Consider the following 54,047-nt stretch of genomic DNA (forward strand, 5'->3'; position numbering starts at 1 on the left):
CCGGGGACGCGCTGCGCGAGCGGGTCGTCGCGCTGCTCGACGGCGTCGGGCTGTCACCCGGGTCGCTGTACGTCGACAAGCTGCCGCACCAGCTCTCCGGCGGGCAGCGGCAGCGCGTCGTCATCGCCCGGGCCATGGCGCCGCGCCCGCGGCTGCTCATCGCGGACGAGCCGATCTCGATGCTCGACGTCTCGATCCGCGCGGAGATCCTCGAGCTGCTGGCGACGACCGTGCAGGAGCAGGACGTCGCCATGCTCTACATCACGCACGACCTGCTGAGCGCGCGACTCCTGGCCGACGACCTCATGGTGATGCGGGACGGCGCGGTGGTGGAGCAGGGCCCGACGGTGCGGGTCGTCCGGGAGCCGGAGCACGCGTACACCGAGACGCTGCTCGCGGCGGTGCCGCGGCCGCCGGGGGTCGTGGCACGGTGAGTCGCCCCGGGGCTCAGCCCTGCTGCACCAGCGCGCCGTACCAGCCGAGCCCGGCATACGTCTCGTACCCCGGGGTCGCCGCGAACCCCACCGCGCGGCCGTCCTCCTCGTAGGCGCCGGTCGCGCGGTCGCCGGTGCGCAGCGCGACCCGCTCGGCGAGCACCCCCGCCCGGTCGGACGCCGCGAGCACCAGCCCGTCCCGGTCGAGGATCAGCACGCGGGTGGCCTCGCGCTCGCCCGGTCCGAGCCGCACGCCGTCGACGATCGCCTGCGCCTGCCGCTCCCAGTCGAAGAACACGCCCAGCGCGCCCAGGAGCCGGCCGTCGGCGCGGCCGCCCTCGCGCACGGCGGTCGCGTACGTCGCGGTGAGCGCGCCGAGCGCGCGGTGCGGGGCGACGTCGAGGGCGGCGTAGTCGTCGCCGGACCGGGTGGCGAGCGCGGCGCGGAACCACGGCTCGTCGCGCACGTCCGAGCCGACCACGCCGGGGGCGCCGCCGGTGCCCGCCCGGGCGACGACCCGACCGAACGCGTCGGCCAGCCAGAGGTCGAGGTAGACGGTGTAGCTGCGCAGGATCGTCGCCAGCCGGTCACCTGCGTGCCGCGCCGCCGCCGGGTCGCCCGTCGCCAGCGCGTCGACCAGCGCCCCGTCGGTCGCCCACCACCGCACGTCGCAGGACCGCTCGTACAGGTTGCGGTCCATCAGCTCGATCACGTTCAGCGCCAGGTCCGCGAGCCGCTGCCCGCGCACCCGGCCGACGAGCTCGTGCCCGAGGACCGTCAGCTCGTCGATCCGCGGGCGCAGCTCCGACGACAGCTCCTCCGACAGCGCCCGCGCGCGATCGGCGACCTCGCCGACCTCCCGCGCGACGACCGCGAACCCCGCGCCCGCCTCCCCGACGCGCGCGGACTCGATGAGCGCGTTCAGCGCGAGCATCTTCGTGCTGCGGGCGACCTGCTCGATGCCCTGCAGCTTCTCACCCGTGACGCGACCGACCTCCTCGGCCAGCCGCACGACCCGTTCCGGCACGACGTCGTCCCTCCGACGAACCCCAGTCCCCCGACTCGTCCGCTCTATCGGCGGGCTGGGCCCCGCGCTGAGCGACCCGGCGGCGCGGGTTCGGCGGACGGGACCGCGCGGCGGCGTAGATTGCCCGCCGTGCCTCTGGATCTCGACGCCGCCGCGCTGGCCGCGCTCGTCGCCCGGCTGCGCGCCGCCGGGTGCGTGTTCGCCGAGGACGAGGCGGCGCTGCTCGTCGCCGAGGCCCGGGACGCGGCGGAGCTGGACGCGATGACCGCACGCCGGGTGGCCGGCGAGCCGCTGGAGCAGGTCGTCGGGTGGGCCGAGTTCCGGGGACTGCGGATCGGGGTGGAGCCTGGGGTGTTCGTGCCGCGGGCGCGCACCGGGCTGCTGGTGCGCGAGGCGGTGCGGGCGCTGCGGGGCGGCGCGGGCAGCGCGATCGGCGCGACCGGCGCCCGTCCCGTCGTGGTCGACCTGTGCTGCGGCACGGGCGCCGTGGGGCTCGCGGTCGCCGCGGAGCACCCCGGCGTCGCGCTGTGGGCCGTCGACCTCGACCCCACGGCCGTCGCGTGCGCGCGCCGGAACGTGGCGGCGCTCGGCCCGGCGGATGCGACCGTGCTGCTCGGCGACCTCGATGCCCCACTGCCCGCCGAGCTCGAGGGCCGGGTCGACGTCCTGGTGGCCAACGCGCCGTACGTCCCGACCGCCGAGATCGCCCACATGCCCACCGAGGCCCGGGACCACGAGCCGCGCGTCGCCCTCGACGGCGGCTCCGACGGCGTCGACCTGCACCGCCGGGTGGCGGCGTCCGCGCCGCGCTGGCTCGCGCCGGGTGGGCACCTGCTCATCGAGACCAGCGTCCGGCAGGCGGGCGACACCGCCGCGGCGTGCGAGGGCCAGGGCCTGACCGTGCGGGTCGTGCACGACGACGACCTGGACGGCACCGTCGTGATCGCGACCCGCCGCGGCGCGTAGCCCGGCCACGCCCCGCAGCGCGCCCCACGAGCCCGATCACCACCCGTTTCTCGCGCGGACCCCCGATCGATCGGGCGTCCGCGCGAGAAACGGGTGGGGAACGGCTCCGCCCCGCCCGCGCCTAGGGTGGGTGCGGGCGGGCGCACCCCGGCGCCCGGCGAGGAGGAGGTCCCGGTGGCTCGCGCGCTGATCGTGGTGGACGTGCAGAACGACTTCTGCGAGGGCGGCGCCCTGGCCGTCACCGGCGGCGCGGCCGTCGCCGAGCAGGTCACCGCCTTCCTGTCCCGCGCGGCGGACGCGTACGACGTCGTCGTCGCGACCGCCGACTGGCACGAGCCGCTCCCCCACGACAACGCGGGCCACTTCGCGGTGGGCGCCGAGCCGGACTACGTCGCCACCTGGCCCGAGCACTGCGTCCGCGACACCGCCGGCGCGGCGTACCACCCGGCGCTGCGGCTGCCCGCGGACGCCGTGCACGTGCGCAAGGGGCAGGGGCGGCAGGACTACTCGGGCTTCGAGGGCGTGCTGACGCCCGGCGCCGGCGGGACGGGTGCCGAGTCCGGCGGGACGGGTGCCGAGTCCGCCGCCGAGGCCGGGGCGCTCGCCGACGCCGCTCCCGCCGGGCTCGCCGACGCGCTCCGGGCGCGGGACGTCGACGGCGTGGACGTCGTCGGCCTCGCCACCGACCACTGCGTGACCGCCACGGCGCTCGACGCGCTGGCCGCCGGGTTCGACGTGCGGGTGCTCACCGACCTCACCGCGGGCGTCGGGGTGCGGACCACGATCGACGCGCTCACCCGGCTCGCCGCGCGCGGCGTCACGCTCACCACGTCCGACGCCCGCTGACCGCACGGGCGTCGGCGAGCACCGCGACCGTCCCGCCACGCGCCGACCGCCCCCGCGACCTGTGAGGTCGTCACGACCCGGCGAGGTCGTCACTCGTTCGTGACGACCTCGTCGCGATGTGACGACCTCACGAAGTAGCGACCTCGCTCCGACGTGACGACCTCGGCCCGCGCGGCCCGGTCAGGCCGGCTCGCCCGCCGCGACCGCCACGCCCGAACGCTCGCGCCGCCACGCACGCCCGCCGGCCACCGCCGCCACCCCGCCGACGACCGCCAGCACCGGCACCACCAGGAACGCCGTGTGCGACCCCACGGCGTCCGCGAGCGCCCCCAGCAGGAACGGCGCGAGCCCCACGGCCACCCCGCCGCCGACGGTCGCCCGCGCCTGCGCCGCGTCCGTCGCGCCGCCCGCGGCGCCGAGCAGCAGCGCGATCCCGAGCGGGTACTGCGCGCCGTACCCGAGCCCGGCCAGGAACAGCCCGGCGAGCGCGACCGAGGCGCTCGTCGCGGTCCACAGCACGGCCCAGCCGGCGACCGCCACGCCGAACGAGGCGGCGAGCAGCCGGGCCGGCGACACCCGCAGCGACAGCGGCCCGACGACGAACCGGATCAACGTCATCCCGGCGACCAGCCCCGCGGTCGTCGCGGTGGCGATCCCGGCGCCGGCACCGGTGCGGTCCCGGACCAGGCCGGTCGCCCAGTAGGTCGTGGCGTTCTCGAGCGCCAGCGCCGCGACGACCGCGACGAGGAACCACCGCGACGCCAGCACCGCGCGCCCGGCTGCGGCCGCGCCCGTCCGCGAGCCACGCTGATCCGCACGCGCCCGCACGCCGACCTCGGGCCGCCTCAACGCCCCTTCCTCGGGCAGCAGCCGCACCGCCACCGCGGTCGCCAGCGCGAGCGCCGCGGTCACCGCGACCGCCGGCCGCCAGCCCCAGCCCGCCGCCACGCACGCGCCGACCGCGAGCGGCCCAAGCAGCCCGATCCCCGACCCGACGCCGTTCGCCTCGGTGACCGCCGCCGACGCGGTGCGCCCGTGGTGCAGCACCAGCCCCGCCTGCGCCGCGCTCACCGCGACGTTGCCGCCGACCGACACCACGACCATCCCGGACAGCGTCGCCGGCAGCGTCCAGCCGCTGGTCAGCAGGCCGATGCCGACGGCGATCAGCACGCCCGCACCCGCCAGCGCGGCCCGGCGCCCGAGCCGGAGCACGGTCCAGGGCGTCAGCGCCGCGGCCACGACCGCGCCCACGGCCATCGCGGTGCCGTGCAGGCCGGCCTGGGCGTTCGACACCCCGAGCTCGGCGGCCAGCAGCGGCACGCTCGGGTTGAAGGAGTAGAGCAGCCAGCCCCACGTGACGAAGACGCCGTCGAGCGTGAGGGTGAACCGGTCCCGGTGGAGCCTCGGCGCCGGTGCCGGGGTCTGCGTCGTCACGCCGCCGACCCTAGTGGCGGCGGTGCACCGCGGGCCGGGACCCCGGATCGAGACCCCGGCCCGCGGCCGGACGAGCAGGTGGGCTGGGCGGTGTCGCCGCCCGCCCCGTCGCCGTCAGTCCTGCACGGCCACCGCCGCGGCGAACTGGCTCGCGTACAACCGGGCGTACGCACCCCCGGCGGCGAGCAGCTCGTCGTGCGACCCCTGCTCGACGATCGACCCGTGCTCCATGACGAGGATGACGTCCGCGTCCCGGATGGTCGACAGCCGGTGCGCGATGACGAACGACGTCCGCCCCGACCGCAGCGCGTTCATCGCCTGCTGCACGAGCACCTCGGTCCGGGTGTCGACGGAGGACGTCGCCTCGTCGAGCACCAGGATCGCCGGGTCGGCGAGGAACGCGCGGGCGATGGTCAGCAGCTGCTTCTCCCCCGCCGACAGGTTCGCCGCCTCGTCGTCGATCACGGTGTCGTAGCCGTCGGGCAGCGCGCGCACGAACTGGTCGACGTGCGTGGCGACCGCGGCCTCGACCAGGCGGTCCTCCGGCACGTCCTCGACGCCGTACGCGATGTTGTCCCGGATCGTGCCGCCGAACAGCCAGGTGTCCTGCAGCACCATGCCGACCCGCGAGCGCAGGTCGTCGCGCGTGAGCTCCCGGGTGTCGACGCCGTCGAGGGTGATCCGCCCGCCGTCGATCTCGTAGAACCGCATGAGCAGGTTGACCAGCGTGGTCTTGCCGGCACCGGTGGGCCCGACGATCGCGACGGTCTGCCCGGGCTCGGCGACCAGCGACAGGCCGTCGATGAGCGGGGTCTCCGGCACGTACCGGAAGGACACGTCCTCGAAGGCGACCCGGCCCTGCACCCGCGCCGGCAGCCGCGCCGGCCGCGCCGGGTCGGGCTCCTGCTCGTCGGAGTCGAGCAGCTCGAACACCCGCTCGGCGGAGGCGACGCCCGACTGCAGCAGGTTCATCATCGACGCGATCTGGGTGATCGGCTGCGTGAACTGGCGGGAGTACTGGATGAACGCCTGCACGTCGCCGAGGGTCAGGGTGCCGGACGCGACCCGCAGGCCGCCGACCACCGCGACGATCACGTAGTTGAGGTTCGCGATGAAGCCCATCGCCGGCTGGATGATCCCGGAGATGAACTGCGCCTTGAACGACGCGGTGTAGAGCTCGTCGTTCTGGTCGTGGAACTCCTGCACCGCCTGGCGCTGCCGGCCGAACACCTTGACCAGCGCGTGCCCGGTGTACATCTCCTCGATGTGGGCGTTGAGCTTGCCGGTCCAGGTCCACTGCCCGATGAACTGCGGCTGAGACCGCTTGGCGATCGCGGCCGTCACGGCCACGGACAGCGGGATGGTCACGAGCGCGACCAACGCCAGCAGCGGGGAGATCCAGAACATCATCCCGAGCACGCCGACGACGGTCAGCACGGCCGTGATGAGCTGGGACAGCGTCTGCTGCAGCGTCTGGGCGACGTTGTCGATGTCGTTGGTGACCCGGCTCAGCACCTCGCCGCGCGGCTGCCCGTCGAAGTACTTGAGCGGCAGCCGGCCGAGCTTGGCCTCGACCTGCTCGCGGAGGCCGAACACCACGCGCTGCACGACGCCCGTCGTGATCCAGCCCTGCAACCAGCCGAACAGCGCCGAGACGACGTAGATCGCGACGACGGCGAGCAGCAGGTTCCGCAGGCTGGTGAAGTCGATGCCCTGCCCGGGTACGACGTCCATGCCGCCGAGCATGTCGGCGAGCCGGTCCTGCCCCTGCGCGCGCAGCCCCTCGATCGCCTGGGTCTTGGTGACGCCCTCGGGCAGCTGCGCGCCGACGACGCCGTTGAAGATGACGTTGGTCGCGTTGCCGAGCACCTTCGGCCCGGTGACCGCGAGCGCCACCGAGACGATCCCGAGCAGCAGCACCGCCGCGAGCTTCGGCCACTCGGGGCGCAGCACGCCGGCCAGGCGCTTGAGGGAGCCCCTGAAGTCGAGGGACTTCTCCCCGGGCATGCCCATCCCCATGCCGGGGCCGGGCCCCATCCCGCGCCGGGGCATCCGCCGCGGGGTCTGGGCGGCCGGCGCCGCGGCAGCGGAAGCCTGGGCGGGCGGCTCGGTGGCGGTGTCCCGGGCGACGCCCGCGACGTCCCGGCTGTCGTCCGGGGTCGGGTCCGGGGTCCGGGCGGTCCGGTCCTGCGCGCTCACGCCGCCTCCTCCACGCTCAGCTGGGACAGGACGATCTCCTGGTAGGTGGCGCACGACGCCATGAGCTCGGCGTGCGTGCCGGTGCCGACGACCGCACCCTCGTCGAGGACGACGATCCGGTCCGCGTCGCGGATCGTGGCGACGCGCTGGGCGACCACGACGACCGCCGACCGGCGCGTCTCCGGCACCAGCGCGGCCCGGAGCGCCGCGTCGGTGGCGAAGTCGAGCGCCGAGAACGAGTCGTCGAACAGGTAGATCGCCGGCTTGCGGACCAGGGCCCGGGCGATCGCGAGCCGCTGCCGCTGCCCGCCCGAGACGTTGGTGCCGCCCTGGGCGATCGGGGCGTCCAGGCCCCCGGGCATCTCGGCGACGAACGACCGCGCCTGCGCGACCTCCAGCGCGTGCCAGAGGTCCTCGTCGGTGGCGTCGGGGTTGCCGTACCGCAGGTTCGACGCGACGGTGCCGCTGAACAGGTAGGGCCGCTGCGGCACCAGGCCGACCATCGACCACAGGTCCTCGGGGGCCAGGTCACGCACGTCCACGCCGTCGACGGCGACCGTGCCGGCCGTCGCGTCGAACAGCCGCGGCACCAGGTTGACCAGGGTGGTCTTGCCCGAGCCCGTCGATCCGATGACGGCCGTGGTCTGCCCGGGCTCGGCGACCAGGTCGACGCCGTGCAGCACCGCGCGCTCGGCGCCCGGGTACCGGAACTCGACGCCGCGCAGCTCCAGGCGGCCCTGGGGACGCTCGAGCCGGACGGGCTGCGCCGCGGGGACGACCGACGACTCGATGTCGAGCACGGCCGTGATGCGCTCGGACGACACGACGGCGCGGGGCACCATCACGAACATCATCGTCGACATCATGACCGCCATCAGGATGTACATGATGTAGCTGAGGAACGCGGTCAGGGCGCCGATCTGCATGTCGCCGGCCTCGATCCGGCCCGCCCCGAACCACAGCACGCCCACGCTGGTGATGTTCATGATGAGCATGACCGTCGGGAACATCAGCGACATGAGCCGGCCGACCCGCAGCGAGGTGTCGAACAGCGCGTCGTTCGCCTCGGCGAAGCGGGCGGCCTCGCGGCGCTCCCGCACGAACGCGCGGATGACCCGCAGGCCGGTGATCTGCTCGCGCATCACGCGGTTGATCGCGTCGATCCGCTTCTGCATCGTCCGGAAGTACGGCACCATCCGGCTGACGATCAGCCCGACGACGATGCCGAGCACCGGGACGACGACGAGCAGCAGCCCGGACAGCGCCACGTCCTCCTGCAACGCGAGCACGACACCGCCGACCAGCATGATCGGGGCCATCAGCATGATGGTGAACGACAGCAGCGCGACCATCTGCACCTGCTGCACGTCGTTCGTGGTGCGGGTGATGAGCGACGGGGCGCCGAACTGGCCCATCTCCTGGGCGGAGAAGTCCTGCACGCGGGTGAACAGCCCCTCGCGCAGGTCCCGGCCGAAGGCCATCGCGACCCGGGCGCCGAAGTACACCGCGGCGATCGAGCAACCGACCTGGAGCAGGCTGACGCCCAGCATCACGGCGCCGATCCGCATGATGTAGCCGGTGTCGCCCACGGCGACGCCCTTGTCGATGATGTCGGCGTTCAGGCTGGGCAGGTACAGCGTCGCGATGGTCTGCGCGAGCTGGAGCAGCAGCACGGCGACGACCTGGGGCCGGTAGGGCCTCAGGTAGTCCCGGAGCAGGCGGAGCAGCATGGGTCTCCCGGGTGGGGCGGCGGGCCGGGGTGGGGCGGTGCGTCCGCGGCGCTGGCCGGGCGGGGCGGACGGGTGCGGCGCCCGGCGGCGAGGCCGGGGTCGTGGCGGGCGGCCCCGGGGATCGAGCCGGGGCCTGGGTGGGTCAGCTCCCCCGCTCGCGCGCAGGGGTGGTGTCGGGGCGCCGGGTCGGTCGCGACGCGCTCGGTGGTCTTCGGGGGCGCGGGCCTCAGGTGCGGGCGGCGCCGTGCAGCAGCACGTCGACGAGCTCGGTGACCGGGACCCCGTCGTCGTCGGGCAGGACCGGCGGGCCCTGCCCCATCACCGCTGCGATCAGCAGGTGCGCGAGCCGCTCGGGCTCGATGCGCAGCTCGCCACGGTACGCCTCGACGCGCCGGACCACCGCGGCACGGACCTCGGCGAGCGCGCGCAGCCGGGCGTCGCGGCCGGAGGGGCCGTGCAGCGGGAGCCGGTCGCCGGGGCGGTGGCCGGGCGCGTGCGCCGCGTCGTCGGCGTGCGTGGCGTCGGCATGCGCGGGCCCGGTGATCGGCCGACCGAGCGGGTCGGCACCGCGCGCCCCCCGCACGGCGGCGGCGCGGCGGCCCTCGTCGGACGCGAGGATCGCGTGCACCGCGAACATGACGCGCCGGACCCGGCGTCCACGGGCGGCCATCACGTCGGCCAGCTGGGTGAGCTCGGCGGCGAGGTCCGCGGCCCGGGGCAGGTCGTCGATCTCCGCGACGCCGGCGGCCGGGTCGAGCGCGCGCTCCGCGGCGGCGGTCAGCAGCTCGACCTTGTCGTCGAACGCCCGGAACAGGGTGCCCTCCGCGACCCCGGCGGCCACGGCGATCTGCCGGGTCGACACCTGCGCTCCGTGCGCCTCGAGCAGCGGGACCGTGGCGAGCGCGATGGCGGCGCGGCGCTCGTCGCGGCTCATCGGCCGCGCGCGTCCGGTCCGGGGCTCGTCCATGCCGCCAAGCGTAAGTGAGTGAGCACTCACTCGTCCAGGCCGTTCGTCCCGGGCGAAAGCCTCGGGCACCTCACCTTCGCCCGCCCGGTCGGCGAGTTCGGTACGTGTCGCCGAGTTCGGCGCGTACGGCCACCGAACTCGGCGACACCCACCGAACACGACGCTCGACTCCGTGAGATCGGTGCGTCGTGTCGAGATCGGCGTTTCCAGCCACCGTTCTCGACGCCACCACCGACCTCGGCACGAGCCACCGTTCTCGGCACGAGCCGCCGACCTCGGCACGAGCCGCCGATCTCGAAGCGAACGCCCGATCTCGCCACGAGCTGCCGCCGCCGCCGCACGCGACGACGCCCGCCGCACCCCGGAGGGTGCGGCGGGCGTCGGGTCGAGCGTGCCACGCGTCAGCGCGCGCGGCCCCGGCTCACGGCGCCGGCGGCGCCGGCGGGCCCGGCTGCACGGGCGGCTCGGGCTCGGCCGGCGGGACCTGACCCGGGCCTGCGTCCCGCTGCTCGCGCCGCGTCGCCCCCGGCTGCGGCCGCTGCCCGGCCTCGGCGACCGGGTCGAACGGCCGGCCGCTGTAGGTGCCGGCGCTGGTGGCGTCGGCCGTGGCGGCCTCGGACTCGCGCCGCGCCTCGGCGAGCGCCTCCTTCGGGTCGGTCAGCGCGACCGGCGGGAGGTCGTCCGGCCCGAGCGGGGACTCCCCCGCCGCCCGGCCCGACGGCGCACCCTCCGGCGCCGCGCCGCCCGCGCCGCCGAACGCGCCCGCGAACCCCTGCGTGAACTGGCCGAGCATGCCGGTCAGCTCGGACGGCACGATCCACACCTTGTTGGCGGGGGTCGCCGCGAGCTTCGGCAGCGCCTGCAGGTACTGGTAGGCCAGCAGCTTGGGGTCGGCGTCGCCGCGGTGGACGGCGTCGAACACCTGGAGGATCGCGCGGGACTCGCCCTCGGCGGTGAGGATCGCCGACTGCGCGGCACCCTCGGCGCGGAGGATCGCGGCCTGCTTCTCGCCCTCGGCGGTGAGGATCTGGGACTGCTTGACGCCCTCCGCGGTGAGGATCGCGGCGCGGCGGTCGCGCTCGGCGCGCATCTGCTGCTCCATCGCGCCCTGGACGGAGGCGGGCGGGTCGATGCTCTTGAGCTCGACGCGGTTCACGCGGATACCCCACTTGCCGGTCGCCTCGTCGAGGACGCCGCGGAGCTGGCCGTTGATCTGGTCGCGGCTGGTGAGGGTCTGCTCGAGGTCCATCGAGCCGATGACGTTGCGGAGCGTGGTCACGGTGAGCTGCTCGATACCGGTGATGTAGTTCGCGATCTCGTAGACCGCGGACTTGGGCTCCGTCACCTGGAAGTAGATGACGGTGTCGATGCTCACGACGAGGTTGTCGGAGGTGATCACCGGCTGCGGCGGGAAGGACACGACCTGCTCGCGCAGGTCGACCCCCGCCCGGACCCGGTCGATGAACGGGATGATCAGGTGCAGGCCGGCGTCCATGGTCCGGTGGTACCGGCCCAGCCGCTCGACGAGCAGCGCCACGGTCTGCGGGACGACCCGCACCGCCCGCGCCAGGGTCACCACGACGAAGATCACGAGGATGGCGAGGAGCACCCACCCCACGATCGTGCCGATGCTCGGGTCGTCCACTGCGTCTCCTCCCAGCCGCGGCCCGGGTGGGGCCGCACGTGCGCGGCGGCGACCGGTCGGCCGCCGCCGTCCGTCAGATGCCCGCGGGCGCCCCGGGTGCTCCGGAGCCGTCGGTCGCGGGCCGGTCGCCGACGGCCTCCACGACCGCCGTGGCCCCGTCGATCCGCGCGACGCGGACCTCGGTACCGGTGTCGAACGAGGTGCCCACCACGAGCGAGCGCGCGGACCAGACCTCGCCGCCGAGCTTCACGCGACCGCCCGAGGCGTCGGTCGGGGCGACGACCACGGCGGGCCGCCCGACCAGCGCGGCCGAGTTGGTCTCGACCAGCTGGGTGCGCTCGCGCAGCCGGTGCAGCAGGAACGGCCGCAGCGCGAACAGCAGCAGCAGCGCGGCGGCCGCGGCCACGATGATCTGGACCGCCAGCGGGGCGTCGAGGGCCGCGGCGAGCGCGCCGGCCAGGGCGCCGCCCGCGAGCATGAGGAAGATCAGGTCCAGCGAGAACATCTCGGCGACGCCCAGCAGCAGCGCGCCGCCCAGCCACCACAGCCAGTCCATCGTCGGCCCCTCTCAGCCCGGGCGCCCGGGACCGGGCGCCACTGTCCGTCACCTCACGTGCGGGCGACCGCCGAGCGGCCGCTCACCACCGATCCTAGACGATCCCTTGACCGATCTGTGAGGAAATCCGGGAGCCTGTCGACCGACCGGACGAACCAGGATGAACCAGGTCAGCGCCGCCCGCGAGCGGTCCACCGGTCGCCGGACCGCTCGACCTCGAGCGGCGTGCCGAACGCCCCGGTGAGGTTCTCGGACGTGAGGACCTCGTCGACGGGTCCGGCCGCGTGCACCTTCCCGTCGGCGAGCAGCAGCAGGTGCGTGAAGCCGGGCGGGATCTCCTCGACGTGGTGCGTGACCAGCACGAGCGCCGGCGACCGGCGGTCGGCGGCCAGCTCGGCGAGCGCGGCGACGAGCTCCTCGCGACCGCCCAGGTCCAGGCCGGCGGCGGGCTCGTCGAGCAGCAGCAGCTCCGGGTCGCTCATCAGCGCGCGGGCGATCTGCACCCGCTTGCGCTCGCCCTCGCTGAGCGTGCCGTAGAACCGGTCGGCGAACCGCTCGACGCCGAAGGCCGCCATGAGGTCGGCGGCCCGCGACTCGTCGACGGCCTCGTAGGCCTCGCGCCAGCGGCCCGTCACGCCGTAGGCCGCGGTCAGCACGACGTCCTTGACGACCTCGCCGCCCGGGATGCGCTCCGCGAGCGCCGCGCTGGCCAGGCCGATGCGCGGGCGCAGCTCGAACACGTCGACGCGCCCGAGCCGCGAGCCCAGCAGGTCGGCGGTGCCGGAGGTGGGGTGCATGCGGCCGGAGGCCACCTGGAGCACCGTCGTCTTGCCGGCGCCGTTGCGGCCCAGCACCACCCAGCGCTCGCCCTCGCGGACCGTCCAGGACAGCCCGTCGAGGATCGTCGTGGTGCCGCGGCGGATGGTCACGTCCTGCAGGTCGAGCACGGAGGTCATGGACACCAGACCCTAGCCGCCCGGGGCGGCCCGGACGTGGACGTACGTTGGTGGCGTGGACCGCACCGCCCTCGCCCTGCCCCGCTCCGTGCGCCTCGCCCTCTGGCTCGACCAGGCAGGCTCCGGCGCCGACCCCGTCCAGCGCACGCTCGTCGCCGTCCAGGGCGACGACGAGCCGCACCGCGTCGTCGTGCCCGACGCCGACGTGCCCGGGCTGGACGACGGCGCGCGGGGCTCGGTGACCCTCGCGGACCTGGTGGCGGCGTGGGCGAGCGGGCCGCGGGTCGTGGCCGCCGTGCTGCCGGCGCCCGGCGACCCCGCGGGCGCCCCGGCGTCGGTCGCGGGGGCGGCGCAGGAGGCGGGCGAGGCCGTCCTCGTCAGCACCCCCGACGGCGACTACGCCGCGGTCCCGCGGGTGGAGGTGTTCGGCAGCGTCTACGAGGCGGGGCACCTGGTGACGTGGTCCGTGCACCCGGTCGCCCCGTGGCGCACCGCGCTCGTCGGGCACGTCGGGACCCTGGCCGAGGCGGACCGGGAGCTGACCACGGCGCTCACCCGCGCGACCGAGGCGCTGACCACGCTCGACGTCGCGCGCTGGCGGCCGGACGCGGCGGAGCGGATCGCGGCGCTCCGCGACGCCCCGGACGCGCGCGGCGTGCTCCCGCCGGGGCTCGACCCCCGGAGGGTGCGGGTCATCGGCTCGGCGCTGCGGCTGCGCGCGATCGTCGACATCGCGGCGGCCGACGACGGCGCCGCGGTCAACCTGTGGCAGGCCGACCAGCGCACGTCGGCGCTGCGGGACGTCGACCGGGCGGCGCGCCGCGCGCTGGCGGTCGCGACGCACCCGGCGCACGACGCGCCGGACCCGCGCCGGGGCTGACCGCGGCTCAGCCCAGGACGGAGCGGTACACCTCGAGCGTCCGGTCGGCGATCGCGTCCCAGGAGAAGTGGTCCTCGACCCGCCGCCGTGCGGCCACGCCCCAGGCGCGGGCGCGGTCCGCGTCGGACACGGCCTCCGCGAGGGTCGCGCCGAGGTCGGCCACGAACCGGTCCGGGTCGACGGGAGTGCCGGTGCCGTCCTGCACCTGCTCGATCGGCACCAGCCAGCCCGTGGCCCCGGCGTCCACGACCTCCGGGATGCCGCCGGTCGCGGTGCCGACGACCGGCAGCCCGACCGCCATGGCCTCGAGGTTGACGATGCCCAGCGGCTCGTAGACCGACGGGCAGGCGAACACGGTCCCGGTCGCGAGGACGGCCACGAGCTCGTCGCGCGGCAGCATGCGCTCGATCCAGACGACGCCGTCCCGCTTCGCGCGCAGCTGCTCGACCAGCCCGGTCACCTCGGCGAGGATCTCGGGCGTGTCCGGCGCGCCCGCGCACAGCACGAGCTGCACCTCGGGCGGCAGGGACTCGGCGGCGCGCAGCAGATACGGCAGGCCCTTCTGCCGGGTGATCCGCCCGACGAACACGACCGCCGGCCGGTCGGGGTCGATCCCGTTGGCGCGCGCCACGTCCCGGGCGGTCGCCCACTCGTCGTCCGTCTCCGGCCGCCGCCAGCCCGCCAGGTCGATGCCGTTGTGCACGACGCGGACCTTCTCCGGGTCGATCGCCGGGTAGCAGCGCAGGATGTCCGCCCGCATGCCCGCGCTCACCGCGATCACCGCGGCGGCCGACTCGAAGGCCGTCTTCTCGGCCCAGGACGACAGCGCGTACCCGCCACCGAGCTGCTCGGCCTTCCACGGGCGCAGCGGCTCCAGGCTGTGCGCCGACACCACGTGCGGCACACCGTGCAGCAGCGAGGCGAGGTGGCCCGCGAGGTTCGCGTACCAGGTGTGCGAGTGCACCAGGTCGGTCGCGGGCCCGTCGCCCCGGCCGACGCCGTCGACGATCGCCAGGTCCACCCCGAAGGTGGCGAGCGCGGGGTTCGCGTCGCCGAGCGGGGCGGGCACGTCGTAGCCCGTCACGCCGGACTCGTCGCGCGCGCCGTCGAAGCAGTGCACCCGCACGTCGACGCTGCGACGCAGCACCGCGGCGAGCTCCGCCACGTGGACGCCGGCGCCCCCGTAGACGTGGGGCGGGTACTCCCGGGTCAGCAGGTCGACTCTCACGCGCGACACGCTAGCGCGGAACGGGAAGTTCGCCTCGCCGAGACGCAGGTCGTGGCACTACGGTCGGGGCATGGCAGCGCCGCGCATCCTGGCAATCGTCCTCGCAGGTGGAGAGGGCAAGCGGCTCATGCCGCTGACCGCCGCCCGCGCCAAGCCCGCCGTCCCGTTCGGGGGCATCTACCGCCTGGTCGACTTCGCCCTGTCGAACCTCGTGAACTCGCGGTACCTGCACATCATCGTGCTGACGCAGTACAAGTCGCACAGCCTCGACCGGCACGTGTCGAAGACCTGGCGCATGTCCACGCTGCTCGGCAACTACGTCTCCCCCGTGCCCGCGCAGCAGCGGGTCGGCAAGCACTGGTACCTCGGCAGCGCCGACGCGATCTACCAGTGCCTCAACATCCTGGACGACGAGCGGCCCGACATCGTCGTCGTGGTCGGCGCCGACCACGTGTACCGCATGGACTTCTCGCAGATGGTCGACCAGCACATCGCGACCGGGGCCGAGATGACCGTCGCCGGCATCCGCCAGCCGATCGCGATGGCCGACCAGTTCGGCGTCATCGAGACGGCGCCCGACGACCCGACGAAGATCACCGCGTTCCGGGAGAAGCCGTCCGACCCGGTCGGCCTGCCGGACTCCCCCGGCGAGATCCTCGCGTCGATGGGCAACTACGTCGTCAACACCGACGCGCTCATCCGCGCGGTGACCGAGGACGCGGAGAACCCGAGCAGCCGGCACGACATGGGTGGCGACCTCGTCCCCGCGTTCGTCGAGCGCGGCACCGCGGCGGTCTACGACTTCATCAACAACGACGTCCCGGGTTCGACCGACCGGGACCGGCAGTACTGGCGGGACGTCGGGACCCTGGACTCGTACTACGACGCGAACCAGGACCTCATCTCGATCGAGCCGGTGTTCAACCTCTACAACGACGCCTGGCCGCTGTACACGGGCTACACCGGCCTGCCGCCGGCCAAGTTCGTGCACGCCGGCGCCGGGCGCCTCGGGCACGCCGCCGACTCGATCGTGTCCCCGGGCGTGATCGTGTCCGGGGCGACGGTGTCGGGCTCGGTGCTGTCGCCGGGCGTGTACCTGCACTCCTGGGCGCAGGTGACCGACTCGGTGCTCATGGACGGCGTCATCGTCAACCGGTACGCCCAGGTGCACCGCGCGATCCTCGACAAGAACGTCGTGGTGCACGAGCGGGCGCGGGTGGGCATCGACCGGGAGCACGACCTCGAGCGCGGGTTCACCGTGACGGAGTCGGGCATCACGGTGGTGCCGAAGGGCGCGGTCATCGAGCTGTAGGCACGGGCGTGGACGCGCCCCGCACGCGCGGGACGCGTCCCGCTAGCCTGCCCGGGTGAGCCTTCCGCGACCCACCCGCCTTGTCGTCATGGACGTCGACTCGACGCTCATCACCCAGGAGGTCGTCGAGCTCCTGGCCCAGCACGCCGGCTCCCGCGCGGAGGTCGCGGACATCACCGAGCGCGCCATGCGCGGGGAGCTCGACTTCACGGAGTCGCTGCGCGCGCGGGTCGCGACGCTGGCGGGGCTGCCGGTGTCGGTGTTCGAGGCGGTGCTGGCCGAGGTCGTCGTGACGCCCGGGGCCGTCGAGCTCCTCGCGGAGCTGGACCGGCGCGGCTGGCCGGTCGGGCTGGTGTCCGGCGGCTTCGTCGAGGTCGTCGGGCCGCTCGCCGACCGGCTGGGCATCCCGCGCTACCGCGCGAACGCGCTCGAGGTCGAGCACGGCGCGCTCACCGGCCGCGTGGCGGGCGAGGTCGTGGACCGCGCCGTGAAGGCGCGGACGCTGCGCGAGTTCGCCGCCGAGACCGGGGTGCCGCTCGAGCGCACGGTCGCGATCGGCGACGGGGCGAACGACCTCGACATGCTGGCGACCGCGGGGTTCGGGATCGCGTTCAACGCCAAGCCGGTCGTCTGCGCGCAGGCGGACGCCGAGGTGCGCGACCGCCTGGACGCCGTGCTGGACCTGCCGCCGTTCGCCTGACGCGCTCGGCTCAGGCCGGGTCGACCACGCGCAGCAGGCGGGCGCCGTCCGGCTCCAGGTCGGCCCACGCCGTCGGCACCTCGAGCACCGAGTACGACGCGGTCGACACCCCGACGCGCACCCGCGCGAGCGCGGCGTCGTCCGACCCCGGTCCCGCGAGCGCGGCGGCGGTCTGCGAGACGGTCGGCTCGTGGCCGACGACCAGCACGGTGCCGGCCGACTCGTCGAGCTCGCGGAGCAGCCCGAGCAGCTGCCGGATGCCGGCGGCGTAGACGTCGTCGGACAGCCGGGCAGTCTCCGCCGGCACCTCGAGCCCGGCGCGGACCAGGTCCCACGTCTGCCGGGTGCGCAGCGCCGACGACACCAGCGCGAGGTCGGGCACCAGGCCCGCCGCGCGCAGCCCCGTGCCGACCTCGGAGGCGTGCTTCCGCCCGGCGAGGGCGAGGGGTCGGAGCTGGTCGTCGAGGGAGCCCGGGTGCTCCGCCTTCGCGTGGCGGAGCAGGACGAGCTGGTGCGCGGAGCCGTGGGTCACGCGCACCAGCGTCCCACGACTACTGACCCATGGCGTGCACGCCGCCGTCGACGTGCACCATCTCCCCCGTGGTCTTGGGGAACCAGTCGGACAGCAGGGCGGCCACGGCGCGGGCGGTCGGCTCCGGGTCGTGCACGTCCCAGCCGAGGGGCGCGCGGCCGTCCCAGCCGCCCTCCATCGACTCGAAGCCCGGGATCGACTTCGCGGCGGTGGTGCGGATCGGGCCCGCCGACACCACGTTGACCCGGATGCCCTGGGGACCGAGGTCGCGGGCCAGGTAGCGGGAGGTCGACTCGAAGGCCGCCTTGGCGACGCCCATCCAGTCGTAGACGGGCCAGGCGAACCGGGCGTCGAACGTGAGGCCGACGATCGAGCCGCCGCCGGTCAGCAGCGGCTGCGTGGCGGTGGCCAGCGACTTCAGCGAGAACGCGGACACCTCGAGCGCGGTGGCCACGTCGGCCCACTCGGCGGCGAGGAAGTTGCCGCCCATGACGGACTGCGGCGCGAAGCCGATCGAGTGCACGACGCCGTCCAGGTGGTCGACGTGCTCCCGCACGCGCTCCGGGAGGGCGGCCAGGTCGTCGGCGTCGGTGACGTCGAGCTGCACGACCGGCGCCTCCTTCGGCAGCCGGCGGGCGATCGCCTGGGTCAGGCGGAACTGGCGGCCGAACGAGCTCAGCACGACCTCGGCGCCCTCCTCCTGCGCGAGCCGCGCCACGTGGAAGGCGATGGAGCCGTCGGTGAGGACGCCGGTGACGAGGAGCTTCTTGCCGTCGAGCAGGCCCATGGTGTTTCCGATCGTTCGAGGGTGCGGGGAGGAGGTCAGTGGCCCATGCCGAGGCCGCCGTCGACCGGCAGCACGGCGCCGGAGATGTACCCGGCGGCGGGCGAGGCGAGGAACTCGACGGCGGCGGCGATCTCGTCGACCGCGCCGAACCGGCCCGCGGGGATGGACGACAGGTAGGTGTCCTGGCGGTCCTGCGGGAGCTCGGCGGTCATCTGGGTCTCGATGAACCCCGGCGCGACGACGTTCGCGGTGATGCCGCGGCCGCCGAGCTCGCGCGTGACCGAGCGCGCCATGCCGACCAGGCCGGCCTTGGTCGCGGTGTAGTTCACCTGGCCGGCGTTGCCGTACAGGCCGACGACCGAGCCGATCATCACGATGCGCCCGCGGCGCAGCCGGATCATGCCCTTCGACGCGCGGCGCACGCACCGGAACACGCCCGTGAGGTTGACGTCGAGCACCTGCTGGAAGTCGTCGTCCGACATCCGCATGAGCAGGCCGTCGCGGGTCACGCCGGCGTTGGCCACCAGGACCTCGACGGGGCCGTGCTGGGCCTCGACCTCGGCGAACGCGGCGTCGACGGACGCGGTGTCGGTGACGTCGCCGGTCAGCGCCAGGACGCCGTCGGGGGCGCCGCCGCTGCGGACGATGGTCGCGACCTTGTCGCCGTTCGCGACGAACCGCTCGGCGATCGCGCGGCCGATGCCGCGGTTGGCCCCGGTCACGAGCACGCTGCGCGGCTCCGGGCTGCTGGGCTGGGAGTTCTCGGACACGGAAGTCGACGCTATCCGACGGCTCCGGGGCGACGGTGCACCGCCGCGGCACAGGATGGCGGTCCGGCGTTGTCCGGTTCGCACAATCCGCGGTCCGTCGCAGCGGGCGACACCTCCCGAGAGTGGAAGGTTGTGACGGACACGCCGTCGGCGTGTCCGTCACAACCTTCCACTGTCGACGTGGGTGGCTGGGCGGACGGCCGGTCAGAGCGGGCGGCGCATCCGGTAGTTGGTCAGCTCGACGCCGCGCAGGACCGGGTGCTGCTCCGCGACCACCTCGAAGCCGTGCGCCTCGAAGAACGGGCGGGCGGTGACGCTCGCGTGGGTGGTGAGCTCGGTCGCGCCGTCGGCGGCGGCCGTGCGGACCGCCCAGTCGAGCAGCGCGCGGGCCACCCCCTGCCGCGCGGCGCCGGGGTCGACGAACATCATGTCGACGTAGCCGGCCGCGTCCACGTCGGTGAACCCGACGACCGCGGCGTCCCGGACGGCGACCCGGGTGCGCGCCGCTGCCCGGCGGGCGGCCCAGGCGTCCGGGTCCATGTCGTCGGGCGCCCACGCGGCGATCTGCTCCGGGGTGTAGTCCCGGGCCGCGGTGACGGTGATCGCGCGCCGGAACACGGCGAGCGTCGCGGCGGCGTCGTCGGGCGTGTGGGCGCGGAGCAGGAGCGCACCGCCGGCCGCGGCCTTGTCGGACGTCCTCGGCGCGGGCTGCCCGGCGCCCGCGCGCGCACCCGCCGCCTCGAGCCCGGCGAGCGCGCGCGCCTCCTCCCCCGCGTCGCCCGCCGCGCGCGCCAGCGCCAGGGCCTGGTCGAAGCGGTCCCGCGCGTCGCCGGCCCGCCCCGCGGCGAGCGCGACCGCGCCCAGGGCGTTCAGGGCCTCGACCTCGACGAGCCCCGCCCGGATCCGCGCCGCCTGGTCGCGCGCGCCCGCCAGCGCCTCCTCGGCGGCGTCGAGGTCACCCACCCGGTGCAGCGCGCGCCCCAGCACCGTCCGCGCCTCGGCCTGCGCCTCGACGTCCCCGAGGTCACCGGCCCGCTCGGCCAGGGCGCGCAGGGCAGGGACCGCGGAGGGGAGCTCGGCGGGGTCGCCGGCCGTGAGCACCAGGCGCTGCTCGTGCAGGGCCGTCCGCAGGCCGAGGTTCGCGTCGCCGAGCCGGTCCGCCGCCGCGCGCGCCTGCACGACCCGGGCCCGCGCCTCGGCGATCCGCCCGGCGTGCTCCAGCGCCAGCGCCGAGTTGCTCGTCACGACCGCCACGTTGAGCACGTCGCCCACCCGCTCGGCGAGCGCGAGGGCCAGGTCGTAGCCCGCGAAGGACTCCTCGTGCCGCCCGAGCACCCGCAGCGCGTCGGCGTGGTTGCCCACCGCGCGCCCCTCGCTGACGACGTCGCCGCCGGCGCGGGCCGCGGCCGCCGCGTCGGCGTACGCGCGCAGGGCCTCGTCGGTGCGGCCGAGCCGCTTGTAGACGTTGCCGATCCGGTTGAGCGTCTGGCCCGGCCGCGGGTCGTGCCCGGACTCGTGCGCGCGCACCAGCTGCGCCAGCGCCTCGTCGTACCGGCCGAGGTGCTCGAGCACCCGACCCAGGTCCCGGCCCGCGCGGCTCCGGCCGGCCGGGTCCGCGGCCGCGGCGGCCGCCCCGTGCAGCACCAGCGCGTCGGCGTAGTGGCCGGCGGTGTCCAGGTACGCCGCCAGGAGCCCGGACAGCTCGCCGAGCGGGGCGGCGATCCCGAGGTCCGCGCACCGCGCGCCCGCCGCCACCGCCACCGGGCGGAGCGCGTCGAGCCGCTCGCGGGCGACGGCCGGCGACGCGGCCACGGACGAGGACCCGAGCGCCAGGTCGTGGTGCGGCGCGACGACGGCGACCAGCGGGCGGGACACCTCGAGGAGGCGGGCGACCAGCCGCTCGACGGCGGCGCGGCGCGCGCTGACCGGCTCGTCGTCCTGCGCGGCCTCCCGCGCGTACCGCCGCACGAGCGCGTGCACCGTCGACCGGCCGCCCGGCGCCGGCAGCACCAGGTGCGCGTCCTCCAGCACCGCGAGCGCCCGGCGCACGCTCGGCGCGTCCAGCCCCGCGAGCACGGCGAGCCACGTCGACGACAGCGCGGCGTCCAGCAGCGCGAGCCGGCGCAGCACGAGCGCCTGCTCCGGGTCGAGCGCGCGGTAGGCCGCGTCGAGGGCGGGCAGGGCGTGCGACGACTGCGTCACCCGGTGCACCTGGTCCGCGAGCGACCACGACGGGCGCTCGGCGACCTGGCCGGCCGCCACCGCCAGCGCGACGGGGAGGTGCCCGCACGCCGCGGCGAGCGCGGCGGCGGCCTCGGGCTCGGCGGCGACCCGCTCGGGGCCCACCAGGTCGCCGAGCATCGCGACGGCCGCGTCCGGGGCCAGCGGGGCGAGTCGGACGGTGCGGGCGCCGGCGACCGGGAGCGCGCGGCGGGCGGTGACCAGCAGGGACCATCCGGGGGCGGCCTCGGCGAGGGCGCGCGCGACGGCGACGGGGCGGTCGGGGTCGTCCACGTCGAGCAGGACGAGGAGGCCGGGAGCGCGGGACGTCCCCGGGGCGGAGGACGCCGCGGGCGGTGCCGCCGGCGTCGCCGCGGGCGGCGTCGCGGGCAGGGCCGTCGCCACGAGGTCCGGGTCGAGGTCGCCCGGGCCGAGCAGGACCGGCGCCGCCCCGCGGGCCCGGTGCGTGCGGGCGACCGCCTCGGCGAGCGCGGTGAGGCCGGAGCCGGGGACGCCGGTCAGCACGGCGACCCGGGCGGGGTCGGGTCCGGCATCCGCGCCGGGGTCGACGTCCGCACCCGAGTCCCCGGCGGCACCCGCGTCGGGGGGCCCGGGCGCACCGGCCTCCGCGCCCGCACCGGCGGCCGCGGCTGCGCCCGACGCCCAGGCCAGCAGCTCCGCGAGCTCGGCGTCCCGCCCGCGCAGCACGGGCTCCGGTGCCGCGTCGTCGGGCGCGCGCAGCAGCCCGGTACCCGCCGCGGCGCCGTCCGGCGCGTCGCCCGCCCTCGCCGCGGTCCCGTCCCCGCCGGCTCGCGGCGCCGCGGGCGCCGTCGCCACCGCCGCGTGGGCCGCCCGCCACCGGGCCGCGTCCTCGGCGGTGCCGCCCAGCGCGCGCACCAGGTCGGCGACCAGCTCGACGTCGAGCCGCGCCCGCCCGTCCCGGAACGCGTCGTAGACCGTCACCCGCCCGGGGCGCCGCTCCGGCCCGGGGACCCCGCGACCCGCGCGGACGGCGTCGACGCGGCGGACCAGGTCGGCGTAGGACGGCGAGCCGGCGCCGGCGCGGAGCGTGCGCAGGCGGCCGGTGAGGTCGTCCCAGCGGACCGGGTGCGGCGGCGGGGCGACGTCGGGCACCGCCCCAGGCTAGCCACCCCGCGCGAGCCGCCGTCGCCCCGTCCGCGGTCCGGGCGCTGGTCCAGGCGGGTCCGGCGCGGCGTTCGGGTTCGTTCGGGAGCGCTGCGCCGGTGCCCGCTCGCCGGGTGCGATGGGCCTCCCCCGCGCCGTGGCCGCACGGCGCGCCCGTTCCCGAGGAGCCGCACCCGATGGGCCTGTTCGACAAGATCAAGGCGATGTTCGCGACCGAGTTCACCGTGCTGGAGGGCGCCCCCGCCCTGACGCCGGAGCAGGACCGCGCGCTCGCGCTCGGCGCGGTCTACGCCGCCGAGGGGCACCTGCCGATCAACGCGCCCACGATGGAGGCCGATCCGCGCACCGCGCAGAAGCTGCTGTCCGGCGCCTGGGACGTGCACGGACCGGACGACGTCGACGGCGCGTACGGGTACCTGCTGCACCAGGGCCACCGCGGGTACTACGCGCTCGTCGCGCCGCGGGTCGACGAGGTGTTCGCCGCGCGCGGCGGCCGGAAGCTGCAGGACGAGCACCAGGCCCGGATCGCGCAGGAGGCCGCCGAGCGCGGGCTGGACCCCGAGCGCGCCCGCCGCTGGTACGTGGGCTGGACCGGCGCGGCGGTCGCCGGCGGGCACGCGGCGCTCCCGGACCCGCTGCCCGCGAGCATCGTCGCGTGGGACGCGGCGCGGGTCGTGCACCTCAGCCGGCTGCTGCTGGACGCCGGGCTGGTCACCCCCGACCGGGCGTGGGACGCGATGGGCGAGGCAGTCGGGCTGGCGCGGCCGGCGTACCGCGGCTGGGAGGAGTTCGGCCGGGCGTTCGTCGTCGGGCGCGCGTTCTGGACGGCCGGCACGAGCCGGAACCCGGTCGACGGCGACATCGGGAAGTTCGACGGCGCGGTCGACGACCTGCTGAAGGTCGACGGCTCCCCGTGGCTGCGGCTCGCGTACTGAGCCGGCCGTGCCGCACCGCACGGGCTGGGTCGGCCTGCTCCTGATGCTGCTGCTGGTGGCCGCCGGGATGGTCGTCGTCGCCGTTTGGGGCGACGACCTGCGGCCCGCGGTGCACGCGTTCCTGCAGAACGCCGCCCGCCGGCTGTGAGCGGGCTGAGACGGAGGCGCCGCCGGGAGGGAGGAACGCCCGGCGGCGCCTACGATCAGGTGTGAGCAGGCGGACCCCACCACCGGCGCAGAGCGTCACCAGCGCCCCCGAGCCCCTCGGCGCCGACCAGGCGCGCCGGGCCCGCCGCTACCTGATCCAGATGGGGATCCGGGTGGTCTGCTTCCTCGTCGCCGTGCTGACCTGGTCCCGGGTCCCGCTGTGGGTGAGCCTCGTGCTCATCGTCGGCGCCGTCGTGCTGCCGTACATCGCCGTGCTGTTCGCCAACGCCGGCCGCGAGCGCCGCGATGACGCGCCCCCGGGGTACCTGCCGCACCTGCTCGACGCCGCGCCGACCGCGCGGCCGGTGGCACCCGCTCCCCCGACGCACGGGCCGGGCCCGGCGGACGAGCCGTGGCGCTCCGGCGACCGGCCGGCCGGGCACGACGGCGCGGACGACGACGACACCCGCGGAGGCACCCGATGACCGCGCCCACTCCCGACGCCGTCGGCGAGGACCTCGTGTGCAGCGCCCGCGGCTGCCGCGCCGACGCCTCCTGGGGCGTGCTGTGGAACAACCCGCGCCTGCACACGCCGGAGCGCCGCAAGGTGTGGCTCGCGTGCGACGAGCACCGGGAGCACCTCGAGGAGTACCTGCGGGTGCGGGCCTTCTACGCCGACACCGTGCCGGTCGCGGACCTGCCGCGGATCGACCTCGGCGAGCGCCCGAGGCTGCCCGGGCTGCCGGGCCTGGGCGGCCTGCCCGGGACCCCGGGGTCGCGATGAGGCTGCTGCGCGGCAACCCGGCGGCCCGGCGCGCCGTCGGGCTGGTGCTGCTCGCCGTGGCCGTGTCGGTGGCGTGCGTGTTCCTGGGCCGCTGGCAGTGGCACCGGCACGTCGCCCGGGACGCCGCCATCCGGCTCGTCGAGCAGAACTACTCCGCCGACCCGGTCCCGCTCGACGCGCTGCTGCCGGAGCCCGGGGCGGAGCTGGACCCCGGCGACGTCTGGCGGCAGGCGACGGTCACCGGCACCTACGACGCCGACGCCGCCGTGCTGCTGCGCAACCGCCCCGTGAACAGCCAGCCCGGCTTCCACGTCCTCGTGCCGCTGGTGCAGGCGGACGGGTCGGCGCTGGTCGTCGACCGCGGGTGGGTCGCCTGGGACGACGACGCGAGCGGCGAGGTCGCCGTGCCGGCCCCGCCGTCCGGCGAGGTCACCGTCACCGTGCACCTGCGCCGGGACGAGGCCGCCGACCCGCGGTCCGCGCCGGCCGGGCAGGTGCAGGCGATCAACGTGGGCCAGGTCCTCGCGGCCGGCGGGTCGGACGCCGCGTCCTACGCCGGGTACGGCGGTCTGGTCGACGAGACGCCCGCCCCGGCGGTCGCGCTCGGGCGGCTCCCCGCGCCGAGCACCGACCCGGGGTCGCACCTGTCGTACGCGTTCCAGTGGTGGACGTTCTCCGTGGGGTCGCTGGCCGCGTTCGGCTGGCTGGCCCGGCGCGAGCTGCTCGAGGGCGCGGAGGCGGCGGCCGGGGGCGCGCCCGAGGGCGGCGCGGACGGCGACGGCACGCCGCGTCCCGCGCGCCCGGCGCCCGCGTCGCGCCGCCGGCGCACCTCGGACGAGGACGCCGAGGACGCCCTGATCGACTCCCAGCTCGGCTGACCCGGGACGCCCCCGGGGGGTCCAGCGGAGACGAGTGGAGCGTTCTGCCCGACACACCTTGGCGTGTCGGGCAGAACGCTCCACTCGAGCCAGGACGGGGCGTCAGGCCAGGGTGACCAGGTCCAGGTAGGACGGGTTCCACAGGTCCTCGTCGCCGTCGGGCAGCAGCACGACCCGCTCCGGGTTCAGCGCCTCGACGGCCCCCTCGTCGTGGCTCACCAGCACGACCGCGCCGGTGTACCCCCGCAGCGCCGCCAGGATCTCCTCACGGCTGGCCGGGTCGAGGTTGTTGGTCGGCTCGTCGAGCAGCAGCACGTTCGCCGCCGACACGACCAGCGCCGCGAGCGCCAGCCGGGTCTTCTCGCCGCCGGACAGCACCTTCGCGGGCTTGTCGGCGTCGTCGCCCGAGAACAGGAACGAGCCCAGCACCGACCGCACCTGGGTGTCGGTGAGGTCGGGCGCCGACGAGCGCAGGTTCTCGACGACCGTGCGGTCCATGTCGAGCGTCTCGTGCTCCTGGGCGTAGTACCCGAGCTTGAGGCCGTGCCCCGGCCTCACCTCGCCGGTGTCCGACTCCTGCAGCCCCGCGAGCATCCGCAGCAGCGTGGTCTTGCCGGCGCCGTTGAGCCCGAGCACGACGACGCGCGAGCCCCGGTCGATCGCCAGGTCGACGCCGGCGAACACCTCCTGCGAGCCGTACGACTTCGACAGGTCGGACGCCGTCAGCGGGGTGCGCCCGCACGGGGCGGGCTCGGGGAACCGCAGCTTCGCGACCTTGTCGGACGCCCGGACCTCGTCGAGGCCGGACAGCATCCGCTCGGCGCGGCGGGCCATGTTCTGCGCGGCGACCGCCTTGGTGGCCTTCGCGCGCATCTTGTCGGCCTGCGCGAGCAGCGCGCCGGCCTTCTTCTCCGCGTTCGCCCGCTCGCGGCGGCGGCGCTTCTCGTCCGTCTCGCGCTGCAGCACGTAGGCGTCCCAGCCGAGGTTGTACTGGTCGAGCTCGCCGCGGTTGGCGTCCAGGTGGAACACCTTGTTGACGGTGGCGCGCAGCAGCTCGACGTCGTGGCTGATGACCACGAAGCCGCCCGGGTAGGTCTTGAGGTAGTCGCGCAGCCAGGCGATCGAGTCCGCGTCGAGGTGGTTCGTCGGCTCGTCGAGCAGCAGCGTGTCGTTGCCGGAGAACAGGATGCGCGCGAGCTCGACGCGGCGGCGCTGGCCGCCGGACAGGGTGCTGAGGGGCTGGCCGAGGACGCGGTCGTCGAGGCCGAGGTTCGCGGTGATCCGGTGCGCCTCGCTCTCGGCGGCGTACCCGCCGCCGGCCGTGAACCGGGCCTCGAGCTTCGGGTACCGCTCCATGGCGGCCTCGCGCACCGCGTCGTCCGTGGACGCCATCAAACCCTCGGTCTCGCGCATCTGCTCGATGATCCGGTCCAGGCCGCGCGCCGACAGCACCCGGGACATCGCGAGGTCGGACAGCTCGCCCGACCGCGGGTCCTGCGGGAGGTAGCCGATGTCGCCGCTGCGGGAGATCTGCCCGCCGGTCGGCTGGGTCTCCCCCGCCAGCGTCTTGGTCAGCGTGGTCTTGCCGGCGCCGTTGCGGCCCACGAGGCCGATCCGGTCGCCGGGCGCCACCCGGAAGGTCGCCTCGGACAGCAGCACGCGGGCACCCACGCGCAGCTCGACGCCCTGAACGGTGATCACTTCGGTTGTCCCTGCTCCCTCTCGCCGTGCACGCCCGCGGTCGATGCCGCGCGCCCCGTCGCGGGCCGGCACAAACGCCGCCCATCCTACGAGTCCCAGCGCCCCGGACCCGACCGGAATTCCGTGGGCTCCCCCACGTCGCGCGCCGCCGCCGGCCCGCGAGCCCGTGCGTGCCCGCCCGCCCCGGGGTGCGGAACCCGACAGGCGCCGCGCGGCAGCGTTGGACACCCCCGCACGACCCCGGCCGCGCGCGCCGCACTAGCGTGGCTCGCGGCGACCGGCCCTCCGCGGACGGCGCCGCCCCAGCCGACCGCACCCCCGCGAGGTCCGATGTCCGAGCACCGCCCCGAGGCCGTCCCCGCGGCCGACGCCGCCGCGCACGCCGGCCCCGCGCCCGTCGCGTCCGTCGCCGCGGCCGCCCCGGCCCCCGTGGCACGCACCTCGGTCGCCACCGACGTCGCGCTGATCGCCACGTTCGCCGCGTTCGTCGCGGTGTGCGCCGTGCTGCCCGCCATCCCCACCGGTGGGGCCGTGCCGATCACCCTGCAGACCTTCGGCGTCGCGCTCACCGGCCTGGTGCTGGGCCCGCGCCGCGGCGCCCTCGCGCTGCTGCTGTACGTGGCCGTCGGCCTGGCGGGCGTCCCGGTGCTGTCCGGCGCGACCGGCGGGCTCGGCGTGCTGGCGTCGCCGTCGGCCGGCTACCTGCTCGCGTTCCCCGCGGCCGCGGCGATCGCCGGCGGGTTCGGGCTGCTGGCGCGCCGCGCGCCCGGCCGGTGGCGCGTCCCCGCGCTGCTCGGCGCCGCGACCGCCGGCTCGCTGCTGGTGATCCACCCGCTCGGCATCGCGGTCATGGGCTGGCGGCTGGGCCTGTCCGCGTCCGAGGCGGTCGCCGCCGGCGCCGTGTTCCTGCCGGGCGACCTGATCAAGAACGCGCTCGCCGCCGTGGTCGCCGCGGCCGTGCTCCGCGCCTTCCCGGACCTGCTGCGCGGCCGGTGATCGAGCTCGACGGCGCGGTCGTCACGGCGTACGCCCCGGGCGAGGCACGCCGCGGGGCCGAGCGGGTCGTCACCCTGCTGGGCCCGGTCACGGCGACGCTCACGGAGCGTCGGGTCGCCGTCGTCGGCGCGAACGGCTCGGGCAAGTCGACGCTCGCCCGGCTGCTGAACGGCCTGACGCTGCCGTCGGCAGGCTCGGTGCGGGTCGACGGCCTCGACACCGCGCGCGACGGCGCCGCGGTGCGCCGCCGGGTCGGCTTCCTGTTCACCGACCCCGACGCGCAGGTCGTGATGCCGACGCCCGTCGAGGACGTCGCGCTCTCGCTCCGCCGGCTCGGGGTCCCCGGCCGCGAGCGCGACGCCCGCGCCCGGGAGGCGCTGGACCGCGTGGGCCTGGCCTCCCGCGCCGACCTGCCGGTCCGGGCGCTGTCCGGCGGCCAGCGGCAGCTGCTCGCGCTGGCCGCGGTGCTCGCCACCGTGCCCGCGGTGCTGGTCTGCGACGAGCCCACCACGCTGCTCGACCTGCGCTGGCGCCGCGTCGTCGACGGCCTGCTCGCCGACCTCCCCCAGCAGGTGGTCCAGGTGACGCACGACCTCGACGCGGCGGCGCGGGCCGACCGGGTGCTGGTCGTCGACGACGGCCGCGTGGTGCACGACGGCGCGCCCGGGCCCGCCCTCGACGCGTACCGCGCGCTGATGGCGGTCGAGCCCGCGTGACGCTGCTCGGCGCGCACCGCACCGCCCGCACCCCGCTGGACCGGGCGCCGGTCGGGGCCAAGCTCGCGGCGCTGGCGCTGCTCGGCGTCGCCGTCGTGGCGACCCGGGGCGTGCCGGCGGCGCTCGTGCTTCTCGGGGTGGCGGTCGCGGCCGCCGCCGTCGCCGCGCTCCCCCCGCGCCCCACGCTCCGCGGGCTGCTCCCGGTGCTCGTGACGGCGCTGCTCGCCGGCGCGTACCAGGCGTGGGCCCGCGGGCCCGGGCCGGCCGTCGAGGTGGTCGCCGACCTGCTGACCCTGGTCCTCGGCGCCGCGGTGGTCACCGCCACCACCCCCGCCGACCGGCTCCTCGACGCCCTCGCGCGCGCCGCCCGGCCGCTGCGCCGGGTCGGCGTCCCGCCCGACCTGGTCGCCCTCGCGGTCGCGCTCGTGCTCCGGTCGGTGCCCGAGATCGCCCGCACCGTGCACGAGGTCCGGGACGCGGCGCGCGCCCGCGGGGTCGAGCGCGACCCGCGGGTGTGGCTCACCCCGGCGGTGCTGCGGGTCGTCGGCCGCGCGCGGGACCTGGGCGAGGCGCTGGCCGCGCGCGGCATCGTCGACTGACAGCCCCGCGCGACCCTGCGTCGCGCTCGCCGGGCGGACCGCCGCGCCCCGGGCTACCGTCCCCGGCATGACGTTCCAGGACGGCGGCCGGTTCGAGGGCGGGCGTGTGCAGTCCCGCCGCGGCGGGGGCCGCGGGCGGGGCATCGCGGTGGGCGGCGGCCTCGGCACGCTGGTGCTCGTGGTGGTCGTGACACTGCTCGGCGGCAACCCGGCGCAGCTGCTGTCCGGCGACGGCGGGACGGGCGCAGGCTCGCAGGAGCAGGTCTCCGAGATCGGGGACTGCACGGCCGAGCAGGCCAACGCCGAGCGCGAGTGCCGGCTCTCGGCGACGGTCCAGTCGCTCGACACCTACTGGCAGCGCACGCTGCCCGAGCTCGCGCAGGACCCGGACGTCGAGCCCGCCGTGGTGTCCTTCCAGGACGCCACCGAGACCGGCTGCGGCAGCGCCTCGGCGTCGACGGGGCCGTTCTACTGCCCGCCGGACCGGACGATCTACCTCGACCTGTCGTTCTACGACCTGCTCGCCTCGCAGTACGGCGCGCAGGGCGGCCCACTCGCCGAGATGTACGTCGTGGCGCACGAGTACGGGCACCACATCCAGCAACTCACGGGGATCTTCGACAGCGCGGACCGGTCCGGGACCGGCGACGACTCCGACTCGGTCCGCGTCGAGCTCCAGGCCGACTGCTACGCGGGCCTCTGGGCCGGCGACGCCGCAACGACGGTCGACCCGGACACCGGCGTGACGTTCCTGGAGCCGATCACCGAGGCGCAGCTCGCCGACGCTGTGTCCGCCGCGGCGGCCGTCGGCGACGACCACATCCAGCAGCAGTCGGCGGGCGGGGTGAACCCCGACACCTGGACGCACGGCTCCAGCGAGCAGCGCCAGCGCTGGTTCATGACCGGCTACCGCGACGGCACGGTCGCCTCCTGCGACACCTTCGCGGCCGCCTCGCTCTGACCCCGGACGCACGAACGCCGAGAGAGGTCCTCCCGCGCGCGGTAGGGCCGTTCACGGTCCTACCTCGGCGCGGAGGTCCTCTCTCGGCGTCCCGAGCGGGCGAGTCCGCAGGCTCAGATGTTGAAGCCCAGCGCCCGCATCATCGCGCGGCCGTCGTCCGTGATCTTCTCCGGGCCCCACGGCGGCATCCAGACCCAGTTGATCCGCACCGAGTCGACCAGGCCCTCCAGCGAGGTGCCCGCCTGGTCCTCGATGACGTCCGTCAGCGGGCACGCCGCCGAGGTGAGCGTCATGTCGATGACGACGTTGCGGCCCTGCTCGATCGCGATGCCGTAGACCAGGCCGAGGTCGACGACGTTGACGCCGAGCTCGGGGTCGATGACGTCGCGCAGCGCCTCCTCGACGTCGGCGGCGTTCACGGGCGCCGGCGCGGCGCCGTCCTGCTGCGGGGACACCGTGGTGTCGCTCATCGCCCCTCCTCGGGGTTCGTGGTCGTCACGGAGGCCTGCGCCACCGCGTCCTTCATGGCCGCCCAGCCGAGCAGGGCGCACTTGATGCGGGCGGGGTACCGGGCGACGCCGACGAACGCGACGGCGTCCTCCATCTCCTCGGCGAGGCCGTCGCCCTCGAACTTCTCGGGCAGCACGCCGCGGGAGTCCATGAGCTCGCGGAAGTCGTCGGACAGCGCGAGCGCGTGCTCGACCGACCCGCCGGCGACGGCCTGCGACATCACCGAGGCGGAGGCCTGCGAGATCGAGCAGCCCTGCCCGGTCCAGGTGAGCTCGCCGATGACCGGCGCGCCCGACGCGTCGGCGTCCAGGCGCACGCGCAGCGTCACCTCGTCCCCGCAGGTGGGGTTCACGTGGTGGACCTCGACGTCGTACGCCTCCTGCGCCCCGCGGTGGGCGGGGTGCTTGGCGTGGTCGAGGATCAGCTGCTGGTACAGCTGCTCCATGCCGGTGCTCATGCGGTGCGGCTCTCGCTTCCTCGGGTGGCTCGTCGTCCCAGTATCAGTCGGACAGTCCGAAGAACGTCCGGACCCCCGCCAGTGCTTCCCGGAACACCGCGATCTCCTCGTCCGTCGTGTAGACGGCCGCCGACGCGCGCGCGGTCGCGGCCACGCCGAACCGGCGGTGCAGCGGCTGCGCGCAGTGGTGCCCGACCCGCACGGCCACGCCGCGGTCGTCGAGGACCTGACCCACGTCGTGCGCGTGCACGCCGTCGACGACGAACGACACCGTCGCGAGCCGATCCACGTTCTCGGTGGGGCCGATGACCCGCACGCCGGGGACCGAGGCCACCGCGTCGAGCAGCAGCCCGGCGAGGTGCCGCTCGTGCGCGGCGACCGCGTCCATGCCGAGCTCGGCGAGGTACGTCGCGGCGGCGCCCATGCCGACGGCCTGGGACACCATCTGGGTCCCGGCCTCGAACCGGCGCGGCGGCGGCGCGTAGGTGGTCTGCTCCATCGTGACGACCTCGACCATCGAGCCGCCGGTCGTGACGGGCGGCATGGCCTCGAGCAGCTCGCGGCGGCCGTACAGCGCGCCGACGCCGGTGGGGCCGAGCATCTTGTGCCCGGAGAACGCGGCGAAGTCGACGCCCAGCGCGGCCAGGTCGACCGGCAGGTGCGGCACGCTCTGGCAGGCGTCGAGCACCGTCAGCGCGCCGACCTCGCGGGCCCGGGCCACGAACGGCGCGACGTCGGTGACGGCGCCGGTGACGTTCGAGGCGTGCGTGAACGCGAGCACCTTCGTCCGGTCGGTCACGACGGTGCCGAGCTCGTCCGCCCGGACGCGGCCGTCGTCGTCGACGCCGAGCCAGCGCAGCGTGGCGCCGGTGCGGGCCGCGAGCTCCTGCCACGGCACGAGGTTCGCGTGGTGCTCGGCCTCGGTGACGACGATCTCGTCGCCGGGCGCCAGCGCGAACCGCTGCGCCGCCGCTCCCCCGCGACCGAGCGTCGCGTTCGACATCGCGTACGCCACCAGGTTGAGCCCCGCGGTGGCGTTGGAGGTCCAGACGATCTCGTCGTCCTGCACGCCCACGAACGAGGCGACCTCGTGCCGGGCGGTCTCGAACGCCTCGGTGGCCTCCTCGGCGAGCTGGTGCGCGCCGCGGTGCACGGCGGCGTTCCGCTGCGTGTAGAAGTCCTGCTCGGCGTCGAGGACGACCTCGGGCTTCTGCGAGGTCGCGCCGGAGTCGAGGTAGACCAGCGGCCGGCCGTCGCGGACGGTCCGCTGCAGCAGGGGGAAGTCCGCGCGCACGGCGGCCAGCTCGGCGGCGTCCAGCGTCCGCCCCTGCCCGTCCTGCGCGGCCCGGTCCAGCGTGTCGGTCATCTCGGTGTCCTCGTCGTCGTCCGTCGTGGCGTGCTGCCCGGTCGCCCTCCGGGGGTGCGGGGCCCCGGGGGCGGCGGCGGTGCGGCCGCCGCCCCGGGTGCCTCGCGGGTGGTGCGGGACCGTCAGGCGGAGGCGCCCGAGGTCAGGAACCGGTCGTAGCCCTCGTTCTCGAGGCGCTCGGCGAGCTCAGGCCCGCCCTCCTCGGCGATCCGGCCGTCGACGAACACGTGCACGAAGTCCGGCTGGATGTACCGCAGGATGCGCGTGTAGTGCGTGATGAGCAGGACGCCCACGTCGGTCGACTCCTTGGCGCGGTTCACGCCCTCGGAGACGATGCGCAGCGCGTCGACGTCGAGGCCGGAGTCGGTCTCGTCGAGGATCGCGAACTGGGGCTTCAGGAGCTCCATCTGCAGGATCTCGTGGCGCTTCTTCTCACCGCCGGAGAAGCCCTCGTTGACCGAGCGCTCGGCGAACGAGGAGTCCATGCGCAGGCGCTCCATGGCGCCGTCGACGTCCTTGATCCAGGTGCGGAGCGCGGGCGCCTCGCCGTCGATCGCGGTCTTGGCGGTGCGCAGGAAGTTCGACACCGAGACGCCGGGGACCTCGACCGGGTACTGCATGGCGAGGAACAGGCCGGCGCGGGCGCGCTCGTCGGCCGACATCGCGACGATGTCCTCGCCGTCGAGCGTGACGGTGCCCGAGGTGATCGTGTACTTCGGGTGCCCGGCGAGCGAGTAGGCCAGCGTGGACTTGCCGGAGCCGTTCGGGCCCATGATGGCGTGCGTCTCGCCGCTGTTGATGGTCAGGTCGACGCCGCGGAGGATCGGCTTCGGACCCTCCTTCGTCTCGACGCTGACGTGCAGGTCGCGGATCTCCAGGGTGGGCATGCGGGTTCTCCTCGGAAGGCTCAGGCATCGCCGTCGACGTCGACGAGCACGCGCTCGCCGTCGACGGTCAGGGGGTAGACGGGGACGGGGCGGACGGCCGGGGGGCCCAGCGGCTCGCCGGTGCGCAGGTCGAACCGCGACCCGTGCAGCCAGCACTCCACGGTGCAGCCCTCGACCTCGCCGTCGGACAGCGAGACCGCGCCGTGCGAGCAGATGTCGCTGATGGCGTGCAGCGCGCCGTCCTCGTCGCGGACGACCGCGACCTCGACGGGGCCCGACGGCCCCTCGAGCTCGACACGGAAGGTGCCGGCCTCGGGGACGTCGGAGGTCATGCAGGCGAGCTGCGCGGTCATGCGGGCTCGTCCGCGGAGGCGACGGAGGCGGGCTCGTTCAGGATCGCGCGCTCGGCGTCGGTCTCGTCGGTGACGTCGGAGGCCAGGTCGCCGCCGGACACGGCCGCCGCGCCCTGGAACTCCGTCATCGACTGCGCCAGCTCGGCCTCGATCGCGGTGATGAGCCGCTCCTCGACCTCGGGCACGCCGATCTGGTGGATCAGCTCGGCGAAGAAGCCGCGCACGACCAGGCGGCGGGCGTCCGTCTCCGGGATGCCGCGCGAGCGCAGGTAGAACAGCTGCTCGTCGTCGAACCGGCCCGTGGCGCTGGCGTGGCCCGCGCCCTCGATGAGGCCCGTCTCGATCTCGAGGTTCGGCACCGAGTCCGCGCGCGCGCCGTCCGTGAGGACCAGGTTGCGGTTGAGCTCGTAGGTGTCGGTGCCCTCGGCCTCCTTGCGGATCAGCACGTCGCCGACCCACACGGTGTGCGCGCCCTCGCCCTGCAGCGCGCCCTTGTAGGTCACGCGGCTCTTGCAGTTCGGGACCGCGTGGTCGACGAACAGCCGCTGCTCCTGGTGCTGGCCGGCGTCGGCGAAGTACACGCCGAGCATCTCGACCGAGCCGCCCTCGCCGACGAACTCGGCGTCCGGGGTGAGCCGCACGACGTCGCCGCCCAGCGTGACCACGATGTGCTTGACGGTCGCGTCGCGGCCGAGCCGCACCCGGTGCGCCGCGTTGTGCACGGCACCCTCGGCCCAGTCCTGCACGGAGACGACGGTCAGGTGCGCGCCGTCCTCCGCCACGACCTCGACGGTCTCGGTGAGCAGCGCGGACCCGACGTGGTCGATGACGACCGTCGCCTGGGACATCGGCTTGGCGTGCACGAGCAGGTGGCTCCCGGTGGGCTCCAGCTGGCCCTCGACACCCTCCACCCGCACCGAGGTCACCGTCGACGCAACGGCCTCCTGCGGCACGGTCACGACGGTGGCACGCGGGAACGAGGCCCACGCGACGGCCGCGGCGCGGTCGCCGGGCTTCCCGGCGAGACCCAGGCGGGCGTCGTCGCGGTCCACGATCTCGACCTCGACCTCGGGCGCGTTCACGACCGTGGTGAGGACGCCGTGGCCCGTGAGCCGGCCCGACTCGGGGGCGAACAGCGGGGCGAGCCGGTCGACCGGCGAGAACCGCCACTCCTCCTCGCGCCCGTTCGGCACCGGGAAGTCCGCGACCTCGAACGAGGTGGCACGGGCCGCGCGGGACGACTCGGGGACGGTGCCGACGCCGTGGCTGTGCGCCTCGTCGGCCGTCGCGCGGGAGTGGTCGGTGGAGAGACCGGGGGTCTCGGGTGTGGTGGTCGACATCAGCCGACGGCCCCTTCCATCTGCAGCTCGATCAGGCGGTTCAGCTCGAGGGCGTACTCCATGGGCAGCTCGCGCGCGATGGGCTCGACGAACCCGCGCACGATCATCGCCATGGCCTCGGTCTCGGTCATGCCGCGGGACATCAGGTAGAACAGCTGGTCCTCGCTCACGCGGGACACCGTCGCCTCGTGACCCATCGACACGTCGTCCTCGCGGACGTCGACGTACGGGTAGGTGTCCGAGCGCGAGATCTGGTCGACGAGCAGGGCGTCGCACAGGACGTTGCTGGCGGAGTGGCTCGCGCCCTCCAGCACCTGGACCAGGCCGCGGTACGAGGTCCGGCCGCCGCCGCGGGCCACCGACTTCGACACGATCGACGACGAGGTGTGCGGCGCGGCGTGCACCATCTTGCAGCCGGCGTCCTGGTGCTGGCCCTCGCCCGCGAAGGCGATGGACAGCGTCTCGCCGCGGGCGTGCTCGCCCAGCAGGTAGATCGCCGGGTACTTCATGGTGACCTTGGAGCCGATGTTGCCGTCGACCCACTCCATCGTCGCGCCCTCGGCCGCGGTCGCCCGCTTGGTCACGAGGTTGTAGACGTTGTTCGACCAGTTCTGGATCGTCGTGTACCGCACGCGGGCGTTCTTCTTCACGATGATCTCGACGACCGCGGAGTGCAGCGAGTCCGACTGGTAGATCGGCGCGGTGCAGCCCTCGACGTAGTGCACGTACGAGCCCTCGTCCGCGATGATCAGCGTCCGCTCGAACTGGCCCATGTTCTCGGTGTTGATCCGGAAGTAGGCCTGCAGCGGGATCTCGACGTGCACGCCCGGCGGCACGTAGACGAACGAGCCGCCCGACCACACGGCGGTGTTCAGCGACGCGAACTTGTTGTCGCCCGGCGGGATGACCGAGCCGAAGTACTGCTCGAACAGCTCCGGGTAGTCCCGCAGACCGGTGTCGGTGTCGACGAAGATGACGCCCTGCGCCTCCAGGTCCTCGCGGATCTGGTGGTAGACGACCTCGGACTCGTACTGCGCGGCGACGCCGGCGACGAGGCGCTGCTTCTCGGCCTCCGGGATGCCCAGGCGGTCGTAGGTGTTCTTGATGTCCTCCGGGAGCTCCTCCCAGGACGTCGCCTGCTTCTCCGTCGACCGGACGAAGTACTTGATGTTGTCGAAGTCGATGCCCGACAGGTCCGCGCCCCACCAGGGCATCGGCTTCTTGTCGAACAGGCGCAGCGCCTTGAGGCGGGTCTTCAGCATCCACTCGGGCTCGTTCTTGAGCGCCGAGATGTTGCGCACCACGTCCTCCGACAGGCCGCGCTGCGCCGTGGCGCCCGCGTCGTCGGCGTCGTGCCAGCCGTAGCCGTAGTTGCCGATCGAGGCGATGGCCTCGTCCTGGCTCATCGGCTCGGCCGCTACCGGGCGTCCGGGGTCCGTCGTCGTCATCTCATCGTCCTTCCGCGGGTGCACGGGGGTCGGGGGGCTCGGGTGGGTCGGTCAGTCCGTCGTCGTCGGCCGGCGGACCGGCACGATCGGGATGTTCGTGGTGCAGACGTGGCCGCCGCGGGCCAGCGTCGCGAGCCGCTGCACGTGGACGCCCAGCATGCGGGAGAAGGCGTGCGCCTCCGCCTCGCAGAGCTCGGGGAACTCGCTCGCGACGTCCTGCACCGGGCAGTGGCCCTGGCACAGCTGGATGGCGTGGCCGCCGGGCACGGGGCGCGCGGTGGCCGCGAAGCCGTCGACCGCGAGGCCGTCGGCGAGCACCTGCGCCCGGCGGACCGGGTCGTCGCCCGCCTCCGCCAGCGCGTCGGCGTGCCGGACCTCGAGGTCGCGGACCCGCTTCTCGGCGAAGCTGCGCACCGCGTCCGCGCCGCCGATCTCGGCGACGAACCGCAGCGCCTGCGACGCGAGCTCGGAGTACTGCTGGGTCAGCGCCGCCTGCCCGGCCGCGGTCACGACGTACCGCTTGGCGGGGCGGCCGCGGCGCGCGGGCCCGACGGCGCCGCCGTCGTGCACGCCGATCTGCTGCTCGCCCTCCAGCACCGCGAGGTGCCGGCGGACGGCGGCGGCGGTCAGGTCGAGCTCGGCGGCCAGCTCGGCCGCGGACACGGGGCCGTCGGCGGCGATCAGGTCGAGCACCCGGCGGCGGGTGCCGGCCTCGGCCTCGGACTCGTGCTCCTGGCGGGGCGGCTCCGCGGGTCGGAGCGCGGGGCGGGGCGTCGCGGCGGCGGCCTCGGTCGCGCAGTCGGCCTCCGGCGCCGCGGCGGTCCCCGGCGTGCTGGCGCTCATGGCACACACCTCCGGTTCACTGCTGCGCGGCTGGATCGCGGGGCGGTCCGCCGTGGCGGCGCCGGCCCCGCGGAGCCCCGACGAGGGCTCCCGATATCGGCAACATCCTTGTTGCCGAAATAAGTCCTGGCAAGCAAGGTCAGCCTCACCACACCCTGGGCGCTGCCGCGCCCCCTACACTCGCGGGGTGCTCGGCCAGTCCTCCTCCCCGCCCGCCGTCGAGGTGCGCGGGCTCGTCAAGCGGTACGACGGCCGCGCCGTCGTCGACGGGCTCGACCTGCACGCGTCCCCCGGTCGGGTGACCGCGGTGCTCGGCCCGAACGGCGCGGGCAAGACCACCACCGTGGAGTGCTGCGAGGGCCTGCGCACCCCGGACGGCGGCTCCGTGCGCGTGCTCGGGCTCGACCCCGTCGCCGACGCCGCCGCGCTCCGCCCCCGCGTGGGCGTCATGCTGCAGGACGCGGGGCTGCCCACCGGCGTGCCGGCCCTGGGCGTGCTGCGCCACGTCGCCGAGATGTACGCCCGGCCGCGCGACGTCGGCGCGCTGGCCGAGCGGCTGGGCCTCACCCCGTTCGCCCGGACGACGGTGCGCCGGCTGTCCGGCGGCCAGCGGCAACGGCTCGCGCTGGCGACCGCGGTCGTAGGACGGCCGGACGTCGTGTTCCTCGACGAGCCCTCGGCCGGGATGGACCCGCAGGCGCGGCGCGCCGTGTGGTCGCTGGTCGAGGAGCTGCGCGCCGACGGCGTGGCGGTCCTGCTGACGACGCACCTCATGGACGAGGCCGAGGCGCTGGCCGACGAGGTCGCCGTCGTCGACCACGGCCGGGTCATCGCCCACGGGTCGGTGCCGGCGCTGCTCGCCGGGGCCGACTCCTCGACGCTGACGTTCCGGGCCGAGCCCGGGCTCGACCTCGCCGCGCTGGGGGCCGCGCTGACGCCGACCGGCGCCGCGGCGCGGGCCGCGGTCACCGAGACCGGCCCCGGCGCGTACGCCGTCGACTCCCCCGCCACCCCGGCGCTCGTCGCCGCGCTCGCCGCGTGGTGCGCCGACCGCGACGTGCTGCTCGCCCGCGTGGACGTCGGGCGCCGCACCCTCGAGGACGTGTTCCTCGACCTGACCGGACGGAACCTGCGATGACCGCGCCCGCTCCTGCCCCTGCGGGCGCCGCTGGCGCCGACCGCGCCGCGCCCGCCGGCCGCCGGGTCCGCGCCCAGGCCCGGTTCGAGACCCTGGCGGTGCTGCGCAACGGCGAGCAGCTGCTCGTCACGCTGATCATCCCGGTGGTCGCGCTCATCGCCCTCGGGCGGGGGTCGTTCCTCGACATCGGGGTCGGCGACGCCGAGCGGATCGACGTCGTCACCCCGGGGATCCTCGGGCTGGCCGTGATGGCGGGCTCGCTGACCTCGCAGGCCATCGCCACCGCGTTCGACCGGCGCAACGGCGTGCTGCGGCTGCTGGCCACGACGCCGCTCGGGCGTGGCGGGCTGTTCGCGGGCAAGGCGCTGGCGGTGCTCGCGGTCGCGGCGCTGCAGGTGGTCGTCGTCTCGGTGACGGGGCTCGCCCTCGGCTGGCGACCCGACCCCGCCGGCCTGCCCGGCGCCCTGCTCGCGCTGCTGCTCGGGGTCGCGGCGTTCACCGCGCTGGCGCTGCTGCTCGCGGGGACCCTGCGCGCGGAGGCGGTGCTGGCGGTCGCGAACCTGCTGCTGGTGGTGCTGGCCGTCGTCGGCGGGCTGGTCCTGCCGGTGTCCGACCTGCCCGGGTGGTGGGCCTCCGTCGCCGAGTGGCTGCCGCCCGGCGCGCTGGGCGAGGCGCTGCGCGCGTCCCTCGTCGACGGGGCGTTCCCGGTCGCGCACCTCGCGGCGCTGGCGGCGTGGGCGGTGCTGCTCGCCGGGGCGGTGCGGCGCTGGTTCCGCTGGTCCTCCTGACCCCGGCGCGCGGGTCGCGCGCGTGATCAAGACCTCGTGCACCGCGGCACGAGCGCGGGTCGGCGGACCGTAGGCTGGGCGCCGTGAGCCCCGACGTCGCCGCCGCCCCCGTCAGCCCCGCGCCCTCCCGGTTCGCGGCGTGGCGGGAGCGCCTGACCTACCCCGTCCTCGTGGCGAACCTGGTGGCGCAGATCGGCATCGTCGTCACCGGAGGCGCGGTCCGGCTCACCGGCTCCGGCCTCGGCTGCTCGACGTGGCCGCAGTGCGAGCCCGGGCAGTTCACCGCGGCGTTCCACCCCGAGACGACGTACCACCAGTACGTCGAGTTCGGGAACCGGACCCTGACCGGCGTGCTCGGCGTCATCGCCGTCGCCGTCGCGCTCCTCGTCTGGTTCGACCGCGACCGGTCCCGCTCCTACCGGTGGCTCGGGTTCGCCCCGCTGGCCGGCGTCGTGGCGCAGGCGCTCATCGGCGGCGTCGTCGTCCTGCTGCACCTGCACCCCGCGTGGGTCAGCCTGCACTTCATGGTGTCGATGGCGCTGGTCGCGGCGTCGACGCTGCTGGTGCACCGCAGCCGCGAGGGCGACGGTCCGCGGATCCCCGTCGTCGGGCCGTGGTCGCGGCGGCTCGCTCCGGTGCTCGGCGCGCTGCTCGTGCTCGTGCTGGCGCTCGGCGTCATCACCACGGGCGCCGGCCCGCACTCGGGCGACGAGGAGGTCGGCTACCGGATCGCCGTCGACCCGTACCTGATGGCCCGCGTGCACGCCGCGTCGGTGTGGCTGTTCACGGGGATGCTCGTCGTGCTGCTGTGGCTGAACCGGCGCGGGCCGCGCCTGCTGCGCCGCCGCGGGTGGGTGATGGTCGGGCTCGTCGCGCTCCAGGGCGTCATCGGGTACGTCCAGGTGTCGACCGACCTGCCGATCCTGCTCGTGATGCTGCACATGCTCGGCGCTGCGCTGCTCGCGGCGGGGACCACGCGGTACCTGCTGACGTTCCGCACCCGGGCCTGAGCACCGGGCGCCGCAGGCCGGGCGTCCGGAGACCGCGGTCAGCCCGCCGCCACCAGCGGCACCCCCGCGTCCGCGAGCGCCCGCGCCGCCGGGTCCGCCGGGTCGACGTCGGTGACCACCCCGGCGACCTCGTCCAGCGGCAGCACCCGGAACGGCGACGCGGCGCCGATCTTCTCCGCGCTGGCCAGCACGTAGGTGTCCCCCGCGCGCCGGGCGAGCGCCCGCTTGGTCGCGGCCTCCTCGGCGTCGCCGGTGGTCAGCCCCGCCTCCGGGTGCACGCCCGTGACGCCGAGCAGGAACACGTCGGCCCACACGCCGGCGGCCGCCTCGGCGAGCAGCGCGCCCGACGTGACGACCGAGTGCTTGAACAGCCGCCCGCCGAGCACCAGCACCTCGACCGTCGGGTGCTCCGCGAGCGCCGCGGCGACGGTCGGGCTGTGCGTGACGACCGTCGCCCGCAGGTCGGGGGGCAGCGCGCGGGCGACGGCGAGCGCCGTGGTCCCCCCGTCGAGGATCGCCGTCGAGCCCGGGCGCACGAGCTCCGCCGCCCGCCGGGCCACCCGGTCCTTGTTCTCGACCGCGACCGTGCGCCGGCCCGCGTAGTCCGCCACCGCGGGCGACACCGGGAGCGCGCCGCCGTACACCCGCTGGCAGAGCCCGGCCGCCGCCATCTCCCGCAGATCGCGCCGGACCGTGTCCTCCGACAGGCCGAGCCGCTCGGCGGTGTCCTTGGCGACGACGCGCCCCTCGGTGCGCAGCACGCGCAGCAGCTCGTCCCGTCGCTGTGCCGGCAGCATCGCGTTCTCCTCGGTAGTCGCCCGGTCTTTCTCGATACTGCCTAGTGTTGCACGGTTCTGCGCGTTATGGTCGGAACCATGACCGCACAGCTGATCCTCATCGCCGGCCCCTACCAGTCCGGGACGGGCGGCGACCCCGCCGCCATGGCCGCCAACCTCCGCCGCCTCGAGGAGGCCGCCTGGCCGATCTTCGAGCGCGGGCACGTCCCAATGATCGGCGAGTGGGTCGCACTCCCGGTGCTCGCGAGCATGGGCGCCGACGGCCCGACCGACCCCCGCGCCCAGGACGTGCTCTACCCGACCGCCGAGCGGCTGCTCGCCCACTGCGACGCCGTGCTCCGGCTGCCCGGGGAGTCGGCGGGCGCGGACAACGACGTGGCGATCGCCCGGCGGCGCGGGATCCCGGTGTACACGTCGGTCGACGAGATCCCGCGGGCCGCGGCGGCCTGACGAGGGGCGGGGACGGCGGCGGGACGGCGCGGCCCCGGGCGGGCGCGGGCGCTCCCCCGCACCCGGGCCCGCCCGCCATGCGGACACGGCGCGGACCGCGCACGACCAGGACGTACGCTCGCGCCATGGATCCGATGAGCAACCGGGGCTGCGCCCCGCGCCGGGGGCCCGGGGCCTGACCCCGGCACGCCCGACGTCCGCGTCGGCGTGCCGCTCAGGCACCCCGACCACCGCCCGCCGCACCGGTGGGCCGTCCCGCTGAGGACTCCCCATGCTCTCGTTCCCCCTCGGCGCGCGCCCGCGCGCCCTCACCGCCGCCGCCTTCGTGCTGGTCGGCTCCGCGTCCGTGCAGATCTCGGCCGCGCTCGCGTCGTCCGCCTTCGGCTCGCTGGGCACGCTCGCCGTGTCCGGCTACCGCATGACGGCCGCCGCTCTCGTCCTGCTCCTGCTGACCCGGCCCGCGCTGCGCAGACGCAGCCGGTCGGAGTGGGCCGGCATCGCGCTGTACGGCGTCGCGATGGCCGCCATGAACGTGCTGTTCTACGCCGCGCTCGACCGCATCCCGCTCGGCGTCGCCGTGACCCTGGAGTTCTGCGGCCCGCTGGCGGTCGCCGCGGTGGCGTCCGCCGGCCGGGCGCGGTTGCTGCCGTTCGTCGCGCTCGTCGGCGTCGTCCTGGTGGTCGGCACCCCGACCGGCGGGCTCGACCCGGTCGGCGTCGCGCTCGGGCTGGGCGCGGCCGCGGCCTTCGGCGGGTACACCGTGCTCGCAGGCCGCGTCGGCTCCGGGTCGGGCGGGCTCGGCGACCTCGCGCTGTCGGTCGCGGTCGGCGCCCTGCTGCTGTCGCCGTTCCAGGTCGCGCAGGCACCGGCGCTCGAGGGCGGGCACGTCGCCCCTCTGGTGCTGTCCGGGCTGATCGGGGTGGCGCTGGCGTTCTCGCTCGACTTCCAGGCCGCCCGGCTCGCCGGCACCCGGGTGGTCGGCACGCTGTTCGCGATCGACCCGGCGATGGCCGCGCTCGTCGGCGCGGTCGCGCTCGGCGACCGGCTGCCGGTCGCGGCGCTGGGCGGGATCGCGCTGGTCGTGCTCGCCGGCGCGGGCGCGGTCTGGTCCGCGGGCCGCGGCGCCGGGGCGTCGGCGCAGGAGGCGGTCCGCGCCAGGGAGGCGGTCGGAGCCTCGGACACGGCGACCGAGGCAGCTCGCCCCGCGGCGCCGGAACCGGTCAGGCCCGCCCCGCTCCCGCTCGACTGACCCCCTCGCGGCGACCGCGGTCTCCGCGAGTGCACAGCCGACGCGTCGAGTGCCTATCCACGGGGTAGGCACTCGACGTGTCCGGTAGGCACTCGACGCCGGCGGGCGGGCCGGGTGCGCAGCGAGGGAGCAATCGACACGTCGAGGGAGTAGCCGCCGACTACCCCCTCGACGTGTCGGCTACCCCGTCGGCGGACTGGTCAGGCGTGGGCGGCCGGGAGGGCGCCGGTGCGGGCGCGGGACAGGACGTGGTCGAGGAACAGGCGCGCCGCGGGCGGCAGGGCGTCCTCGGCGAACGTGCTGAGCCCCACGTCCCGCGTGGCGCCCTCGTCGAGGACGCGCAGGTGCCGCACCGGTCCGGCGTCGGCGGCCGACCCGTGTCCGCCGGTACCACCCGCACCGCTGCCCCCGCCGTCGACACCGCCGTCCCCACCGTCAGCGCCGCCGACACCCCCGCCACCACCGCCCGCACCACCGCCCGGGGCGCGACCCGCACCACGTCCGCCCGCGCCCCCGGCGCCGCCTGCTGCCGCCGGGGAGCCCGCCGGGGAGCCCGCCGGCAGCAGCGCCACCCCGAGCCCCGCCGCGACGAACCCGTGCAGCGTGGGCACGTCCTCGCCCTCGAACGCCGGTGTCGGCCGGAACCCCGCCGCCTGGCACAGCCGCTCGGTCTGCCGCCGCAGCGTCGACGGCGGCCGGAGCAGCAGGAAGGGCTCCCCCGCGGCGTCCCCCAGCCGCACCGCCTCGCGCTCGGCGAGCCGGTGCCCGGCCGGCACGGCCAGCCGCAGCGGCTCGGTGAGCAGCACCCGGTGGTGCACGGCGGGGCCCGAGGGCGGCACGGTGGAGATGAGCAGGTCGACCCGTCCGGAGTCGAGCAGCGCGTCGGCGAGGTGGTCGGGCGTCTGGGTGAGCTCGAACCGCACCCGCGGGTGCTGCCGGCGGAACGTCCGCACCAGCTCGGGCACCAGCCACGAGCCGAGGGTCGTCTGGAACCCGAGGGTCACGGTGCCCGTGTCCGGCTGCACCGCCGCGTCGACGGCGGCCAGGCCGTCGTCGAGCTGGTGCAGGACGCCGTCGAGGTGGCGCTTGAACACCGCGCCGGCGTGCGTCATCCGCAGGTGGCGGCCCGACCGCCGCAGCAGCGGGGCGCCGACCTCGCGCTCGAGGCGGGCCAGCGCCCGGGAGACACCGGGCTGGCTGACCTGCTCGATGTCCGCGACCTCGGTCACGGTCGCACCGTCGGCCACCTGCTGGAACCACCGCATCGCCTGCACGTCCACGTCGCATGACGCTAGCGCATGGATCGGTGGCGCTCGCGTCATTAGACGCATGGGCAGCACGTCACGAGACTGGGTGCCATGTCGACGACCTCCACCCGCACCCCGTTCGCGACCACCCTGCGCCGCGCGTTCGCGCCGTACGCGGCGACCACCGCGGTCGAGATCCGCACCGCCGGCTGGACCCGCGGCGCCGCGCCCGTGACGCACCAGGCCCCGACCGCGCCCGCCGCCCGGGCCGGGCGCGCGCAGGACGTCCCCGTCGCGGCCTGAGCCCAGGCCCGCGCAGCGCCGCATCACTCACCCACCGCCCCTGCCGCCCATCTCCGGGCGTCGGGGGCGTTGCTCCATCCGGGTGGACCTGCCACGCCGGCCGGAAGCCGCTTGCCCGCGGCGTGACCTGCACCGGGACCGACGGGACGTGCGGCCCCGGCTCCGGCGCGACGGGTGATTGAGGATTCATCTACCCATCCGGATCGTTCTCCGTACCGAATGAACGGGTGAGCGCCCGCTGCAGCCAACCGGCGAGCGCGACCCGCCCAGTCGCATCGGAGCCCCCCATGACCGCCCTCGCAGACGCCCCCCGAGCCGTGACCGACCTGTTCGGCGAGCCCCTCAGCCCCCGGGAGCGCGTCGTCCTCGCCGAGCTCGCCGAGGACGTGACTCTCGAGGACATCGCCCGCAAGCTGTTCGTCTCGCGGAACACCGTGAAGACCCAGGTGCGGTCGATCTACCGCAAGATCGGCGCGTCGACGCGCGCCGAGGCGGCGGCGTGGGCGGAAGCCGCCGGCCTGCGCTGACGCCGTGACGCGCTGACCTGCGCCCGCGTCCGCGCGCCCGAGATCGCCGGGCAATCCCCTTCAGGTGTGTCGTAGGTCACATCTACGCTCGCTCCATGGAACAGGCGATCGAGGCCCGCGGGCTCGTCAAGCGCTACAAGGGCGTCACCGCCCTCGACGGCGTCGACCTCACGGTGCCGTCCGGCACCGTGCTCGGTCTGCTCGGCCCCAACGGGGCCGGCAAGACCACCATCGTCCGGGTCCTGTCCACGCTGCTGCGCCCCGACGCGGGCAGCGCGCGGGTCACGGGCGTCGACGTGCTCGCCCGCCCCGCCGAGGTCCGGCGGCGCATCGGCCTGTCCGGCCAGTACGCGGCGGTGGACGAGTACCTGTCCGGCTACGAGAACCTCGAGATGATCGGGCGGCTCTACCACCTCGGCAAGCGGCGGTCCCGGGACCGGGCGCGCGAGCTGCTGGCGTCGTTCCGGCTCGAGGACGCCGCCGACCGGCCGGCCAAGACCTACTCCGGCGGCATGCGGCGGCGGCTCGACCTGGCGGGCGCGCTCGTCGCCGACCCGCCGGTGATCTTCCTGGACGAGCCGACGACGGGTCTGGACCCGCGCGGCCGGACCGAGATGTGGGACGTCATCCAGACGCTCGTCGCCGGCGGCACCACGCTGCTGCTGACCACGCAGTACCTGGAGGAGGCCGACGTCCTCGCCGACGAGATCGTCGTCATCGACCACGGCCGGATCATCGCCCAGGGCACCGCGGACCAGCTGAAGCGCCAGGTCGGCGGCGAGCGCCTGGAGCTCACCGTCGCGGACGTCGCGCTGCTCGCCGGCGTCGAGGAGGTGCTCGCCCCGCTCGGCGTCGGGCGGCCCACCGTGGACGACGGCCGGCGGTCGTTCGTCATGCCGGTGTCCGGCGGGCCCGAGGTGCTCAGCGAGGCGCTGCGGCGGCTCGACGAGCGCCAGGTCCGGCTGGAGGACGTCGGCCTGCGCCGCCCGACCCTGGACGACGTGTTCCTCGCCCTGACCGGCAAGACCGCGGAGCAGGACGGCAACCCCGACCCGAAGGCAGGTGCGTGATGCCGGTGCCACCCGTGATCGCGGACGCCTCCGTGGTCGCCAAGCGGAACATCATCAAGATCAAGCGGGTGCCCGACCTCCTGGTCTTCACCACGCTGTCCCCCATCATGTTCGTCCTGCTGTTCTCCTACGTGTTCGGCGGCGCGATCGACCAGCAGGGCGGCGGGCAGGCGTACCGGGAGTTCCTCATCGCGGGGATCTTCGCCCAGACCGTGATCTTCGGCGCGACCGTCACCGGGGCGGCCCTCGCGGAGGACCTGAAGAAGGGCATCCTCGACCGGTTCCGGTCGCTGCCCATGGCGCCGTCGGCGGTCCTGACCGGGCGCACGTTCTCCGACGTCGTGAACAACGTCATCGTGCTGATCGTGATGGGCCTGACCGGGCTCGTGGTCGGCTGGCGCATCCGGTCGTCCGTGCTGGACGCCCTGGCGGGGTTCGGCCTGCTGCTGGTGTTCGCCTACGCGATCAGCTGGATCATGGCGTGGATCGGGATGCTGGTGCCGAGCCCCGAGGTGGTGAACAACGCGTCGTTCATCGTGATCTTCCCGCTGACGTTCGTGGCGAACACGTTCGTCCCGCTCGACACGCTGCCCGCGCCGCTGCAGACGTTCGCCGAGTGGAACCCGGTGTCGGCGGTGACCCAGGCGGCGCGGGAGCTGTTCGGCAACATCCCGCCCGGGGTGCCCGAGCCGACGGCGTGGCCGCTGCAGCACCCGGAGGTGTACACGCTCATCTGGTCGGCGCTGTTCCTGGTGGTGTTCGTGCCGCTCGCCAACGCGCAGTACCGCGTGTCGACCAGCCGCTGACCGCGGCCCGGCGCCGCCCCGACCGGGCGTCAGACCGACCCGCCGACCCGCCGTCCCTTGCGCGCGTACAGCGCCTCGTCGGCGCGGGCCAGCGCGTCCCGCACGGGCTCGTCGCCGTCGGCCTGCGCCACGCCGTGGCTCCAGGTCGGGTCGCCGGCGACGTGCCGCAGCCCGGCGGCCGTCACCCAGTCCTCGGCCCCCGCCGCGTCCCGGCCGGCGAGCACCACCGCGAACTCGTCGCCGCCGACCCGGCCGATCAGGTCGTCGTCGGCGAGGCCCGCGCGCCAGCCGTCCACGAGCCGCACCAGCACCTCGTCGCCGGCCGCGTGCCCGAGCGTGTCGTTCACGACCTTGAAGTCGTCGACGTCCAGGCAGACGACGGCGGCGGGCCGACCCCGCCGCGCGGCGTCGTGCAGCACCAGGGCGGCGCGCTCGTCGAACGCGGCGCGGGTCAGGGCGCCGGTGAGGTCGTCGGTCGTGGCCAGCAGGCGCAGCCGCTGCAGCAGGTACGTGACCAGGCCGCTCATCACGACGGTGGTGAGCGCGAGCACCAGCCACGTCGTCAGCGCGAACGGCACGGGCGACGCGAGCATCGCCAGGCCGAGCACGACGACCACCAGCCCGAGCACCCGGCGCACGGTGCGGGGCTCGCCCAGCAGCGCCGCGGCCTGCCCGGCGACGACCAGGCCCAGGCTCGTCGTGACGACCCCCGCGAGGGTCTGGCAGCTCGCGACGAGCACCCCGCCGATCCCGATCGCCGCGACCAGCGCGGCCAGCGGGGCGCGCGGCCGGTCACGGAGCAGCAGCAGCGCCACGGCCAGGAGGGCGAGCGCCGCCGACCCGCCGTACCAGACACCGACCAGGGTCAGGCGCGACGGCGGCCAGACCGCGCTGACCAGGCAGAGGACCGCGCAGAGCAGCAAGGCCCCGGCGGTGTGCGAGGCCGCGAGGAACAGGCGTGCGCCGTCTCTCGGGGGGCGGGTCCGCGCGCGCACGGCCACCCCATCGGACGCTGGCGGTGTCACCTGACCGGTGGGCGGCCGGACCACCCGTCCGGGCGAACGGGCGCCGCGCCGGGCACGGCGTGTTCGAGCGCCCGCTGACGTGCAGATCGTGAGGAAATACGCCCTATTTGCCCATTTGCCTCTTTTTGTCCACCTGGTCGGCACAACCTTGACTCGCCCAGAAATCGCCGAATAGCCTGGTCGGCGTCAGATCAGATCAGGGGGGCGGGACGGGAAGTTCCGTGGCACGTAGAGCCATTTCACTGACCGCAGCGGCGCTCATGGCCGTGGGCATGATCACCATTCCCGCGGGCGCGGCGTCCGCATCCACGGCGTGCTCAGCCACATCCATCAACATCAACTCCACGCCTGGCGGGGAGCCCTCGAGCTGGGCGAGCGGCCATTCGCACGTGACAGGAAAGCACTACGTCAAGTCCATCAACTCGCTGCGGGTGTGGACGTGGTGGGCCGACAACGACAACGGCTCGGTCGACAAGACAGACACCTATTTCGGGATCCAGCAGTGCTGACAGCGCGATCTGCGGCGTCGACGGCGTGCGTCCTCGTGACGTGCGCCGTCGGCGCGTCGGCGTGCGGCCCACCCGCCACGCAGCAGGCGGGCGAGGCGCCGACGACGGCGCCGTACGTCGTCGCCGATGACGCCGTCGTCGTCCCGGTGACGTTCGCGGACATCACCACCGAGCACTGCCTGGCCGGCTACCTGCTCGACGACGGGGCCGTGCAGACCACGAGCTGCACCACGCCGGGATCGTCGACGGTCGTCGCAGTCACCACCTTCGGTCCGCGTGCCCCGACCGGAGCACCGGATCCGATCGAGATCACCGCGGCCGCGCACGAGGCGTGCGCCCCAGCCACCCGGTCCTGGCTGGACGAGCAGGACCTCCCGGACGGCGTCCCCGAGATCCACGTGTTCCCCGAGGTGTGGTCCGGCCCGAGCACCGCGTTGGTCTGCGCGGTCTGGACGGGCCCGTGAGCGCACCCGGCGACGCGCTCGTCGTCGATTCCGTGACCGTCGCCCGTCGCCGTCGCGTCCTCGTCGACGGCGCCTCGTTCCGGGTCCGCTCCGGGACGGTCCACGCGCTGCTCGGGCACAACGGCGCGGGCAAGACGACGCTCCTGCGCGCACTGGCCGGCCAGGTCCCACTCACGTCCGGCACGATCCGGGTCGATGTCCGGCCGTCGGTCCTGTTCGTCGGCAGCCGGTACCCGTCCGACCTCACGGTCGGGCAGATCGTCGAGCACCACCGCCGCCGGCTCGGACGTTCCGACCCAGCCGCGGTCGCAGCCGTGCTCGAGACCCTGGGCGTACGCGAGTTCACCGAACGGTCCGGCGGGGCGCTCTCGACCGGGATGGCGCAGCGGGTGTCGATCGCGCTCGCGCTGCTCGCCGGTCCGCGGCTGCTCGTCCTCGACGAGCCGACGCCCGGGCTCGACCCCCAGGGTGTCGCCGGGCTCCGCGACGTCATCGGCCGGCTGCGTCGGGAGGGCACCGCCGTCCTGGTGTGCTCGCACGACCTCGCCGAGCTCGAGCTCGTGTGCGACGACGTGACCTGCCTGCGAGGCGGGCGCGTGACCGCGAGCGGGTCGGTCCCCGAGGTGACGCGCGGCCTCCCGGCCGCCGGGCACCTCCTGCGGACCGCGGACGACGGGCGCACGGCCGAGATCCTCGCGGCCCGGGGAGCACAGGTGGCCGTCACCGCGCGGGGCGTGCACCTGCCGGCCGGAGCCGACCTGTCCACCGCCGTGCAGGCGGTCGCGGGCGAGGTCACGGTGCACGAGGCCACGGTGGACCACGGGCTGTTCGCACGGCTGTACGACGCCTTCGGCTCCGCGCCCGGGGCGGGACGGACCAGGAGGAGGCACCGGCGATGATCGCGACCCTCGCTGCGGAGTGGTTCTGGATCCGGAGGCGACGCGCGCTCCTGCTCGCTGGCGCCGCAGCCGCGATGATCGCGGCCGTCGTGCCTCTCGCGCGCTGGCTGTCCTCGGACGCCGACCTGGCGGCCGCGATCGCCCGCGCCGAGCGGGAGGCGGCGGAGATGGCCGCGGCGGGCGTCGACGTGCCCGTGGCGGGCGCCTTCGTCGAGACGCGCTATCTGCTCGCCGAGCAGGCGCCAGTCGACACCGCCGGCGCCGCGCTCGCCCTGGCTCTCGTCGGGTTGCTCGCGGCGACCTTGTCGGTCGGATCCGAGTGGCGCACCGGTACGGTCCGCCTGTCGTTCGTGGACCCGGCCGAGCGCACCGGGCCGACGTTCGCCCGTGTCCTGCTCTGGGGCGCGTGCTGGTCCGTCGTCGGAGCGGCGGCGCTGGTCGTGCTCCAGGGCGGGCTCCTGCTCGTCGGGCACGACCGCGGGCTGACGGAGGGCGCGGCTGCCGCGATGTTCGTGTGGCCGCTCGTGCGAGGCGTCCTGACGATCGGGGTCGGCGCGGCCGTCGGCGCGGCGCTGGCCACGGTGTTCCGCTCGGAGACCCCCGTCGTCGTGCTCCTGCTGCTCTACGTCCTCGTCGCCGAGATCGTGCTCCTCGGGCTGCACGGGGCCGCCGGCTACCGCAGCCCGGGAGCTGACCTGGCGGGATGGATCGTCTCGGCAGACGTGGGTGCGGTGCTGCCGTCCTCCTGCGGCGGCGCGCCGCGGTGCAACGAGCTGCACGCCATCACCGCGGGCGAACCGGGCGTCTACCTGGCGCTCAGCAGCGCCGCGTCGGCCCTGGTGCTGGGCGCGGCGGTGTCGGCCCGCCGCCCGGTGTGGCGGTAGCCCTCGCGTCAGCCGACCGGGCGCAGCGTCCGCCAGCCGCGGTCCCGCGACGCGGCAGCGGCGAGGATGCCGACCGCGGCGCTCGGGCTGCGCAGCCGGCCGGCGAGGACCGCCTCGACGGCCTCGTCCAGGGGCACCCACACCGGCACCATGCCAGCCTCCTCGTCCTCCCGGGTGAACCGGTCGGCCTCGGGGACCTCGGACAGCCCGCGGGCGAGGTACACGAGGATGTGCTCGTTCGAGCCGCCCGGCGAGTTCGCGAACTCCGCCAGCAGCGACCAGGAGTCCGCGCGCAGGTCGGCCTCCTCCCCCAGCTCCCGGGCGGCGGTGACGTGCGGCGGCTCGCCGTCGACGTCGCGCAGCCCGGCCGGCGGCTCCCACAGCTCGGCCCGCACGGGGTGCCGGTACTGCTGGAGCAGCAGCACCCGGTCGTCCTCGTCGAGCGCGATGACCGCGACGGCGCCAGGGTGGTCGACGAACTCCCGGACCACCTGCGAGTCGCCGAGGTCCACGGTCTCCGAGACGAGGTCCCAGATCTTCCCGTGGTGCAGGTCGGTGTGCTCCAGCACGGGCCGCACGGCGGGCCGGTCGGCCGGCCCGCCGTGCGTGTCCTGCGTCGTCACGCGCGCGCCTTCGCCTTCGGCGAGACCGTCGCGCCGCGGGCCTCGAGGGCGGCGCGGATCAGGCCGGCGAACAGCGGGTGCGACCGGGTCGGCCGCGACTTGAACTCCGGGTGCGCCTGCGTCGAGACGTAGTACGGGTGCACCTCGCGCGGCAGCTCCACGAACTCGACCAGGGACGAGTCCGGCGAGACGCCCGAGATGACCAGGCCGGCCTCCTCCAGCTTGTCGCGGTACGCGTTGTTGACCTCGTACCGGTGCCGGTGCCGCTCGGTGACCCGGGTCGAGCCGTAGGCCTCGGCCGCGACCGAGCCCTCGGCCAGCACGGCCTCGTAGGAGCCGAGCCGCATCGTGCCGCCGAGGTCGCCCTCGCCGCCGACGATCGCGAGCTGCTCCGCCATGGTGGCGACGACCGGGTGCGCCGGGTCGGCGTCGAACTCGGACGACGAGGCGCCGGCCAGGCCGAGCACGTTGCGGGCGTACTCGATGACCATGGTCTGCAGGCCCAGGCAGATGCCGAGCGTCGGCACCTTGCTCTCGCGGGCCCAGCGCAGCGCGCCGAGCTTGCCCTCGATGCCGCGCACGCCGAACCCGCCCGGGACCAGCACCGCGTCCACGCCGCCGAGCGCGCGCTGCGCGCCCTCGGGGGTCTGGCACTCGTCGGACGGCACCCAGCGGATCTTGACCTTGGCGTCGTTGTGGAAGCCGCCGGCGCGCAGCGCCTCGGTCACCGACAGGTACGCGTCGGGCAGGTCGATGTACTTGCCGACCAGCGCCACCTCGACGTGGTGCGCCGGCTGGTGCACCCGCTGCAGCAGCTCGTCCCAGCCGCTCCAGTCGACGTCGCGGAACTGCATGCCGAGCCGCTGCACGACGTAGGCGTCCAGGCCCTCGGCGTGGATGACCCGCGGGATGTCGTAGATGCTCGGCGCGTCCACGCAGGAGATGACGCCCTGGGTGTCGACGTCGCACATCAGGGCGATCTTCGCCTTGATCGACTGCGGGATCTCGCGGTCGGACCGCAGCACGATCGCGTCCGGCTGGATGCCGATGCTGCGCAGCGCGGCCACCGAGTGCTGCGTCGGCTTGGTCTTCAGCTCGCCCGACGGGCCGATGTACGGCACCAGCGACACGTGCAGGAAGAACACGTTGTCCCGGCCGAGCTCGTGACGGACCTGGCGGGCCGCCTCGAGGAACGGCTGCGACTCGATGTCGCCGACCGTGCCGCCGATCTCGGTGATGATGATGTCGACGTCGTCGGCGGCCTGGGACCGCATCCGCGCCTTGATCTCGTCGGTGATGTGCGGGATGACCTGGACCGTGTCGCCCAGGTACTCGCCGCGCCGCTCCTTCGCGATCACGTGCGAGTAGACCTGGCCGGTCGTGACGTTCGCGGAGCCGACCAGGTCGACGTCCAGGAACCGCTCGTAGTGACCGACGTCGAGGTCCGTCTCGGCCCCGTCCTCGGTGACGAAGACCTCGCCGTGCTGGAACGGGTTCATCGTTCCCGGGTCGACGTTGAGGTAGGGGTCGAGCTTCTGCATCGTGACTCGGAGGCCGCGGGAGCGGAGAAGTCGTCCCAGGCTGGAGGCGGTCAGGCCCTTGCCCAGTGAGGAGGCGACGCCTCCCGTGACGAAGATGTGCCGGGTCGTGGAGTCCGACCGCCCGGAGAGTCGATTTGCGCGCTCTGCCACGGGATTCCAGTGTACCCGAGACGCGCGGCCCCTGTGCGTCTCACGCCGGTGACCCGCACCACGGGCTCGGAGCCGGGGGTGCCTCAGGGGGTGTAGGCCGCGTCCAGCTGGGTCAGGACGTCGGCGATCCCCGGGAGGGTCGCCGCGCGCGCCCGGGCCGCGTCGCGCAGCGCGGCGCGCCGGGCGTCGTCGGCCAGCACCGCGCGCAGCGCGTCCGCGAACGCCGCGGCGTCCCCGACCGGCACGAGCACCGCCGCGTCCTCCGTGACCTCGCGGGTGCCGCCCGCGTCGGTCACGACGAGCGCCGCGCCCAGCGCCAGCGCCTCCTGGACGGCCAGCGGCTGGCCCTCCCACACGGCGGTCGAGGCGACCACGTCCGCGGCCGCGAACAGGTCGGCGACGTCCTCGCGACGGCCGAGCAGGTCGACCGGCGCCCCCGCCTCGGCCGCCCGCGCGCGCAGCCCGTCGAGCAGGGGCCCGTCGCCCGCGACGACCCAGCGCAGCCCGGGCCGGGTCCGTCCCGCGGCGGCCGCGGCGTCCACGAGGGTGTCGAGGCCCTTCTGCGGGGCGAGCCGGGCCACGGTGACGACCAGGTCCTCCCCCGGCGCGACACCGAGCCCCGCGCGCACGGCCTCCCGGTCCTGCGCAGGGGCACGGAGCGCGGGGGCCGGCACCAGGGCGCGCTCGGCCCGGCGGGCGCCCTGCGCCCGCGACAGCTCGACGAGGTCCCCGGACACGCCGAGCACCACGTCGGCGCCGCGCGCGACCACCCGGCCGAGCACCGCCGACACGGTCCGGATCGCGCGGCCGCCGACCGGCAGGTTGTGCAGCGTGACCACCACCCGGGGCCGCGACCCGCCGGGGTGCTGCCGGCCCCGGACCGCCAGCACGGCGAGCGCGCCCGCGCGCAGCCCGTGGGCGTGCACCGCGTCGGCGTCCCGCGCCAGCTCGGCCAGCCGGGCGACGGCCCGCGCGTCGGAGGCGTGCGGGCGGTCGGCGATCTCGACCGCCGCGAAGCCCACGGCCTCGCCCGCGGCCACGGTCGGCGCCAGCGACGACGGGCCCGCGACCAGGACGCGGTCGCCGGCCGCCGCCAGCGCCGTCGACACCTGCGCGACGTGCCGGGCGACGCCGCCCGCGCTCGAGCCCAGCACCTGCAGCACGCGTCGGGTCATCGGCCCGCCTCCCGGGGGTCGTCGGGCCCGGGGGCCGCGGGTCCGGCGCCGGGCGCCGGGGTGGTCGTGGGGGTGGCGGCCGTCGCGGGGGCCGCGTGGGTGCCGGCGGACGCAGGGTCGCCGGCGGACGCGGGCC

At 75.5% G+C, this 54,047-nt stretch carries 56 protein-coding genes; 28 read left to right on the top strand and 28 right to left on the bottom strand.

The genetic code is table 11. The annotated features are described in order from the left end of the window. The coding region (locus KVT14_RS10980; protein WP_217615704.1) for an ABC transporter ATP-binding protein at nucleotides 1-434 on the top strand (434 nt) is incomplete at its 5' end. Between the two features lie 13 nt (nucleotides 435-447). Here the strand turns inward: KVT14_RS10980 and KVT14_RS10985 are convergent. Then, the gene (locus KVT14_RS10985) at nucleotides 448-1,461 is read right to left on the bottom strand and encodes a methyl-accepting chemotaxis protein (RefSeq protein ID WP_308161029.1); all 1,014 of its coding nucleotides are present in this window, start codon (nucleotides 1,459-1,461) and stop codon (nucleotides 448-450) included. Nucleotides 1,462-1,581: 120 nt separating this feature from the next. Here KVT14_RS10985 and KVT14_RS10990 point away from each other — a divergent pair, with 120 nt between their 5' ends. Both KVT14_RS10990 and KVT14_RS10995 read left to right on the top strand, forming a co-directional pair. Beyond that, nucleotides 1,582-2,427, top strand: a complete 846-nt coding sequence (locus KVT14_RS10990) for a putative protein N(5)-glutamine methyltransferase (RefSeq protein ID WP_217615749.1) — start codon at nucleotides 1,582-1,584, stop codon at nucleotides 2,425-2,427. A gap of 174 nt (nucleotides 2,428-2,601) precedes the next feature. After that, complete coding sequence (locus tag KVT14_RS10995) at nucleotides 2,602-3,273, top strand: isochorismatase family protein (RefSeq protein WP_217615705.1); 672 nt, start codon at nucleotides 2,602-2,604, stop codon at nucleotides 3,271-3,273. Nucleotides 3,274-3,453: 180 nt separating this feature from the next. On the opposite strand, the gene KVT14_RS11000 is transcribed toward KVT14_RS10995, so the two are convergent. From KVT14_RS11000 to KVT14_RS11030, 7 genes are all read right to left on the bottom strand, one after another. Beyond that, nucleotides 3,454-4,707 (bottom strand): sugar MFS transporter, encoded by a 1,254-nt coding sequence (locus tag KVT14_RS11000; protein ID WP_217615706.1) that lies wholly within the window; start codon nucleotides 4,705-4,707, stop codon nucleotides 3,454-3,456. Between the two features lie 114 nt (nucleotides 4,708-4,821). Continuing rightward, nucleotides 4,822-6,759 carry an ABC transporter ATP-binding protein gene (locus KVT14_RS11005; RefSeq protein ID WP_254630769.1) on the bottom strand — a complete coding sequence of 646 codons (1,938 nt, stop codon included), beginning with the start codon at nucleotides 6,757-6,759 and terminating at the stop codon, nucleotides 4,822-4,824. 143 nt (nucleotides 6,760-6,902) lie between these two features. Continuing rightward, nucleotides 6,903-8,636: an ABC transporter ATP-binding protein gene (locus KVT14_RS11010; protein WP_217615707.1), complete on the bottom strand. Its 1,734-nt coding sequence runs from the start codon at nucleotides 8,634-8,636 to the stop codon at nucleotides 6,903-6,905. 226 nt (nucleotides 8,637-8,862) lie between these two features. After that, complete coding sequence (locus KVT14_RS11015) at nucleotides 8,863-9,603, bottom strand: TetR/AcrR family transcriptional regulator (protein WP_217615708.1); 741 nt, start codon at nucleotides 9,601-9,603, stop codon at nucleotides 8,863-8,865. Between the two features lie 421 nt (nucleotides 9,604-10,024). Beyond that, entirely contained in the window at nucleotides 10,025-11,248 is a 1,224-nt protein-coding gene (locus KVT14_RS11020; RefSeq protein ID WP_217615709.1) for an SPFH domain-containing protein, read from the bottom strand. Between the two features lie 73 nt (nucleotides 11,249-11,321). Then, entirely contained in the window at nucleotides 11,322-11,804 is a 483-nt protein-coding gene (locus tag KVT14_RS11025) for an NfeD family protein (RefSeq protein WP_217615710.1), read from the bottom strand. Nucleotides 11,805-11,974: 170 nt separating this feature from the next. Continuing rightward, nucleotides 11,975-12,760 carry an ABC transporter ATP-binding protein gene (locus KVT14_RS11030; RefSeq protein ID WP_217615711.1) on the bottom strand — a complete coding sequence of 262 codons (786 nt, stop codon included), beginning with the start codon at nucleotides 12,758-12,760 and terminating at the stop codon, nucleotides 11,975-11,977. A 55-nt stretch (nucleotides 12,761-12,815) separates the two neighbouring features. Between KVT14_RS11030 and KVT14_RS11035 the strand changes: the two genes are divergently transcribed. Beyond that, the gene (locus KVT14_RS11035; protein WP_217615712.1) at nucleotides 12,816-13,640 is read left to right on the top strand and encodes a hypothetical protein; all 825 of its coding nucleotides are present in this window, start codon (nucleotides 12,816-12,818) and stop codon (nucleotides 13,638-13,640) included. Between the two features lie 7 nt (nucleotides 13,641-13,647). Here KVT14_RS11035 and glgA read toward each other — a convergent pair whose 3' ends face one another. Next, nucleotides 13,648-14,868 (bottom strand): glycogen synthase, encoded by a 1,221-nt coding sequence (gene glgA, locus KVT14_RS11040; protein WP_217615713.1) that lies wholly within the window; start codon nucleotides 14,866-14,868, stop codon nucleotides 13,648-13,650. Nucleotides 14,869-14,938: 70 nt separating this feature from the next. Here glgA and KVT14_RS11045 point away from each other — a divergent pair, with 70 nt between their 5' ends. Next, entirely contained in the window at nucleotides 14,939-16,180 is a 1,242-nt protein-coding gene (locus KVT14_RS11045) for a glucose-1-phosphate adenylyltransferase (protein WP_217615714.1), read from the top strand. 55 nt (nucleotides 16,181-16,235) lie between these two features. Then, nucleotides 16,236-16,880, top strand: a complete 645-nt coding sequence (gene serB, locus KVT14_RS11050) for a phosphoserine phosphatase SerB (protein WP_308161030.1) — start codon at nucleotides 16,236-16,238, stop codon at nucleotides 16,878-16,880. Nucleotides 16,881-16,890: 10 nt separating this feature from the next. On the opposite strand, the gene KVT14_RS11055 is transcribed toward serB, so the two are convergent. The 4 genes from KVT14_RS11055 to KVT14_RS11070 form a co-directional block, all read right to left on the bottom strand. Then, nucleotides 16,891-17,412: a histidine phosphatase family protein gene (locus KVT14_RS11055; RefSeq protein WP_217615715.1), complete on the bottom strand. Its 522-nt coding sequence runs from the start codon at nucleotides 17,410-17,412 to the stop codon at nucleotides 16,891-16,893. 19 nt (nucleotides 17,413-17,431) lie between these two features. Then, nucleotides 17,432-18,199, bottom strand: coding sequence for an enoyl-ACP reductase FabI (fabI, locus tag KVT14_RS11060; RefSeq protein ID WP_147793710.1), 768 nt, complete (start codon nucleotides 18,197-18,199; stop codon nucleotides 17,432-17,434). Nucleotides 18,200-18,234: 35 nt separating this feature from the next. Continuing rightward, nucleotides 18,235-18,969, bottom strand: coding sequence for a 3-oxoacyl-ACP reductase FabG (fabG, locus tag KVT14_RS11065; protein WP_217615716.1), 735 nt, complete (start codon nucleotides 18,967-18,969; stop codon nucleotides 18,235-18,237). Between the two features lie 204 nt (nucleotides 18,970-19,173). Further along, the gene (locus KVT14_RS11070) at nucleotides 19,174-22,323 is read right to left on the bottom strand and encodes a GNAT family N-acetyltransferase (RefSeq protein WP_217615717.1); all 3,150 of its coding nucleotides are present in this window, start codon (nucleotides 22,321-22,323) and stop codon (nucleotides 19,174-19,176) included. 188 nt (nucleotides 22,324-22,511) lie between these two features. Here KVT14_RS11070 and KVT14_RS11075 point away from each other — a divergent pair, with 188 nt between their 5' ends. The 5 genes from KVT14_RS11075 to KVT14_RS11095 all read left to right on the top strand — a co-directional run bounded on the left by KVT14_RS11075 (nucleotide 22,512) and on the right by KVT14_RS11095 (nucleotide 25,079). Then, nucleotides 22,512-23,270 carry a DUF1266 domain-containing protein gene (locus KVT14_RS11075; protein ID WP_217615718.1) on the top strand — a complete coding sequence of 253 codons (759 nt, stop codon included), beginning with the start codon at nucleotides 22,512-22,514 and terminating at the stop codon, nucleotides 23,268-23,270. Between the two features lie 7 nt (nucleotides 23,271-23,277). Then, nucleotides 23,278-23,418, top strand: a complete 141-nt coding sequence (locus tag KVT14_RS11080; RefSeq protein WP_217615719.1) for a hypothetical protein — start codon at nucleotides 23,278-23,280, stop codon at nucleotides 23,416-23,418. Nucleotides 23,419-23,479: 61 nt separating this feature from the next. Then, complete coding sequence (locus KVT14_RS11085; RefSeq protein ID WP_217615720.1) at nucleotides 23,480-23,902, top strand: DUF3099 domain-containing protein; 423 nt, start codon at nucleotides 23,480-23,482, stop codon at nucleotides 23,900-23,902. Further along, entirely contained in the window at nucleotides 23,899-24,201 is a 303-nt protein-coding gene (locus KVT14_RS11090) for a hypothetical protein (RefSeq protein WP_217615721.1), read from the top strand. Before KVT14_RS11085 ends, KVT14_RS11090 begins: the two co-directional genes overlap by 4 nt. Continuing rightward, a complete protein-coding gene (locus tag KVT14_RS11095) occupies nucleotides 24,198-25,079 on the top strand; it encodes an SURF1 family protein (protein ID WP_217615722.1) in 882 nt (293 codons plus the stop codon). Before KVT14_RS11090 ends, KVT14_RS11095 begins: the two co-directional genes overlap by 4 nt. Before the next feature lie 102 nt (nucleotides 25,080-25,181). Here the strand turns inward: KVT14_RS11095 and abc-f are convergent, their stop codons facing one another. Then, on the bottom strand, nucleotides 25,182-26,780 hold the full coding sequence (gene abc-f, locus KVT14_RS11100; protein ID WP_217615723.1) for a ribosomal protection-like ABC-F family protein: 1,599 nt from the start codon (nucleotides 26,778-26,780) through the stop codon (nucleotides 25,182-25,184). Between the two features lie 330 nt (nucleotides 26,781-27,110). Here abc-f and KVT14_RS11105 point away from each other — a divergent pair, with 330 nt between their 5' ends. The 4 genes from KVT14_RS11105 (at nucleotide 27,111) to KVT14_RS11120 (ending at nucleotide 30,052) form a co-directional block, all read left to right on the top strand. Beyond that, complete coding sequence (locus tag KVT14_RS11105; protein ID WP_217615724.1) at nucleotides 27,111-27,776, top strand: biotin transporter BioY; 666 nt, start codon at nucleotides 27,111-27,113, stop codon at nucleotides 27,774-27,776. Then, nucleotides 27,773-28,492, top strand: a complete 720-nt coding sequence (locus KVT14_RS11110) for an energy-coupling factor ABC transporter ATP-binding protein (RefSeq protein ID WP_217615725.1) — start codon at nucleotides 27,773-27,775, stop codon at nucleotides 28,490-28,492. Before KVT14_RS11105 ends, KVT14_RS11110 begins: the two co-directional genes overlap by 4 nt. Beyond that, a complete protein-coding gene (locus KVT14_RS11115) occupies nucleotides 28,489-29,091 on the top strand; it encodes an energy-coupling factor transporter transmembrane component T (RefSeq protein WP_246855123.1) in 603 nt (200 codons plus the stop codon). Before KVT14_RS11110 ends, KVT14_RS11115 begins: the two co-directional genes overlap by 4 nt. 67 nt (nucleotides 29,092-29,158) lie before the next feature. Then, nucleotides 29,159-30,052, top strand: coding sequence for a neutral zinc metallopeptidase (locus tag KVT14_RS11120; RefSeq protein ID WP_217615726.1), 894 nt, complete (start codon nucleotides 29,159-29,161; stop codon nucleotides 30,050-30,052). A 113-nt stretch (nucleotides 30,053-30,165) separates the two neighbouring features. On the opposite strand, the gene KVT14_RS11125 is transcribed toward KVT14_RS11120, so the two are convergent. The 8 genes from KVT14_RS11125 to KVT14_RS11160 form a co-directional block, all read right to left on the bottom strand. Next, a complete protein-coding gene (locus KVT14_RS11125; RefSeq protein WP_147793719.1) occupies nucleotides 30,166-30,522 on the bottom strand; it encodes a metal-sulfur cluster assembly factor in 357 nt (118 codons plus the stop codon). Further along, nucleotides 30,519-31,019 carry a Fe-S cluster assembly sulfur transfer protein SufU gene (sufU, locus tag KVT14_RS11130; protein WP_210417340.1) on the bottom strand — a complete coding sequence of 167 codons (501 nt, stop codon included), beginning with the start codon at nucleotides 31,017-31,019 and terminating at the stop codon, nucleotides 30,519-30,521. The genes KVT14_RS11125 and sufU overlap by 4 nt, the downstream gene beginning before the upstream one ends. A 43-nt stretch (nucleotides 31,020-31,062) precedes the next feature. Continuing rightward, nucleotides 31,063-32,385: a SufS family cysteine desulfurase gene (locus KVT14_RS11135; protein ID WP_217615727.1), complete on the bottom strand. Its 1,323-nt coding sequence runs from the start codon at nucleotides 32,383-32,385 to the stop codon at nucleotides 31,063-31,065. 122 nt (nucleotides 32,386-32,507) lie between these two features. After that, on the bottom strand, nucleotides 32,508-33,272 hold the full coding sequence (gene sufC / locus KVT14_RS11140; protein ID WP_166939649.1) for a Fe-S cluster assembly ATPase SufC: 765 nt from the start codon (nucleotides 33,270-33,272) through the stop codon (nucleotides 32,508-32,510). 20 nt (nucleotides 33,273-33,292) lie between these two features. Continuing rightward, nucleotides 33,293-33,625, bottom strand: coding sequence for a non-heme iron oxygenase ferredoxin subunit (locus KVT14_RS11145; protein ID WP_217615728.1), 333 nt, complete (start codon nucleotides 33,623-33,625; stop codon nucleotides 33,293-33,295). Beyond that, a complete protein-coding gene (sufD, locus tag KVT14_RS11150) occupies nucleotides 33,622-34,965 on the bottom strand; it encodes a Fe-S cluster assembly protein SufD (RefSeq protein ID WP_217615729.1) in 1,344 nt (447 codons plus the stop codon). The genes KVT14_RS11145 and sufD overlap by 4 nt, the downstream gene beginning before the upstream one ends. Then, nucleotides 34,965-36,413, bottom strand: a complete 1,449-nt coding sequence (sufB, locus tag KVT14_RS11155) for a Fe-S cluster assembly protein SufB (RefSeq protein ID WP_217615730.1) — start codon at nucleotides 36,411-36,413, stop codon at nucleotides 34,965-34,967. The genes sufD and sufB overlap by 1 nt, the downstream gene beginning before the upstream one ends. 51 nt (nucleotides 36,414-36,464) lie before the next feature. Further along, nucleotides 36,465-37,256 carry a metalloregulator ArsR/SmtB family transcription factor gene (locus tag KVT14_RS11160; protein WP_217615731.1) on the bottom strand — a complete coding sequence of 264 codons (792 nt, stop codon included), beginning with the start codon at nucleotides 37,254-37,256 and terminating at the stop codon, nucleotides 36,465-36,467. A gap of 187 nt (nucleotides 37,257-37,443) precedes the next feature. Here KVT14_RS11160 and KVT14_RS11165 point away from each other — a divergent pair, with 187 nt between their 5' ends. The 3 genes from KVT14_RS11165 to KVT14_RS11175 all read left to right on the top strand — a co-directional run bounded on the left by KVT14_RS11165 (nucleotide 37,444) and on the right by KVT14_RS11175 (nucleotide 40,192). Further along, nucleotides 37,444-38,394, top strand: a complete 951-nt coding sequence (locus KVT14_RS11165) for an ABC transporter ATP-binding protein (RefSeq protein ID WP_308161031.1) — start codon at nucleotides 37,444-37,446, stop codon at nucleotides 38,392-38,394. Next, entirely contained in the window at nucleotides 38,391-39,182 is a 792-nt protein-coding gene (locus tag KVT14_RS11170; RefSeq protein ID WP_217615733.1) for an ABC transporter permease, read from the top strand. Before KVT14_RS11165 ends, KVT14_RS11170 begins: the two co-directional genes overlap by 4 nt. Before the next feature lie 83 nt (nucleotides 39,183-39,265). Further along, nucleotides 39,266-40,192 carry a COX15/CtaA family protein gene (locus tag KVT14_RS11175; RefSeq protein ID WP_308161032.1) on the top strand — a complete coding sequence of 309 codons (927 nt, stop codon included), beginning with the start codon at nucleotides 39,266-39,268 and terminating at the stop codon, nucleotides 40,190-40,192. Between the two features lie 38 nt (nucleotides 40,193-40,230). Here KVT14_RS11175 and KVT14_RS11180 read toward each other — a convergent pair whose 3' ends face one another. Continuing rightward, nucleotides 40,231-40,989, bottom strand: a complete 759-nt coding sequence (locus KVT14_RS11180; protein ID WP_217615734.1) for a DeoR/GlpR family DNA-binding transcription regulator — start codon at nucleotides 40,987-40,989, stop codon at nucleotides 40,231-40,233. Between the two features lie 78 nt (nucleotides 40,990-41,067). Between KVT14_RS11180 and KVT14_RS11185 the strand changes: the two genes are divergently transcribed. Together KVT14_RS11185 and KVT14_RS11190 are read left to right on the top strand one after the other, a co-directional pair. Beyond that, the gene (locus KVT14_RS11185; protein WP_217615735.1) at nucleotides 41,068-41,439 is read left to right on the top strand and encodes a DUF4406 domain-containing protein; all 372 of its coding nucleotides are present in this window, start codon (nucleotides 41,068-41,070) and stop codon (nucleotides 41,437-41,439) included. Nucleotides 41,440-41,710: 271 nt separating this feature from the next. Continuing rightward, the gene (locus KVT14_RS11190; RefSeq protein WP_217615736.1) at nucleotides 41,711-42,688 is read left to right on the top strand and encodes a DMT family transporter; all 978 of its coding nucleotides are present in this window, start codon (nucleotides 41,711-41,713) and stop codon (nucleotides 42,686-42,688) included. A 200-nt stretch (nucleotides 42,689-42,888) separates the two neighbouring features. On the opposite strand, the gene KVT14_RS11195 is transcribed toward KVT14_RS11190, so the two are convergent. Next, complete coding sequence (locus KVT14_RS11195; protein WP_217615737.1) at nucleotides 42,889-43,968, bottom strand: LysR family transcriptional regulator; 1,080 nt, start codon at nucleotides 43,966-43,968, stop codon at nucleotides 42,889-42,891. A 78-nt stretch (nucleotides 43,969-44,046) separates the two neighbouring features. Here KVT14_RS11195 and KVT14_RS11200 point away from each other — a divergent pair, with 78 nt between their 5' ends. The 4 genes from KVT14_RS11200 to KVT14_RS11215 all read left to right on the top strand — a co-directional run bounded on the left by KVT14_RS11200 (nucleotide 44,047) and on the right by KVT14_RS11215 (nucleotide 46,641). Next, entirely contained in the window at nucleotides 44,047-44,238 is a 192-nt protein-coding gene (locus tag KVT14_RS11200; RefSeq protein WP_217615738.1) for a hypothetical protein, read from the top strand. A gap of 287 nt (nucleotides 44,239-44,525) precedes the next feature. Next, a complete protein-coding gene (locus tag KVT14_RS11205) occupies nucleotides 44,526-44,765 on the top strand; it encodes a helix-turn-helix transcriptional regulator (protein WP_147793731.1) in 240 nt (79 codons plus the stop codon). Nucleotides 44,766-44,860: 95 nt separating this feature from the next. After that, complete coding sequence (locus tag KVT14_RS11210) at nucleotides 44,861-45,835, top strand: ATP-binding cassette domain-containing protein (RefSeq protein ID WP_217615739.1); 975 nt, start codon at nucleotides 44,861-44,863, stop codon at nucleotides 45,833-45,835. Then, entirely contained in the window at nucleotides 45,835-46,641 is an 807-nt protein-coding gene (locus KVT14_RS11215) for an ABC transporter permease (protein ID WP_147793733.1), read from the top strand. Before KVT14_RS11210 ends, KVT14_RS11215 begins: the two co-directional genes overlap by 1 nt. A 29-nt stretch (nucleotides 46,642-46,670) precedes the next feature. Here KVT14_RS11215 and KVT14_RS23465 read toward each other — a convergent pair whose 3' ends face one another. Beyond that, nucleotides 46,671-47,636, bottom strand: coding sequence for a GGDEF domain-containing protein (locus tag KVT14_RS23465; RefSeq protein ID WP_217615740.1), 966 nt, complete (start codon nucleotides 47,634-47,636; stop codon nucleotides 46,671-46,673). 251 nt (nucleotides 47,637-47,887) lie between these two features. On the opposite strand from KVT14_RS23465, the gene KVT14_RS11225 reads away from it, so the two are divergent. Genes KVT14_RS11225 through KVT14_RS11240 form a run of 4 tightly spaced genes read left to right on the top strand, consistent with a single transcriptional unit; the run spans nucleotide 47,888 to nucleotide 50,422 of the window. After that, a complete protein-coding gene (locus tag KVT14_RS11225) occupies nucleotides 47,888-48,175 on the top strand; it encodes a hypothetical protein (RefSeq protein ID WP_217615741.1) in 288 nt (95 codons plus the stop codon). Between the two features lie 35 nt (nucleotides 48,176-48,210). Continuing rightward, nucleotides 48,211-48,639 carry a hypothetical protein gene (locus tag KVT14_RS11230; protein WP_217615742.1) on the top strand — a complete coding sequence of 143 codons (429 nt, stop codon included), beginning with the start codon at nucleotides 48,211-48,213 and terminating at the stop codon, nucleotides 48,637-48,639. Continuing rightward, entirely contained in the window at nucleotides 48,636-49,538 is a 903-nt protein-coding gene (locus KVT14_RS11235) for an ABC transporter ATP-binding protein (protein WP_217615743.1), read from the top strand. The genes KVT14_RS11230 and KVT14_RS11235 overlap by 4 nt, the downstream gene beginning before the upstream one ends. Then, nucleotides 49,535-50,422: a hypothetical protein gene (locus tag KVT14_RS11240; protein WP_217615744.1), complete on the top strand. Its 888-nt coding sequence runs from the start codon at nucleotides 49,535-49,537 to the stop codon at nucleotides 50,420-50,422. The genes KVT14_RS11235 and KVT14_RS11240 overlap by 4 nt, the downstream gene beginning before the upstream one ends. 8 nt (nucleotides 50,423-50,430) lie before the next feature. Here KVT14_RS11240 and KVT14_RS11245 read toward each other — a convergent pair whose 3' ends face one another. From KVT14_RS11245 to KVT14_RS11255, 3 genes are all read right to left on the bottom strand, one after another. Next, nucleotides 50,431-51,045 (bottom strand): NUDIX hydrolase, encoded by a 615-nt coding sequence (locus tag KVT14_RS11245; RefSeq protein WP_217615745.1) that lies wholly within the window; start codon nucleotides 51,043-51,045, stop codon nucleotides 50,431-50,433. Further along, on the bottom strand, nucleotides 51,042-52,736 hold the full coding sequence (locus KVT14_RS11250; protein WP_217615746.1) for a CTP synthase: 1,695 nt from the start codon (nucleotides 52,734-52,736) through the stop codon (nucleotides 51,042-51,044). The genes KVT14_RS11245 and KVT14_RS11250 overlap by 4 nt, the downstream gene beginning before the upstream one ends. Nucleotides 52,737-52,819: 83 nt before the next feature. Continuing rightward, nucleotides 52,820-53,911, bottom strand: a complete 1,092-nt coding sequence (locus KVT14_RS11255) for a glycosyltransferase family 4 protein (protein WP_217615747.1) — start codon at nucleotides 53,909-53,911, stop codon at nucleotides 52,820-52,822. Nucleotides 53,912-54,047: the final 136 nt, after the last annotated feature.

The organism is Cellulomonas sp. GbtcB1 (assembly GCF_019091725.1).
In the GTDB taxonomy this organism is placed as follows: Bacteria; Actinomycetota; Actinomycetes; order Actinomycetales; family Cellulomonadaceae; genus Cellulomonas.

What these genes read in the sequence shown, in the direction of transcription:
- KVT14_RS11005 (WP_254630769.1), bottom strand. Translation starts at nt 6,759, where the DNA reads ATGCCCCGGCGCGGGATGGGGCCCGGCCCCGGCATGGGGATGGGCATG.
- KVT14_RS11010 (WP_217615707.1), bottom strand. Translation starts at nt 8,636, where the DNA reads ATGCTGCTCCGCCTGCTCCGGGACTACCTGAGGCCCTACCGGCCCCAG.
- KVT14_RS11015 (WP_217615708.1), bottom strand. Translation starts at nt 9,603, where the DNA reads ATGGACGAGCCCCGGACCGGACGCGCGCGGCCGATGAGCCGCGACGAG.
- KVT14_RS11025 (WP_217615710.1), bottom strand. Translation starts at nt 11,804, where the DNA reads ATGGACTGGCTGTGGTGGCTGGGCGGCGCGCTGCTGCTGGGCGTCGCC.
- KVT14_RS11030 (WP_217615711.1), bottom strand. Translation starts at nt 12,760, where the DNA reads ATGACCTCCGTGCTCGACCTGCAGGACGTGACCATCCGCCGCGGCACC.
- KVT14_RS11045 (WP_217615714.1), top strand. Translation starts at nt 14,939, where the DNA reads ATGGCAGCGCCGCGCATCCTGGCAATCGTCCTCGCAGGTGGAGAGGGC.
- fabI (WP_147793710.1), bottom strand. Translation starts at nt 18,199, where the DNA reads ATGGGCCTGCTCGACGGCAAGAAGCTCCTCGTCACCGGCGTCCTCACC.
- KVT14_RS11075 (WP_217615718.1), top strand. Translation starts at nt 22,512, where the DNA reads ATGGGCCTGTTCGACAAGATCAAGGCGATGTTCGCGACCGAGTTCACC.
- KVT14_RS11090 (WP_217615721.1), top strand. Translation starts at nt 23,899, where the DNA reads ATGACCGCGCCCACTCCCGACGCCGTCGGCGAGGACCTCGTGTGCAGC.
- KVT14_RS11095 (WP_217615722.1), top strand. Translation starts at nt 24,198, where the DNA reads ATGAGGCTGCTGCGCGGCAACCCGGCGGCCCGGCGCGCCGTCGGGCTG.
- KVT14_RS11105 (WP_217615724.1), top strand. Translation starts at nt 27,111, where the DNA reads ATGTCCGAGCACCGCCCCGAGGCCGTCCCCGCGGCCGACGCCGCCGCG.
- KVT14_RS11120 (WP_217615726.1), top strand. Translation starts at nt 29,159, where the DNA reads ATGACGTTCCAGGACGGCGGCCGGTTCGAGGGCGGGCGTGTGCAGTCC.
- KVT14_RS11125 (WP_147793719.1), bottom strand. Translation starts at nt 30,522, where the DNA reads ATGAGCGACACCACGGTGTCCCCGCAGCAGGACGGCGCCGCGCCGGCG.
- sufU (WP_210417340.1), bottom strand. Translation starts at nt 31,019, where the DNA reads ATGAGCACCGGCATGGAGCAGCTGTACCAGCAGCTGATCCTCGACCAC.
- KVT14_RS11135 (WP_217615727.1), bottom strand. Translation starts at nt 32,385, where the DNA reads ATGACCGACACGCTGGACCGGGCCGCGCAGGACGGGCAGGGGCGGACG.
- sufC (WP_166939649.1), bottom strand. Translation starts at nt 33,272, where the DNA reads ATGCCCACCCTGGAGATCCGCGACCTGCACGTCAGCGTCGAGACGAAG.
- KVT14_RS11145 (WP_217615728.1), bottom strand. Translation starts at nt 33,625, where the DNA reads ATGACCGCGCAGCTCGCCTGCATGACCTCCGACGTCCCCGAGGCCGGC.
- sufD (WP_217615729.1), bottom strand. Translation starts at nt 34,965, where the DNA reads ATGTCGACCACCACACCCGAGACCCCCGGTCTCTCCACCGACCACTCC.
- sufB (WP_217615730.1), bottom strand. Translation starts at nt 36,413, where the DNA reads ATGACGACGACGGACCCCGGACGCCCGGTAGCGGCCGAGCCGATGAGC.
- KVT14_RS11160 (WP_217615731.1), bottom strand. Translation starts at nt 37,256, where the DNA reads ATGAGCGCCAGCACGCCGGGGACCGCCGCGGCGCCGGAGGCCGACTGC.
- KVT14_RS11170 (WP_217615733.1), top strand. Translation starts at nt 38,391, where the DNA reads ATGACCGCGCCCGCTCCTGCCCCTGCGGGCGCCGCTGGCGCCGACCGC.
- KVT14_RS11180 (WP_217615734.1), bottom strand. Translation starts at nt 40,989, where the DNA reads ATGCTGCCGGCACAGCGACGGGACGAGCTGCTGCGCGTGCTGCGCACC.
- KVT14_RS11185 (WP_217615735.1), top strand. Translation starts at nt 41,068, where the DNA reads ATGACCGCACAGCTGATCCTCATCGCCGGCCCCTACCAGTCCGGGACG.
- KVT14_RS11190 (WP_217615736.1), top strand. Translation starts at nt 41,711, where the DNA reads ATGCTCTCGTTCCCCCTCGGCGCGCGCCCGCGCGCCCTCACCGCCGCC.
- KVT14_RS11200 (WP_217615738.1), top strand. Translation starts at nt 44,047, where the DNA reads ATGTCGACGACCTCCACCCGCACCCCGTTCGCGACCACCCTGCGCCGC.
- KVT14_RS11205 (WP_147793731.1), top strand. Translation starts at nt 44,526, where the DNA reads ATGACCGCCCTCGCAGACGCCCCCCGAGCCGTGACCGACCTGTTCGGC.
- KVT14_RS11210 (WP_217615739.1), top strand. Translation starts at nt 44,861, where the DNA reads ATGGAACAGGCGATCGAGGCCCGCGGGCTCGTCAAGCGCTACAAGGGC.
- KVT14_RS11215 (WP_147793733.1), top strand. Translation starts at nt 45,835, where the DNA reads ATGCCGGTGCCACCCGTGATCGCGGACGCCTCCGTGGTCGCCAAGCGG.
- KVT14_RS11240 (WP_217615744.1), top strand. Translation starts at nt 49,535, where the DNA reads ATGATCGCGACCCTCGCTGCGGAGTGGTTCTGGATCCGGAGGCGACGC.
- KVT14_RS11255 (WP_217615747.1), bottom strand. Translation starts at nt 53,911, where the DNA reads ATGACCCGACGCGTGCTGCAGGTGCTGGGCTCGAGCGCGGGCGGCGTC.